The organism is Streptomyces sp. NPDC048278, from assembly GCF_040652195.1.
Lineage (GTDB): Bacteria > Actinomycetota > Actinomycetes > Streptomycetales > Streptomycetaceae > Streptomyces.
Genome location: NZ_JBEZLP010000041.1, coordinates 1 through 57671, shown reverse-complemented (window position 1 = coordinate 57671; position 57671 = coordinate 1). Strand labels below are relative to the sequence as shown.

Below are 57671 nucleotides of genomic sequence, written 5' to 3'. Positions count from 1 at the left end.
GTGCTGGTCCACGGTGCCGGCGGACGGCCCACCACCTGGTCGGCGGTGCAGCCACTGCTCACCGCCCACGGGCACCGGCTGTTCACGGTCACCAATCCGATGACCTCCCTGGCCGACGACATCGCCGAGACCTCGGCGGTACTGGCGCACACGAACGGCCCGGTGCTGCTCGCGGGCCACTCCTACGGCGGCGCCGTCATCACGAACGTGGGGCGCGACCCACGGGTCGGCGGTCTTGTGTACATCGCCGCGTTCGGGCCGGACGAGGGCGAGACCGTCAACGGGATCGTGGAGCGCTACGAACCCGCGGAGATCTCTAAGTACATGCGGCGCGGCCCGAACGGCGAGTGGAAGTCCGAGCCCGGCCCGGAGTTCTGGGCGGAGATCGGCCCGGACCTGTCGGCCGAGCAGCGCGCGATCGTCGAGGCGGAGGGACGCAAGGCCGAGAACCTGATCTTCACCCAGGCGACCGGAGTCCCGGCCTGGCGCTCCCTGCCCAGCTGGTACCTGGTCGCCGACGACGACCGCACCCTGCGCCCGGAGATCCAGAACTTCATGGCCGAACGGATGAAGGCCACCGTCGAGCACGTGCCGGGCAGCCACTACACCACCCTGGTGTGGCCCGAGCGGGTCGCAGACCTGATCCACCGGGCCGCACAGGCCGTGGCCGGTGCCAGATGACCGCGCCCGAGGCAGTGCTCCAAGTGCATGACCTGCACGTCCAGTTCGACGTGCCAGCGGGCCGACTGCCCGCCGTGGACGGGGTGGACCTGACTCTGCGCAAGGGCGAGATCCTCGCGCTGGTCGGCGAGTCGGGGTCGGGCAAATCCGCGCTGTCGATGAGCCTGGTCGGCCTCAACCGCGGCCCCCGCACCCACATCACCGGATCCGTATCCTTCCGGGACCGGGAACTGGTGGGGGCCTCCGAGCGGGAGCTGCGCCGGGTGCGTGGCAAGGACGTGGCGGTCGTCTTCCAGGACGCGCTCGCCGCACTCAACCCTCTGCACCGGGCGGGCGCGCAGGTCGCGGAGACCATTCGCGCCCACGCCGACGTGCCGCGCGCCACCGCCGCGAGCCGTGCGGTGGAACTGCTCGGAGAGGTCGGGATCGCCGGCCCGGCGCGGGCCGCGCGCGCCTATCCGCACCAGCTCTCCGGCGGCATGCGGCAACGCGTGATGATCGCGATGGGGCTCGCCAACGACCCGGCGGTACTGATCGCCGACGAGCCGACCACTGCACTGGACGTCACCATCCAGGCGCAGGTGCTGACGCTGCTGAAGCGGGTACAGCGCGAACACGGCACGTCCGTGCTGCTGATCACCCACGACCTCGGCGTGGTCGCCGAGGTCGCCGACCGGGTCGCGGTGATGTACGCGGGCCGGATCGTGGAACAGGGCACCCGCGACGAGGTGCTGTTCGACCCCCAGCACCCGTACACGATGGGCCTGCTCGGCTCGGTGCCGCCGCTGGACGGACCGGTTCCCGAACGGCTGCCGGCGATCCCGGGCAGCCCGCCGAGCGGAGTGGAACGGCCCTCGGGCTGCGGCTTCCGGCCCCGGTGCGCCTTCGCCGACGACGGCTGCACGGAACGCCCTGAGCTCCGGCGGCGTCACGGCGGCACCACCGCCCACCTGGACGCCTGTGTGTTGCCGCAGGAGGCCCGGGCGCGGGCCCGGGCGGCGGGAGCCGACGCATGAGTGACGTGATCATGAGTGCTCGTGGGCTGCGGGTAGAGTACCCCGGCCGTGCGGGCGGCCGGGTGCGGGCGCTGCGGGACGTCGACCTCGACATCGCCCCGGGCGAGACGCTGGGCCTGGTCGGCGAGTCGGGGTGCGGCAAGTCCACGCTCGGGCGGGCGCTGCTGCGCGTCGTGGAGCCCTCGGCGGGCCGGATCGACTTCCAGGGCACCGACCTGACCCGGCTGCGGGGGCGGAGGCTGAAGCGGACCAGGGCCGAGCTCCAGATGGTGTTCCAGGACCCCTTCGGCTCGCTCAACCCGCGCCGCGCGGTCGCCGACATCGTCGCCGAGCCACTGCTGCGCTCCCGGGGCGCGAGCCGCGCCGAGGCGGAGGGCGCCGTGGCCGAACTCCTCGACCTCGTCGGGCTCGGAGCCGAGGCCGGCAGGCGCAAGCCCCATGAGTTCTCCGGCGGCCAGCGCCAGCGCATCGGCATCGCGCGGGCCCTCGCCTCCTCGCCGCAGTTCGTGGTCGCGGACGAGGCGGTCTCCGCACTGGACGTGTCGATCCAGGCCCAGGTGCTGAACCTGCTGTCGGACCTGGTACGCGACCGCGGCCTGACGATGCTGTTCATCTCCCACGACCTCGGTGTCGTACGGCACATCGCCGACCGGGTCGCCGTGATGTACCTCGGGGAGATCATCGAGATCGCCGACCGGGACACCTTCTTCGCCGGCCCCGCACACCCCTACAGCAGCGCTCTGCTGGCCAGCGTGCCCGAGCTGCGGCCCGGCCCGCCGCGTGAACGGCAGCCGCTGCAGGGCGAGTTGCCCGACCCGGCCGATCCGCCCGCGGGGTGCCTGTTCCGCACCCGCTGCCCCCGCGCCACCGACCTGTGCCGCACCGCGCACCCGGAGCTGCGCGAGATCGCCCCGGGCCGCAGCGTGCGCTGCCACCTGCCGCTCGACACCGTGCCCGCCACCGCTACCAGCACCGCCACCGAGGAGCCGCATTGATCATCGACGCCTACAACACCACCCAGGACGTGCGCGGCCGCTCCGACTACCTGACCGGTGCCCGCAAGGGCGAGGCGCCCCCGCCCTACAAGCCCTTCGAGCCGCGCCGGATCCTCGACCGGATGGACGCCGCCGGGGTGGACATGGCGATGGTGTGCTCGCTCGCCCAGCGCATCGAGAACGACTTCATCGCCTCATTGGTGGCCGCCCACCCGGACCGGTTCTTCGGCTTCGGGCAGATGCTGCCACAGGCGGACGACGCGATCGAGGAGATCGACCGGATCGCCGACGCCGGCCTGGTCGGCCTGAAACTGCACCCGAGCCTGCACGGCTACCACGTGGCCGACCACGGCCTGCTGGACCCGGTGTTCGAGGCCTGTGCCAGGCGCGGACTGATGGTCCTGGTCAACGCGCTGGACGACGCCTTCTGCGCGCCGCTCGCCATCGAGGAGATCGCCCGCGACCACCCTGCGGTGCCGACGATCATCGCGCACATGGGCGCCGTGTGGAACGTGCCCGAGGCGATCATCGTGGCCGAACGGCAGCCGCACGTCTATCTGGAGACGTCCGCGACGCTGATGAGCGACGTGAAGCGGGCCTACGCCCGGCTCGGGCCCCGGCAGATCCTGATGGGCAGCGAGTGGCCCGGCTCCGACTTCGACCTGGAGCGCATGAAGATCGCCAAGGCGGTCGAGGACGAGAAGGACCGGGCGCTGATCGAGGGCGGCAACATGGCCCGTCTGCTGGGGCTGGACGCATGAGCGCCGCACCCGTCACCGTCCCGCCGGAGATGAGCGCGGACGACGCCGAACTGCTCACCGTGGCACAGGCGTTGCTGGATCGCGTGTGGCAGCGGGACCGGCACGAGGTAGCCACCGCGCTGCGCACCGCGGACGGCCGTATCCACACCGGCGTCCATGTCGAGGGCTCCTGTCGGCGCAGTTCCATCTGCGCCGAGGGGGTCGCCCTGGGCACCGCGCGGGGCGCGCTCGCACCCGGTACGCCACTCGCGGTCACGTCGGTGGTGTCGGTGCAGATCAAACCCGCGGGACGGTTCAGGATCATCGCGCCGTGCGGGGTGTGCCGCGAACTCATCAGCGACTACGGCCCGGACACGGTCGTGTGGATCACGACCGTCGACGACGACCGGCCGGTCCCGGTGCGTGCCCTGGACCTGCTGCCGGAGAAGAGCCGACGCCGCTGGTGACCGCCCGCAACCCCACTGAGGAAAGGAGAGTCATGCCCTCCGTCATCACCGGGCCGCAGGGCCTGCGTGTGCCCACCGGACTCGACGTGCCCGCGCTCGCCACCCAACTCGGCGGCACCGGCACGCCGTTGCCGTGGGAGGAACTGACCTGGCCGGACGCCGAGACCACCGTCGCCGGACGGGACGCGGTCATCATCCCGGTCGGCGCCACCGAACAGCACGGCCCGCATCTGCCGCTCGCCGTGGACACCGTGATCTGCGAGGCGGTCGCCCTGGGCGTCTCCGCGCTGACGGGTGTACCGGTGCTGCCCCCGCTGAGCTTCGGGGTGTCCGCCTCGCACGGCGGCTTCGCCGGGACGGTGGCGCTGCGCCCCGAGACCCTGATCGCCGTCGTGGAGGACGTGATCGACTCGCTGTACGACAGCGGGGTGAGGCAGTTCGTCCTGCTGAACGGCCACATTTGGAACAACGGCGCGCTTGACGTGTCCGCAGAGAAACTGAGAGTACGTCACAAGAACGCCCGGGTGCGGGCATTGGGGTACGTGACCATGTACCCGGGGCCGGAGGTCGACGGCCATGTCACTTACGGCCGCGCGCTGATGCACGCCAACTACTTCGAGACGTCGGTGATGCTGCACCTCGCACCCGACCTGGTGCGCATGGAGCGGGCCACCTCGCACGTCGACGTCGACTCCTTCTGGGACTACCGCATGGACCAGGTCAGCGAGACCGGGGTGTGGGGCAGGGATGTCACCGAGGCGAACGCGGCACACGGCCGCGCGGAGTTCGACCGCTGTGTGCTCACCACCGCCCGCGCGGTCTCGACGGCCGTACGCGAACCCTGGCCGAGCGCGGTCCACCGGCCAGGCGGCCCGGCCTGACCCCGGGCCCGGCCCGGCACTCCGGCCCTGCCCCGGACGACTGCCCCACCGCCGCCCGTCCCTCTGCCCAGGCCCCTGCCGGCCGGGACACGGCCGGGCGGCGGTACGAACGACGAGGAGAACACCTTGGACCCCAGCATCACCCTTCCCCGGCTGCCGGAGTGTGAGCCCATGCTCATCGGTGGCGAGTGGACCACGGGGGTCTCGACGCGGCGGATCGCGGTCCTCGACCCGGCCACCGGGAAACAGCTGACCAGCGTCGCCGGCGCAGGCGAGGCGGACGCGGACGCCGCGGTGTCCGCCGCGGCCGCCGCGCACCGCGACGGGCGCTGGCGGAACCTGCCGCCCCGGCGGCGCCGGGACGTGCTGCTACGGCTCGCAGACCTGGTGGAGCGGGATGCTGAGGCGCTGGCGGTCCTGGACACCCTGGACAACGGCAAGGCCATCGAGCGCGCCCGCGGCGACGTCGAGTTGGGGCTCCAGGCCGTCCGGCACTTCGCGGGTACGCCCACCCGGCTCACCGGTACTGTCCACCCGGCCGGACCCGGTCGGCACGTATACAGCGTGCGGGAGCCAGTGGGCGTGGTGGCCGCCGTGCTGCCCTGGAACTTCCCCTTCATGATCGCCGCCTGGAAGCTCGCCCCGGCCCTGGCCGCGGGCTGCACGGTGGTGGTCAAGCCCGCCGAGCAGACCCCGCTGACCGCGCTGCGGCTGGCCGCGCTGTGCCTGGAGGCGGGCGTGCCCGAGGGCGTCGTCAACGTGCTGACCGGCGACGGGCGCACCGGGGCAGAATTGGTCGCGCACCCGGGAGTCACCAAGGTCTCGTTCACGGGATCCACGGACGTCGGGCGGCTGATCATGGCCGCAGCTGCGTCCTCGGTCAAACGGCTCACCCTCGAACTGGGCGGCAAGTCCGCCAACATCGTGTTCGCCGACGCCGACCTGGACGCCGCCGTACCGGCCGCCGTACGCGCGGTGTTCGGGCACTCCGGGCAGATGTGCACGGCGGGCAGCAGACTGCTGGTGCAGCGCTCGGTGCTCGATGAGTTCCTCGACCGGATGCTGCCGGCCGTGGAAGCCCTCAAGATCGGCCCTGGCCTGACCGGCGGGATCAACATCGGCCCGCTCGTGTCGCAGGAGCAGTTCGACCGCGTCACCGGCTACCTGGAACTCGGCCGTGCCGAGGGCGCTCAGGTCGCCACGGGCGGCGAACCGCTGCCCGGGCCCGGCTGGTTCGTGCGGCCCACGGTGTTCACCGAGGTCACACCGGGCATGCGGATCGCCCGGGAGGAGATCTTCGGTCCGGTCGCCGCCGTCCTGCCCTTCGACACCGAGGAGGAGGCGATCGCGCTCGCCAACGACAGCGACTACGGGCTCGCGGCGGGCGTGTGGACCACCGACCTCGGCCGCGCGCACCGCGCGGCGGCGGCGCTTCAGGCGGGCACCGTGTGGGTGAACACCTACAACGAGTTCGACCCCGCCGTGGCGTTCGGCGGCACCAAGCAGTCCGGGCTGGGCAGGGACCTCGGCGACGCGGCCGTCGACGGGTTCACCGAGCTCAAGAGCATCACGATCGCACTGTGAACGCCTCCGTGACAGCCGCCTCGCCCACCCCCACCGCCGCCCTCGACGTGGCCGTCGAGCGGGCCCGTACCCCCGGCTGCGCCACCGGTCACCACTTCAACGCCGCCGGTGCCGCCCTGCCGGCCACCGACACGGTCGACGCGGTCATCGCTCACCTGCGCGCCGAGGGCCTGTACGGCGGTTACGAGGCCGCCAAGCTCGCCGCCGACGACCTGGCCGCCGTCTACGCGCACACCGCGACCCTTCTCGGGGTCGACGCCGACGAGGTCGCGCTGGTCGAGAGCGCCACCGCGGGCTGGCAGCGCATCGTCTCGGCGCTCCGGCTGCGGCCCGGCGACCGGGTGCTGGCCGCCCGCTCCAGCTACGTCAGCAGCGCCCTGCACCTGCTGGCCGCCGAGCGCGACACCGGCGTCCGCATCGAGGTACTACCCAACGGCCCCGACGGGGCGACGGATCTGGCGGCCCTGGAACGGGCACTGTGCGCCGGCCCGGCTGCCCTGATCACCGCGGCGCATGTACCGACCTCCTCCGGGCTCGTCGAACCGGCCGCCGGAATCGGCTCGCTGGCCGCCGCCCACGGGGTCCCGTTCCTGCTCGACGCCACCCAGTCGCTGGGCCAGCTGCCGGTCGACATGGCCGCTCTCGGCTGCGATCTGCTGATCGGCACCGGACGCAAGTTCCTGCGCGCCCCGCGCGGCACCGGTCTGCTCGCCGTGCGCCGCCCCCTGCTGGACACCCTCGTCCCGCAGGCCCCGGATGTGCGCGGGGCCCGCTGGACGGCCGAGCGGAGCTGGGAACTGGCCCCGGACGCACGGCGGTTCGAGCTGTGGGAGGCTGCTCACGCGCTGCGCCTCGGCCTGGGATCGGCCCTGGCCGACCTGCACACGCTCGGCCCCGATGGCGTCTTCGCGCACCTGGCAGCGCTCGCGGCGACGCTGCGTGCGCGACTCGGCGCGCTCCCCGGCGTACGGGTCACCGATCCGCCCGCGGCCGGCGGCGCCATCGTCACTTTCGTCGTGGACGGCCTCGACGCGGGCGAGGTGCAGCGACGACTGGCCCTGCGGCGGGTCCACCTGATCGCGGTGCCGGCCGACCACGGCCGCTGGGACATGGACCCGCGCGGTCTTGCGAAGGTGGTACGCGCCTCGGTGCACGTCTACACCGACGAAGGCGACCTGGACGCCCTGGTCGAGGCCGTGGCCGAGATCGCGTCAGGCACACGCGGTACTGGGCCGACGGTACCGACATCGACATCGGAGCCGCCGTCAGCACCCGTACCGTCAACGGCTCCGGCGGGCTCCCCGGCGACCGTGCCGGCGGGACGCCCCGCCGTGCACCGTCACGACGTGGTGGTGGTCGGCCTCGGTGTGCACGGCAGCGCGGCGCTGCGGCAGCTGGCCGAGCGCGGGCTCGACGCGCTGGGGCTCGAACAGTTCGCGCTGGGGCACGACCTGGGTTCCTCGCACGGCGCCACCCGGATGATCCGCCGTGCCTACCCGCACCCCGACTGGGACGGCCTGGTCGACACCGCCTACCGTGCCTGGGCCGAGCTGGAGGAGGCGTCGAAGACCCGGCTGATCGAGGTCACCGGAGGTCTGTACGCCGCGCCGCAGGACCGGCCCGATCCCCTGCGGGGCCCCGGCTGCCGGGACGTCGGCCCCGAGGAAGCGCGCCGAATCTTCCCGGGACTGCGGCTGCCCGAGGGATTCACGGCCGTCCACGACCCGGCCGCCGGGATCATCGACGCCCGCGAGACCCTGCGCGCCCAGCTCGCCCTCGCCGAACGCGCCGGAGCCCGGATCGCCGACCGTACACCCGTCATCGGCTGGTCCCCGGAAGCCGACGGGGTCGTCGTCCGCACGGCGGCCGGCGAGGTCCACGCCCGTCGGCTGGTGCTGTGCGCCGGCCCCTGGACCGCAGCCCAACTCCCCACACTGCAACCACATCTGACGGTCACCCGGATCGTGAACGCCTACTTCGCCGCCGACCCCGCCGGGCCGTTGGGACGGGGCGGGCTGGGGAGTTTCTCCGTCGACCTGCCGGAAGGGCTGCTGTACGGCTTTCCGGCCGCCGACGGCCGGGGCCTGAAGGCGGGGCTCGACTCGGGTCCGGCGTGGGACCCGGAGGCCGCCAGACCCGCCGCGACCGAGGCCGAACTCGCCCTGCTCGCGGGCGCGGTGGCGCGGGTGCTGCCCGGCGCGGGCCCGGTGACCGAGAGCCTGACGTGCCTGTACACGATGACCGCGGACCGGCGCTTCCTGGTCGGCGAGGTGCCCGGTGTGCCGCAGGCCCTGGTGGCCTCCGCATGTTCCGGGCACGGCTTCAAGTTCGGTCCGGCGATCGGTGCCGCCCTGGCCGACCTGGTGTGCGAACTCCCGCGTCCGGACCTGGGTTTCCTGTCCCCGGCCCGGTTGGCGCCCGGCGGTGCCCGGTGAGGGCCGGCACCGGGGCGCCCGGGGGCTGCTCAGCCGCTGAACACGGTCCGGGAACGTCGTTCGTACCAGGCCGTCAGGTGTTCGCCGGCGCTGATGACGTGCTCCCGCATCGCCTCCTGCGCCCGGTCGGCGTCCCGGTCGGCCAACGCGGCCACGATGGCATTGTGCTGACGGACGTTCAGCTGCCGGTGACGTTCGTCGCCTGCCAGGGCCAGCGAGGACACGTTGCGCGGGAAGCTCTCGTTGATCCGGTCGATCATGCGGCTGAGCCAGGGGTTGTCGGCCGCCACACAGACCACGGTGTGGAAGCAGTCGTTGGCCTCCGTCGTGGCGAGCGGTCCCTCCGGCCGGGCAGCGGTGCCCTCCGCCGCCGCGCGCAGCACGTCGTTGTGGCGGCGCAGTTCGGCGAGCTGGCTGTCGGTGATCCGGGCGGCGGCGCGCCGGGCGGCCAGGGCCTCCAGCTCCGCGCGCACCTCGTACGCCTGCCGCACCTCCCACGGAGCCGGCACCCGCACCACCGCGCCGCGGTGCGGCTGCATCTCGATCAGCCCGCCGTGCTGCAACTGGCGCAGCGCCTCACGCACCGGGGTACGGCTCACGCCGAACTCGGCAGCCAGCGCCGCCTGGCGCAGCGGTTTCCCGATGGGCAGCTCGCCGTTCATGATCCGCGTGCGGATGCGGGCGGCGATGTCGTCGACGAGGGCGCCTTCGTCGGTCTGGGACGTCATCGGAGTGGGTCTCACCCTTCTCGGGGGCTGGTGGGGGCCGCGCGGTGGTGGAGCAGTCTGCCACGCCGTCGCCTAGCACCATCCATCGACATTGGATCCATTCACAGAGTAACCGCATCCAATAGGAGCCTGTCATGAACCTGGACGTCACCAAGGCGATCGACGTCTCCGTGCCGATCCACCCCGGCATGCTGCACTGGGGCCGCAGGCCCGAGGTGGAGGTCGTCGAGTCGCGTACCGCGGGTGATGCGTCGAACGTCAGCCGCTGGCGCATAGGTGCCCACACCGGCACGCACATCGATGCCCCGGCCCACTTCGTGGACGGCGGCAAGACCGTCGACCGGCTCGACCTGTCGGCCCTGAACGGGACCGCCCGGGTGCTCGACCTCACCCATGTCAAGGAGCAGATCACCGCCGCCGACCTCGACGCGGCGGGGCTCGGCACCGAGGAACGGGTGCTGTTGCGCACCAGCAACTCGCAGGGCGTGCTGCGCAGCCCGTGGAAGGCACGGCAGTGGGTCGGTCTGGCCCCGGACGGCGCGGAGCGGCTGATCGAGGCGGGGGTGCGCACGGCCGGCATCGACTACCTCAGCATCGAGGCCGTCGCCTACACCACGCACTGGGAGACGCACCAACTGCTCTGCGGTGCGGACGTGCTGATCCTCGAAGTGGTCGACCTGCTGCACGCCCCGGCCGGTGTCTACGACATGCTGTCGCTGCCCGTGCCGCTCCAGGGCGCCGAGGCAGCCCCCTCCCGCACCCTGCTGCTGCCCCGGGACGAGACGTGAGCCCCGGCCACGGGCTGGTCCTCGCGGCTCCGCACCCGGCAGCACTGGACGCGGCCGGACGGTCGGCCCGGCGGGGCGGCAACGCCGTCGACGCGGCGCTGGCCGCTGCCGCCGCGCTGACCGTCGTCTACCCCCACCAGTGTTCCCTGGGCGGCGACCTGATCGCCCTGGTGCACACACCCGACGGCACCGTGCGGGCGGTCCTCTCGGTCGGCGCGGCGGCCCGGGACGTGGACGTCACGGCGCTGCGTGCGGCGGACCGGCGCATGCCGGCGCAGGGACCGCAGACTGTGACCGTACCCGGCGTGGTGGCGGGCTGGGCGGCGCTGGCGGCGGCGCACGGCACACCGGGCGCACTGCCCGCCGCGCTGCGGGACGCCGCCGGCCTCGCCCGGCAGGGGGCCGCAGTCTCCGCCGGGCTGGCCCGCGCCGTACACGAGCGCGCGGCGCAGGTCGCGGCCGACCCGGGCCTGTCCGCTCTGCTGACCGGTCCCGGCGGCCGCCCGGTGGGCAAGGGCGACCCGCTCCCGCAGCCGCGCCTGGCGCAGGTCCTCGACCAACTCGCCGAGGACCCCATGTCGTTCTACCAAGGCCCGGTCGCCCAGGCTCTCGCCGCCGGTCTGCGCCGCCTCGGAAGCCCGCTCACCGCCGCCGACCTGGCCGCCCACGAAGCAGAGTCCGCCGAGCCGTTGAACGTCGAGGTGGCGGGCGTCACCTGGTGGGCCGCTCCGCCCCCCAGCCAGGGAGCCGTACTGCCCGCGCTGCTCAGGACGGCGGCGGACACGGCGGACCTGCCGGAACCGGAGCGCACCCTTCTGCTCGCCGCCCGCTCCCAGGACGCCTCGGCCGCCCGGGACCGGCTGCTCGGCGACCCGCACGGGCAACCACTCGATCTGGCGGGCCTGCTGGATCCGGCGCCGCTGGCCGGCGCAGCCCCGCCCGAGCCGCCGTTCCGGCCGTCCGGGGACACCGTCGCGGTGACGGCCGTGGACTCCTCGGGCCTGGCCGTGTCGCTGATCCAGAGCATCTACCAGACCTTCGGTTCGGGCCTGTGCGAGCCGGACACCGGCATCGTGCTGCACAACCGGGGCTCGGCGTTCAGCCTGGAACCCGGCCACCCCGGCATGCTGCGACCCGGCGCGAGGCCGCCGCACACGCTGTGCCCGGTGATCGGCCGCTCCGGCGCGCTGCTGCTGGCGGCGGGCTGTCAGGGCGGCCGGGCCCAGCCGCAGATCCTCGCTCAGACCCTGCCCCGGCTCGCCGACCCCGCCGCCGATCCCACCGCCGTCCTGGCGAGTCCGCGCTGGGTGACCGGCGCCCGCGACATCGGCTTCGAGGAGCCGACCTTGCTCGCCGAGCCGGGAGCACTCCCGACGCCGACGGACACTCCGCTCCTGGGGCTTCCGGTCGTCGTCACCGCCGGGCCCACAGATCTGGCCGGCCACACCCAGGTGGCGCGGCTGGCCCGGGACGGACGTCTGGACGGAGCCTCCGACCCACGCGCCGACGGCGGCACCGTACGGCACACCCCCGGCACCGGGCCGGGCGGCGCAGACCGCCGTACCGGCGTGTCCCCGGACGCTCCGGCCGTGACCCGCCACGACCGTGCCGACGTATCCCCGGAGGCCCTGACGACAGCCCACCACGACCGCACCGGCACAAGCCCCAACCACCCGACCACAACCGACCACGACTGCACCGAGGCCCCTGCGCCCGCCATCACCCGCACGCCCCCGGAAGGACAGCGCCCATGAGCACCCTCGCCCCCCGGCCCGCCGCCGCACCGGCACCGCACCCGCTGGACCCGCTGACGGCTGCTGAACTCGCCATCGCCGTCAAGGTGTTGAAGGCGGATCCCAGAGTCACGGAGGACGCCCGGTTCTGGGGCGTGGCCCTTGACGAGCATCATGCGCGTACGGCCGGGCCGGACGAGCCACGGCGGGCCCGCGCCGTGGTGATCTGTCCCTCGGCCCGTCTCGCCTACGAGGTCGCCCTCGAACTCGGCGAGAAGCCGCAGCCGACGGCCTGGCGCGAGCTGGACGTGCGCAGCCCGGGCTGCTCCTCGGAGGAGGCCCGGCAGGCCGCCGCCGCGTGCCGGGCGGACCCGCGGTTCCGGGCGGCGCTGGCGCTGCGCGGCATCCACGACGTGTCGCTGGTGATGGTCGACCCGGAGTCGATCGGCGGCTTCGAGCCGCCCGCGTACCCGGGCCGCCGCCTGACCTGGGGCAGCGTCTGGCACCGCGAGTCCGAGGACGACAACGGCTACGCCCGGCCCGTGCAGGGCGTCGTACCGATCATCGACATGGAGTCGATGGAGGTGCTGCACATCGAGGACCACGGGATCGTCCCGCTGTCGGGGGAGTCCGGGGTGTTCGCGGCGGGAACCGTGCCGGGGCGCGCGGGGCTGCGGCCTCTGGAGGTGGTCCAGCCCGACGGGCCGAGCTTCACCGTGACCGGGCAGCGGGTGGACTGGCAGGGCTGGTCGGTGCGGGTCGGCTTCTCCCACCGCGAGGGCCTGGTCCTGCACGACCTGTCCTTCGACGCGGGCGGCAAGGGGCCGCGCACGGTGATCCGCCGGGCCGCCGTCAACGAGATGTACGTGCCGTACTTCGACACCGCCTCCACCCAGTACCGCAAGAACTTCTTCGACTGGGGCGAGTACGGCGCCGGCCCGCTCACCAACTCCCTCGCCCTCGGCTGCGACTGCCTCGGCGTCATCCACTACTTCGACGCGGCCGTCCTCGGCGGCGACGGCGTGCCCCGGATCATCCCCAACGCGATCTGCATGCACGAGGAGGACGACGGGATCCTCTGGAAGCACCACGACGGCCGCACCGGCCGTACGGAGGTGCGCCGTTCCCGCCGCCTGATCATCTCGGCGTTCGCCACGGTCGCCAACTACGACTACGGCTTCTACTGGTCCCTGTACCAGGACGGCTCGGTCATGCTGGAGATCAAGATGACCGGCATCCTGTCCGCGACCGGTGTCACGGAGGACGAGGAGACGCCCTACGCCCGGCGGGTCGCCCCGAACGTGGCCGTCACCAACCACCAGCACTTCTTCGCCGTACGACTGGACATGGCCGTCGACGGGACGGCGAACCGGCTGGTCGAGGTGACCGCCGAACACGAGAGCGACCCCGCGCTCGACCCCTACGGCAACGCGGCGCGGACCGTGCTGCGGCCGGTCCTGCGGGAGTCGGAGGCCGGGCGGACCACCGACCCCTCCCGGGCCCTGCACTGGCGGGTGGAGAACACCGAGGCCCGCAACCGGATGGGCGAGCCGACCGCCTACCGCGTGCACGTGGAGAACACCGCGGTGCTGCCGGTCCGGCCGGACAGCGTGTGCGCGCGACGGGCGCCGTTCGTGGCGAAACAACTGTGGGCCACGGAGTACGACCCCGAGCGGCGGTTCGTCGCGGGGGAGTATCCCAACCAGGCCGAACCCGGCGCGGACGGGGTCCACCGCTGGCAGCAGGAGGACCGCTCGCTGGACGGCACGGAACTGGTGCTGTGGGCAACGGTCGGCTCGCACCACTTCCCGCGCCCCGAGGAGTGGCCGGTGATGCCGGTGGCCCGCGCCCGGCTGCGCCTGGAGCCCGACGGCTTCTTCGACCGCAACCCCGCCCTGGACGTGCCCGCCCCGGTCTCCTGCCACGCGCCGGCCCCCGAGGCGGACGCCGACGGCGACCACTGCTGCGGATGACGGCCGGGGACCGGCCGCGCGCGGGGTGCCCGCCGCCCGGCGGCGTGCGGTGGCGGCGATGACCGGCACCGGCGCACTGACGGGCGCCGGCCACATCGGCCATGCCGGTGCCGGCGGTCATGCGGCGCACGCTTCGCAGGGAGCAGCCGCCCTCGGACTGCTCGGCGCGGCCCTGGCCTGCACGCTGGCGTTCGCCTGGCCCGCGCTGCGGGTCACGCTGGCCCCCGAGGCGCGGCGGCTCACCGGGCGTTCGACGCTCGCCGCGACCGCGGCCGCCTGCACGCTGGGCGTACCGCTCGCGCTGACGCGGGCGCCGGCCGCCGTGGACGCCCATGTGTGGGCGATGATCCGCTTCGAACTGCTGGCGCTCCTCGGCCCTGCGCTGCTCGTCCACGCGGTCCGCTCGACCGGACCGGCGGCGCAGAGGCGGTACCGGGGGACGTCTCTGGGGGCGGTCATGTGGACGGTGTCGGCGTACGTCTGGCACCTGCCCCCACTGCACATGCTGGACGGCCCGGAAGCCGAGGCCGCGCGGTCGTTCACCTGGGTGGCGGCGGGACTCCTGCTGTGCCGCCCCGTGCCGGCCCGCCCGGGGCCGTTCCTGGTGGCGCATCTCGCTGTGCTGCCGCTGGCGGCGCTGATGGCGGTCAGCGGGCAGGGCGGGGCCGGCCTGCTGATGGCGGCCGTGGACATGGCCATGGTCGGGTGCCTGCTCGGCGTCCGTTACACCGGCGTAAATATTGGATCCAATCTATGGCTATATGGATCCTCTCTTCGTTACGGTCTGCGTGACCGGGACAGAAAGGCGTCAGATGCGCGAGGAAGAGAACGTGCGGCTCACCAGGACCGGTCCGGGCACGCCCGCCGGGGACTGGATGCGCCGCTACTGGCAGCCCGTCGCCCTGAGCGAGGAACTCGACGGCGCCCGGCCTTTGGTGGCCCCGAAGGTGCTGGGGCAGGACCTGGTCCTGTTCCGGGACGGGGACGGTGAACTCGGCCTGGTGGACCGGGGCTGTCCGCACCGGGGAGCCGATCTGGCGCTCGGCCGGCTGGAGGACGGCGGACTGCGCTGCTGCTTCCACGGCTGGCTCTTCGGCCGGGACGGCGCCTGCCTGGACACCCCGGCCGAGCCGGCCGGCGGCGGCCTCACCGGCCGGGTCCGGCTGGGCAGTTACCCGGTCCGCGAGGTCAACGGGGTGATCTGGGGCTACCTCGGCCCCGGCGAGCCGCCCGAACTGCCCGCCCTGGACTGCTTCGAGGCCCCCGCCGGGCACACGTTCGCCTGGAAGGGCCTGCTGGAGTGCAACTGGCTCCAGGCCCTGGAGGTCGGCATCGACCCCGCGCACGCCTCCTACCTGCACCGCTTCTTCCAGGACGAGGATCCCTCGGAGAGCTACGGCAAGCAGTTCCGGGCCGCCTCGCAGGGCACCGACCTGCCGATGACCAAGATCCTGCGCGAGTACGGCCGCCCCGACATCGACGCCGTCCGCACCCCCTACGGCATCCGGATCACGGCGCTGCGGACGCTCGACGGCACCGACACCGAGGGCCGCCCGATGGACGGCAGCCGCACCCATGTCCGCGTCACCCACCAGGTCTTCCCGCACGGGTTCCACATCCCGCTCGATGCCGAGACGGCCATCACCCAGTGGCACGTGCCGATCGACGACACCTCCTGCTACTGGTACGCCCAGTTCACCAGCGTCGGCGGTCCGGTCGACCGGGCGGAGATGCGCCGCCAGCGCGTGGACGCCGTCACCCTGCCCGACTACCGCCCGCGCTTCGGCCGTTCCAACGGCTACGGCTACGACCCCGCCGAGCAGCTCACCACCACGTACACCGGCCTCGGCACCGACATCAACGTGCACGACCAGTGGGCGGTCGAGGGCCAGGGCGCGATCCAGGACCGCACCCGCGAACACCTGGGCCGCTCCGACAAGGCGATCGTCATGTACCGGCGGATGCTGGGCGAGGCGATATCGGCCGTCGGGCGCGGCGAGGACCCGCCGCTGGTGCTGCCCGCCGACCGCGCGGCCGAAGTGCGCGGTCCCGTCACGCTCGACGGCATCGGCCCCACCGAGGGATGGGCGGAGCACTGGGCGGCCGTCACCGCGAAACAGCGGGCGGAGAGCGGCTGGGCCCGGCCGGCCGGAACGGACGGCTGAGCGGCGTGGACTTCGTCGAACGTCACGCGGGGTGGACGGCCGCGCAGTCGGCCGCCGCCGAGGAGATCCACGACCGTGCCGAGGGCGGCGGGCTGAAGGTGGTGCGGCTCGTCTTCGCCGACCAGCACGGGCTGCTGCGCGGCAAGACCGTCACCGCCTCCGAGATGCCCACCGTGCTGCGCGAGGGCACCGGCATCGCCTCCTCGCTGCTGGCCAAGGACACCTCGGGCCGTACCGTGTTCCCGCTGTTCACCAGGGAGACCCCGCTCGGACTGCCCGAACTGCGGGGCGCCGCCGACATGGTGATGGTGCCCGACCCGCTCACCTTCCGGATGCTGCCCTGGTCCCCGGGCACCGGCTGGCTCCTGTGCGACCTGCGGTTCACCTCCGGCGCCCCGGTCCCGCTGTGCACGCGCGGCCTGCTGCGCTCGGTCCTGGAGCAGACCGGCGGCCTCACCTACCGCACCGGCCTGGAGGTGGAGTTCCACCTGTTCCGCCTCGACGACCCGCGGCTCGGCCCGGCCGACCTCGGCCAGCCGGGCGCGGCGCCCGAGGTGGGCATGCTCAACCACGGCTACCAGTACCTGAGCGAACTGCGCTACGACGAACTCGACCCGATGCTCGACGTGTTGCGCGGCACCCTTGAGGAGCTGGGTCTGCCGTTGCGCACCCTGGAGGTCGAGTTCGGGCCGAGCCAGGTCGAGCTGACGCTGCGGCCCGCCGACGGACTGGGCACGGCGGACGCGATGGTGCTGCTGCGCAGCGCCGTCAAGCAGGTCGCTGCCCGGCACGGCCACCACGCGACCTTCATGTGCCGACCCCATCTGCCCGGGGTGTTCTCCAGCGGCTGGCACCTGCACCAGAGCGTGCTGCGCGACGGGGTGGGCATCTTCGCCCCGGAGCCCGGTACGGCTACCGGTACCGATACCGAGGCCGGTAACAGCGCCAGCGGGCCGGGGCTGTCGCCGTACGGGACCGCGTTCCTGGGCGGGCTGCTGCGCCACGCCCGGGCCACCAGCGCGTTCTCGACGCCCACCCTCAACGGCTTCAAGCGGTTCCGGTCACTGTCGCTGGCGCCCGACCGCGCGGTGTGGGGGCGCGACAACCGGGGCGCGATGGTCCGGGTCCTCGGCGACGGTCCGTCGTCCACCCGGCTGGAGAACCGCATCGGCGAACCGGCCGCCAACCCCTACCTCTACCTCGCCTCCCAGCTCGCGGCCGGTCTCGACGGGGTGGCGCGCGGCCTGGACCCGGGTCCGGCGGCCGACGAGCCGTACGCGACGCGGGCGGAGCCGCTGCCGCGCTCCCTGGGCCAGGCCCTCGACGCGCTGGAGGCCGACGAGGCCCTCGGGGACCGTCTGGGCAAGGACTTCGTGGCCTACTACACGAGCGTCAAGCGGGCCGAGCTGGCCCGCTTCGACCAGGAGGTCACCGACTGGGAACAACGGGAGTACTTCCGTGTCTTCTGAGCTGACCCCGCCCGCGCCCCCACGGCTTCTGGTCCGCCAGACCCGCTGGATCGCCGAGGGCGTCGTGGAGCTGCGGCTGGTCCGGCGGGACGGCCTGCCGCTGCCGCCGTGGGAGCCCGGCGCCCATGTGGAGCTGACCCTGCCTTCCGGTCTGCGCCGCTCCTACTCGCTGTGCGGGGACCCGACGGAACGCGCCGCCTGGACGGTCGCCGTGCATCTCGCGCCGGCCGGGAGGGGCGGATCCCGGGAGATCCACACCACGGCACTGGTCGGCCGGGAACTGTCCGTCGAAGGCCCCGTCAACCGGTTCCCCCTGCTCCCCGCCCCCGGCTACCTCCTGCTGGCCGGCGGCATCGGCGTCACCCCTCTGCTGTCCATGGCCAGAGCGCTGGCCGCCGGTGCGCTGCCCTGGCGCCTCGTCCTGGGCGCCCGCGACCGCTCCCGCCTCGCCTACGCCGAGGAGCTGACCGCGCTCGGCGGCGACCGGGTCCGGCTGGTGCCCGAGGACGAGGCGGGCCTGCCCGACCTGGCCGCCGAACTCGCCGCCACCCCGCCGGGACACGCCGTGTACGCATGCGGTCCCGCGGCCATGCTGGACGCGGTGACCGAACTCTGCCGTACCGCCGTACCGCCGCGCGCGCTGCACGTCGAGCGGTTCGGCCCGTCCGTCGAAGCGGAGGAGGACATGGAGCGGGGCCGGTTCGAGGTCGTACTCCGCCGGTCGGGGCTGCGGCTCGCGGTCCCGGCGGACCGGTCGCTGCTGGAGGTCGTACGCGACCGGGTACCGGATGTGCCCTACTCCTGCGAGGAGGGCTACTGCGGCAGCTGCGAGACATCTGTCCTGGCCGGTAACCCGGACCACCGCGACTCGGTGATCGGGCCGCAGGAGCGCGCGACCGCCACGACGATGATGATCTGCGTCAGCCGCGCCGCCTCACCCGTCATCGAGCTGGACCTCTGAGCCCCGGCCCCGCAGGGCCATCCGACGACTGACGGAGCATCATGACCCGACGCGGTGTACGGCGTGTCCTGCCCCTTCTCCTCGGCTGGGAGGACCTGCCCAGATCGGTGTCGGTACACGGCGCGCCGTACACGGAACGTGTGCGAGAACCGGTGGCGGGGATCCTGCTGGAGACCGAGGACGGGTGGCTGCTGCTGGACACCGGCTTCAACACGGCGCTGCTGCGCGACCCCGCACTGCGGCGGCGCTACTACCCGTCGCCCTCCTACCAGCCGGAACTCCCCGGTCCCGGCGAGCCTCTGCCGGAGGCGCTGGCCGCGGTCGGTGTCGCTCTGGAGGACGTCACGGCCGTCGCCGTCAGCCATCTGCACGCCGACCACGCCGGCGGGCTGAAGCACTTCGCCGGCCGGGTGCCCGTGCACATCCAGCGGGCCGAACTGGAGTACGGACTGTCGGGACGGCCTGAGGTGGAGCGCCAGACGATCTTCCGGGTGGACTTCGACGATCCGCGCATCGACTGGCGGCTCGCCGACGGCGACCGGGAGCTCGCACCGGGAGTCACGGCCGTACTGACCGCCGGACACACCCCGGGCCACCAGAGCTTCGTGGTGGACCTCGCCCAAGGGGGCGGTTACGTGTTCACCTGCGACGCGGCCGACCTGACAGAGAACATCAGCGAGGAACGTCCCGCCGGCACATCGATCGGCGTACCCCCGGAGGCGACCCTGGAGCCGATCCGGCGCCTCAAGCGCCTGGCGGAGGAGAAGGGCTACGAGCTGGTCCCGGGCCATGACCCGGTCGTCTGGCCGGAGTTGATCGGACGGCTGGCGTGAACCCGACGATCTTGGAGGAGCTGGCAGCCCACGGGCCGCTCCGCTGAGGTGAGCCGAACACCCGGCTCGGCGGAACCGCCATCGCCGACCTGCGCAATCCGGTGGTCGGATCGGCTGTGCCACCGGGAGGGACGTCGTCGGTGAACGCGTGCGGCTCGGAGATGTCAGCCGGTGTCGCTTCGGGCAGGGGGCGGTTGTGTTCAGACATCGCGTCGGGGTGGGCGAGGGCAACGGAGAAACGGGACGTGCTCGCACAGGCCATCGCACCGCCGGATGAGGAGAACCTCATGCCTACGGCGTCAGTGACCCTGCTCGGTTCATGGGCGCTTCCGATGCGAAGAGGTAACGGACGCAGGCGTGGGCCACCTCCTCGATGAGGGTTTCCCAGGTCATCTCGGGCTGTTGGGTGGGATGGACGTTGAAGGTCCCGAAGTCCATGAAGGTGGCGAACGCCAGGCGATAGCAGACCATGACGCGCACGGTTGTGTCAGGGCCGTAGTAGTGGAAGAGCATCTGCTCGACCATGCTGCGGCGTTCAGAGACGAAGAGGGCGCCTTCCTCACCGAGCCCGGAGACCTTGTTGGAGTGGAGGATGAGAACGCCGTCGAGGGGCGCGTGGTCCTGGAACTGGCGGCCGAGCCGGCGTACGGTTTCCGCGACGCCGTCCTGAGGCGGGAGGTCGGGCCATGCCTCGGGAGCGAAGGCCTGTCGGCCGGCGGCCCTCATCCGTTCCAGGTGCGCTGTGTGAACGGCCGTGAACAGCCCGTCCTTGTCGCCGAAGCGGCGGTAGATGTTGCCGACGGAGACGTCTGCCGCCTGGCCGACGGCGTCGATGGTGAACGCGTCCCAGCCCCGTTCGGCGAGGATGGCGGTGGCGGCGTTCAGGATGCGCTGGTAGGTGAGCACGCTGCGCGCCTGGCGGGGCGGCAGGGGCTGGGGGCGCGGGGCTGGGGTCATGGGGTGGTGCACCGTTCGATGGCGACGGACACGGCGCCCATGACCTCGGCGTGGGCGCCGAGCCCCGCCGGCAGGACTTTCACGTGCGCGGCGGATGCAGACAGGGAGTAGCGGGTGAGCGACTCGCGGACGCCTTCGGCGAACGGCGCCCCGGACAGTCCGAGTTCACCGCCGAGAATGACGGCCTGCGGGTTGAGCCACACGCAGCCGTCGGCGACGACGCGTCCGATCATGCGCCCGGCGTCCGTGAGGATGCGCGCGCCGACCGGGTCACCGGCGGCCCGGGTGAACAGCTCACCGGCAGTCGCGTCCGAAGCCTGACCGAGCCGCGTGGAGCTCAGCTGGCGGCGCACCTCGGCGGCCGAGATCGCGGATTCCAGGCATCCCTGGTTGCCGCAGCGGCATCTGTTGGTCATCCCTTCGAGATGGATGTGCCCGATCTCGCCGACGAACCCCCCGCCTCCACGGTGACAGCGTCCGTCGATGACGACACCGGCGCCGATGCCGTCGGAGGCCTTGATGTACAGGAAGTCGGTGAGCCCGGTCGCCGCTCCGAAGCGTTTCTCTCCCAGCGCCCCCATGTCGGCGTCGTTCTCCACGTGCACGGGCACCTGGAGACGGGAGCACAGCTCCTCGGCAGGAGCCAGATCGATCCAGGAGGCCAGGATTGTGGGCGAGTTGACGACCCTGCGGGCACGATCCAGGGGGCCGGGAATGCCCGCTGCGGCACCCAGAAGGGAGGAACGGGCCGCGCCGGCACGCTCCAAGAGGTGCCGTACGGCGTCTTTGGCGGTGTCGAGAGCCTGGCCGGCGTGGGCGTCCACGTCCAGGTGGTGGATCTCCTCACCGGCCAGGGTGCCGTCAGTGGAGGAGAGGGCCACGCGGACGTGTTGGTGTCCGAAGTCGATGCCCGCCACGTAGCCGAGGGGACGGGCAGGTGACAGAACGCTGGAGGGACGGCCCCGGCCGGTGATCGGCAGGCCGGGGTCCTCCTCGATGACGACTCCTGCTCTCAGTAGGTCGGCGACCCCGGCGGACACCGCGCTCACGGACAGACCCGTGGCAGCGGACAGCTCGCTGCGGGTCGTGCTGCCGCGGCGGTTGATCTCTTCCCACAGCAGGCGGCGGGAGCGTTCACGGCGAGCAGACATGGACGGTCGGGGCGCGGTCACAGAGGGACGCTAGCAGTGAATTACGCCTTTCAAAAGAAGAGAATCCAAGTTCACTCTATCTTGACGGTCAATTCGGGACGCCCCTACTCTCGGCACGTCCGACCCCCTGGGAACGTGAGCTGGTGCCAGCCTTTCCCCGGCTTCGGCCCGCGTTTCGGTGATGTTCCGACCCGTGTCCTTTCGGTCTGGCCAGCCGAAGAGGGCGCATTCCTTTGTCTGTGTCCAGCCCCTGACGCCTGCTCGTCCGCCACTTCCGTCGCCCGCTGGCTTGCCGTGCGGCGTGCGATGGCGGCGCATCATGCCAACCGACACCGTCCCGGAAGGCCCAGGCCATGCTCCATCCCTCAGGACTCCGACCTCTTCTGCGCAGACGCAGCGCCCTGACCTGCCTGGTGGGTGTGCTGGCCGCCGTCATCCTCATGGCCGGCTGCTCCTTCGGATCCGGCGAAGGGAGCGTGTCCGCGTCGCTCGGCACTGCGCTCCGGCCGGTCACCTTCGCACAGGCCCATGCCTCGGTTCTGGCCGCCTACTCCGACAACGACGGGCTGAGCCACTACACCGTCAAGAAGGTCACCTACACCAAGGCCACCCGGGACAAAGTACTGAAGGTCTGTCACCATGGTGCCGCCGCGGCGGACGAGCAGGCGCTGCAGTCCGGGAAGATCATGGCGTGTGCGCCGCTGATCTACTACTTCTACAGCTACGCCGTCGCGAAGTCCTCACCTGCCGCGATGACTGCGGCACAGGACCTCTACGCGTATGCCGTCACGCAGATCGCCGGACCGGTGAGCACCCAGGCGACCCTCAACAGCCTGCTGCGCTCCTGGGGTGTCTCCGTTCCTGACCGGGCCACCGCCGTACCCGTACCGTCCGGAACGGCCGGCGCGAAGACCCGGCTTGTTGCCGCGGCCCGCGTCTCGATGGACAACGCCGAGGGCGTGCACCTGTCGATCGAGTCCCGCACCGGCGAAACCACTCGCACAGTGTCCGTCGACAGCGGCACAACCGACGCGGTTGAGACCTTCACGAGCGGCAGCGCCACCGGGCACCTGCTCATCACCTCCGAGGCCGGCTACTTCAGCGGGAACAAGACCGGGCTGAGCGCCTTCTTCGGCATGCCCTCCAAGGCCACGAAGAAGATCGGCGACTCCTGGGTGGAGATGAAGCGGGGAACCAGCCAGTACACCAAGTTCTCCGCCGGCACCCTGATCGCATCCCTGCCCTCCTCCGTGCTGCCGGCGACGGACGACGTGACCGTCACCAGGACAGCTGACGGTTCAACGCCCGTCTACCGGCTGAGCTGGACGGCGATGGACTCGCAGGACTACACCACCCAGGTCGGGCGGACACTCGACCTCGACACCACCGGTGCCCACCTTCCGGTGAAGTCCACTTCCAAGAACGGCTCGCAGACCCTCACGGTCACCTACTCGAACTGGGGCCGGAAGGTCACTGCTGCCGCGCCGTCGTCGACCATCGGATTCACCGCGGCCACGAAGTGACGCCACCGGCGCGTGCTGCCTTCGGCCGCCCGCTGGCCGGCCGAAGGCAGCACGGCGACCGGCCGGAAGACAGGAGGGCCGGATGACACCCGTCGCTTTCGGTGATCTGTGGGAGCGGATCGAGCCCCTGCTGCCTCAGCGGCCCGATGCGCCGTCAGGCCCGGGCCGCCGCCGGGTCGATGACCGGCTCGTGCTGGCCGCAGTGCTCTACGTCGTGGAGCATGACGTGCCCTGGCGGCAGGTGCCCGCCGCTGCCGTCGGATGCTCGGGCACCACGGCCTGGCGGCGTGTCCAGGAATGGGCGCAGGCAGGTGCATGGCAGAACATCCGACGCGCCCTGCTGGCAGAACTGCCGACACGCGACGGAACCGCCGCCGGGAGCAAGGCGTTCAGGGCCCGGGGATTTCGTGAACCAAGGCTGGGAACACAGGAGATCCGCTGACCGGAGTCCGGCAGCGAAGAGATCACCCGGCGTGCGGACAGCAATTATTTTGTGCATTGAAAAATTGTGAACCCAAATTCTCCATTCTCTTGACGTCGATAACGCGTATTTCTAGCGTCCCTGGGGTCACGTCGACCATCGCTCGCAGCTCAGCTTTACGAGCCGTGGCCGTGGCGCAAGAAGACCGAGCGATCGGAGGACGACCGATGCGCACCCTGTTGACCCCGGTGCGGGACCACGTTCAGGAGCGAACGTGGTGACCCGCAGAGGCACGACGAGATCCCTGATCACCTTGGGCGTGGCCACCGTCGCGTTCGCAGCGAGCGGCCTGGTGGCCGCGACCACCGCCCAGGCCGCGGGCGGCTCGTCGAGTTCGGTGCCCTACTCGCTGCCGGTGACCCTGCCCTCCGAGGCCAGTTCACCGGCCACGGATGCCGACGCCCCCTACACCCCCGCGGTGCTCAGCCTCATCTCCCAGCTGGAGCCGAGCAGCACCCCGACGAAGGACGAGATCACCAACGCCGACCGGATCCTGACCGGCGGCACCAACGGGACCTGCCACAACGTCGGTACCAACGGCGGCCCCACCGACACCTCGCCGACGGTCTCGCCGCTGTGCTGGACCGACGGACTGGGCATCAACGTGACCTCCGGCTCCAACGCCGGCAAGACCACCGCCTCACCGACCGTGACCGCGCTCGGTGCCACCATGGACCGCAAGGCCGCCAACGCCTGGGGCCAGGTCGAGGGCGCCGAAGGCCGCGCACTGATGGCCACCGGCCTGCTCGGCCCGCAGGCCGACGACAACGTCTACGGCAACTGGGCCCGAGGCCTGGACACCCCCGGTGAAGACCCGCTGGTCAACAGCGAGATCACCGCGGCCCAGATCGAGGGCATACAAGGCAAGGGGCTGATGTCCCAGGTCAAGCACTTCGTGACCAACAACGGCCAGGGCGACAACACCCCCACGACCGTCCAGGACCAGGCCCTCCACCAGAACCTGTTGACCGCCTACGAAAAGAGCCTGGTGCACTCCGGCAGCTCCGCCGTGATGTGCTCCTACCAGATCTTCCAGGACGACACCTCGGGTGTGCCCTCCACCGGCGTCCCGGTGCTGGACTCCTCCAGCTCGTACGCGGACGGTTCCGAGGGCACCACCTGGCCGCTGAATCAGATGCACTACTCGTGCGAGCAGCCGCTCACGCTGACCTACGTGCTGCGCAACCAGTGGGGCTCCAAGGCTCTGGTCGGGCCCGACTACGGCGGCGTGCACAGCGCCAGCTCCATCCTCCAAGGCCTGGACATGGAACCGGGTTCCAACTACTTCGGCACCACCAACCTGACCGGCACCGACCCGACCGGCAGCGCCTGTGCCGACAGCACCGGCGCGTCCGTCGACTGCACCGCCGCGGGCGCGGTCCACATCGCCGGCATCGCCGGCGATTCCGCCTCCTGCGGCACCAAGGGCTGCAGCGTCGCCAACGCCGCCGTCAGCGGAGCACTGCCGATCTCGGTGTTCAACGAATCCCTGGCCCGGATGCTCTACCAGGAAGAACGATTCGGCCTGCTGGGCTGCGACAACTCCTCGGCCGACTGCGACAACCCGGGTGGCGTCGACGGCGACCGCACCGGTACGGCCGCACTGCCGACCGGCTCGACCTCCGGAAAGGTGAAGCTCGGCACCAAGAACGGCGACGCTGCCGTCGTCGAGAAGATCGCCGAGGAGAGCGGCACCCTGCTGAAGAACACCAACAGCACCCTGCCCATCACCTCCAAGAACCTGAAGAAGGGCATTGCGGTCTCCGGCGCCAACGGCGAGTACCTCATCGTCAACCCCAACGCCGAAGGCGCCGTGGGCTACAGCGACCGCAACGCCGTCGGCCCGCTGGCCCAGCTGAAGAACCTCAGCGGCAACGCCGACGCGTTCTCCTACACACCAGCGGGAAGCCCGACCGGCTCCGCCGTCGTCTCCTCGGCGCTGTCCACCTCCGACTCCACGGTCACCGGCGGACTGACCCGCACCATCGACACGACGACCAGCGTGGATAAGTCCCTGGACTTCACCACCAGCTCAGACAACGGGCAGTTGGGGAAGGGCAGCTACACCTGGACCGGCTACGTGTACGTGCCCTCCTCGGACAAGTACACCTTCCGGTTCCAGTACGACTCCGACCTCCCAAGCAGCGCGGTCACGTTCTCTCTGGACGGCACCGCCCAGACCCTCAGCACCGCTGACAGCTTCTACAACGGCACCTACGGCCGCGGCACCGGCACCCAGGTCCAGGTCGGCACCACCGTCGCCGGCTACACCGAGGCCGGCCTCACCAACGTCCAGGCCCCCAGCAACACCCTCAGCGCCGGCTACCACGCCGTGACCATCACCTTCGACAACACCACCGACGGCAAGGCGAGCTTCCGGTTCGCCGACAGCCTCACCAACGCCGACATCAAGGCCGCGGCCGCCGACGCCAAGGGCAAGTCGATGGCCGTCGTCTTCGCCAACGACGCCAACAGCACCGACACCTTCAACCTCACGTCGAGCACCAAGAACCCCAGCCTGCCCGACGACCAGGTCAAGCTGATCAGCGCCGTCGCCGGGGCGAACCCCAACACGGTGGTCGTCCTCAACACCGCCCAGGCCGTTGTCACCAAGCCGTGGATCAGCCTCCCGGGCGTCAAGTCCGTCCTGGAGATGTGGAACGCCGGCTCCGAGGGCGGCACCGCCACCGCGCGTCTGCTCCTCGGCAAGGCCAACCCCAGCGGCCACACCACGGTCACCTGGCCGGTCAATGACACCGACACCATCTACAGCTACAACCAGAAGGCCGCCCTCTACGACGGTGACACCACCGGCAAGCACCCGGAGCGGGCGTCCGTGGACAGCAGCACCGACTGGACCCAGGGCATCTACACCGGCTACCGCTACTTCGACAAGCTCGGAGCCGCCGTCCAGTTCCCCTTCGGCTACGGACTGTCGTACTCCACCTTCAAGTACTCGGGCCTCAAGGTGACCCGAACCTCTGACGGCGGCCTCGACGTCACGTTCAAGCTGAAGAACACCAGTAAGGTCGACGGAGCCGAAGCGCCCCAGGTCTACCTCGGCGCTCCCGGCAACCAGCCCAAGGGCATCCAGTTCGCGGTGCGCTCGCTGGCCCAGTTCGACCGGGTCGAACTCGCCGCCGGCCAGACCAAGACCGTCACCGAGCACGTCGACCTGCGCCAGCTGCAGTACTGGTCCCCGGCCGACCAGCAGTGGGTCCAGGCCACCGGCAGCCGCACCGTCTACGTCGGAGGCGCCAACCGGCTGGCCAGCCTGCCACTCAAGACCGAGATCAGCATCCCGGCCGCCACGAACATTACGTGCGCGAACCAGGAGCTGAACTCGATGACCGTCAACGGCAACCTCACGGTCAAGGCCGGCACCTGGTGCGACCTGAGCAACGTCACCATCAAGGGCAGCCTCAAGGCCGACAAGGCCACCGGCCTGCGCCTGGTCAACTCGACGGTCAAGAACGACGTCGAGCTGACCGACACCAAGGCGGCCAACGACCCGATCAGCTCGGGCGCCAACACGATCTGCTCCAGCACGATCGGAGGAGACCTCACCGCCAGCGGCAGTGCCGGGAAGGCAACGGTGCGCATCGGCAACTGCGGAGCCACCAAGGTCGGCGGCGACGTGACCCTGAAGAAGAACAAGGCCACCGACAACACCGTTCAGAACACCACCGTCAAGGGCAACCTCGCCTGCACCGGCAACGGAGGCGTCACCGCCACCGGCGACACCGTCGAGGGCAAGCAGACCGGGCAGTGCGCGTTCAGTCCGGCCCTGAGGAAGGCCAGCTAACCCGTGCGGTGGCCGGGGCAGGACGGCCGCCCGCACAGCCGCCCGGTACACACCGGAGTGTGCCGGGCGGCCCCCTTCCCACCGTCACGTCACTCCTGTCTGTCGATGCCGATACGGCATCACACACGGTGTTCAGGTCTTCGCGTCTCACTGCCCGCGCTGTCGCGTGAGACGGCAAGCACCGCCACACGGGAGAACCATGGCCGACACCAAGTCCGGGACAGAAGAACCGTCCCCAAGACAGCCGGGGACGCCGTCCTATTTGCCGCCGGCATCAGCACGTTCGCCCTGCCGACCGCGCCCCGCCGCTCCCAGGGCACACCGGCAGCCCGCACTCGGCAGCTACGTCAGGTGTGCTGCGGTGAGAAGGGACAGTCGGTCCCGGTGGGGCTGGTGGTCGACCCCAGGCCGTGCGGACGGCGGTGACCCTCGGTACGGACAGGCCTGCAAGACCCCAGAGACCTGTGTGACCTGTCGACGGCAGGGAGGGCCGGGAAGAATCCGCCGCATATGTACCGGCGGACGGGCCACACACAGGGGGGCCGAGAGTCGGCCGGACCTCAGCCGGTGCCGGAGCGCGACCGGCGTGGGGTTGGGTGTCTGCCGACCGCGGCCCGGTAGTCGGTCAGGGCTTCCTCGGCGCGGACCACGACGTTTGGGATCACATGTCCGGCGACGCCGAGCAGTCGCAGCGAGCCGCGCAGGGCGGACCGGGCGTACTGGGCCCGGTTCTCCTCCCCGCCCCAGTGACGCTGGGACACCGATGCCTCGACCAGGGCGAAGAGGAGGTCCAGGTCCTCGGTCAACTCGGTCGCTTCCTGTACCGGGTGAAGCGACGTGAGAGCCGCGTGGCCGAACTCCCGGTAGACGTCCCGCAGGGCGGTCTGCGCGGAACGGGTGGAAGCGAAGTCGTCCTCTTCCAGTTCCGGCAGGTGGTAGACGACGTGGAGATTGTGCCGGTCGCGCAGGAGCGTCTCGAGGTCGAAGGCCATCAGCGCGCAGAGCCGCACGACAGGTTCGAGATCCTGTTCCCGCAGCCACTCCGCGCACTCCAGCGCCGGGGTGACGGTGCTGGAGAGCAGTGAGGCGAGGATCGCCCGCTTGTCGGCGAAGTGGTAGTACATCGTGGACTGCTTGATGCCCACGCTCTCGGCGATCTGACGGGTCGTCGTCTTGGCGTACCCCTGCTCGCCGAACAGTTGTGAGGCGGTCCGGAGGATCTCCTCGCGGGTGCTCAGTCCGTTGTGTTGCTTGGGTGCGGAGCGCGGCCTGCCCGGCTTGCGCTCACGCGTCCCGGCGTCCGGCTGCGGGGTGTCGTGTGTCATGCCGCCCGCTCCCGTCCGGCGTCCGAGGGCACGTCCGTGTGCTTGACGATCCGCCCGGCCCGGATGACGGTGCGGACCGTGCCGGGATCGCTCAGTGCCGCGATGTCAGTGAGCGGGTCCGCGTCGGTGACGACGAGGTCGGCCTGCATCCCGGCACGGACCGTGCCCACTTCGTCGTCCAGCCGGCACATCCGGGCCGCGACCGAGGTGCCCGCGGCGATGGCGGCGGTGGGGGAGAGGCCCAGCCGTACCATCAGGGCCAGTTCACGCAGGTTCTGCCCGTGCGGGGCGATGCCCGCGTCCGTCCCCAGGACCACGGGGACACCGCTGGTGAGTGCGGCCGAGAGCCGCTCCAGCGCCGTCTCGCGCATCCGGTGACGGCGCTCCACCTCGTGCGTCGGTCCGTGCTCCGGTGCGGGCCGGGTCAGCGCGGACAGGGTGGGCACCAGATAGGTGCCGCGCTCGCCCATCTCCTGCAGGGTCGGGCCGTCGACCAGGTAACCGTGCTCGATGCTGCGCACACCGGCACGGACCGCGGCCGCGATGCCCGCGGTTCCCTGGGCATGCGCGGCGACACCGACGACGCCCTGGCGCTCCGCCTCCTGCACCACCGCGCGCAGTTCGGCCTCCGTCAGCCCGCCTGCCTCCGGTGCGCTGCGCGGGCTCGACATGCCTCCGGTCGCCGCCACCTTGATCCAGTCGGCGCCCTCCCGCACCACCTCGCGGGTGGCCCGTACGAACCCGGCGGGCGAGTCGGCCACCACGCCCGCGCCGGGGCCGGAGTCGAGCGGGGTTCCGCCGACGGTCCGCCAGTCGCCGTGCCCGCCGGTGATGCTGAGGATCCGCAGCGCGATCTGGAGCGCCGGGCCGCGCACGTGTCCGGCCTCGACGGCGCTGCGGAAGCCGGAGTCCGCGCCCGCCAGATCCCGGGCGGTGGTGATGCCGGCGTCCAGCGTCGAGGCCAGCACGGGCACGGAGCGCAGCGTCAGCAGGCTCTCGGGAGCCATGAGCGTGTCGAACCGGTCGGCGTCCGGGCGGGTGCTCACATGCACGTGGCAGTCGAAGAACCCGGGCAGCACGGTGAGCCCGGTGCAGTCGAGGAACCGCAGCCGCTCGGGCCCGGCCGTCGCGGGCAGCGGCAGCGTGCCGGTGGGGGCCACCGCCTGGATGCGTCCGTTCTCCACGAGCACGTCCAGCGCGGGCACCGGCTGGTTCACCGCGCCGTCGATCACGGTCGCGTTCCTGAGCAGCAGCGCGGGAGCGGTCTGCTGTGCGTCCTGCGGCACCTGGGTCCTCTCCACGGTCCGACGGGCCCGGCCGCGAAGGTGCCCGAACGGCACGGCGGTTCGACGCCGGGGCCCGTCACGCTACCAACCGTCCGACGGGATTTCTATCAGCGACAGAATTTACCGTCCGGCAATGCTGGGCAATGCCCGGGAAACCCTTTCCGGTCAACTCCGCCCTAGTTTTCGGTCACTGACAGGAATCCCCGTTCCCTCCGTGCGGCCCGTCCGCCGGACCTCCTCACCGAGAGGGTCCTGATGCGATCCAGAGCCACGACCCTTGTCCCGGCAAGCCGAGACCTCGCCACCGCATCGCGCGGCCGTACCGCCAAGGCCGGCCTCGCCGCCGCGGTGGCCACGGTTCTCACGCTCACCGGCTGCTCGGCCGCCGGGACCAAAAGCGCCGCCGGAACGGACGTCTTCACCGCGGCCATCGTGCAGAGCTACTCCACCCCGCCGGACCCCGACGTCAACTACGACGGCCCCGGCCTGAACATCATCCAGAACTCCTACGAAGGCCTCGTCAAATACCAGGACGGCAGCGACACGGCCAAGATCGTCCCCTCCCTCGCCTCCTCCTGGAAGGTCTCGAAGGACGGCCTCACCTACACCTTCAGCCTGCGCGACGGCGTCACCTTCCACGACGGCACCCCGCTCACCTCGGAGGCGGTCGCCGACGCCGTCCAGCGCCGCGCGGCCGTCAACGGCGGCCCCGCCTACATGACCGCCGGCGTCACCAAGGTCACCACCCCCGACCAGCACACCGCCGTCCTGACCCTGAAGGCCCGCAACTCCGCCTTCCTCGACTACCTCGCCTCGCCCTTCGGCCTGAAACTCATCAGCCCCGCGACCCTGAAGAAGCACGCGGGCAAGGACCATGCCCAGACCTGGCTCACCACCCATGACGCGGGCACCGGCCCCTACGAACTGACCTCGGCCAAGACCGGCACCAGCTACGAACTGACCGCCTACCAGGACTACTGGGGAGCCAAGCCCACCTTCGACACCGTGGACCTGGAGATCTCACAGAACGCCTCCGCCGCCCAACTGGAGCTGGAACGCGGGCAGATCGACGCCATCCTCGGCAACCTCAACAAGTCCGCCTTCGAGTCGTACACCGGCAGCAAAGCCGTCACGACCAGCACGTTCCCCAACATGACCACCCAGATGATCTACGTGAACCCGAAGTCCAAGGCATTTAGGACAGCGACGCAGCGGGAGCGGCTCTTCTCGGGCATCGACACCAAGAACATCCTGTCCGCCGCCATGGGCAGCCTGGAGGAACCCACCGGGCAGCTCTTCCCGAAGGGCATGCTCGACTCCTCCGCCGACGACCAGGGCATCACCTACGACGGCACCGCCCTCGCCACCCTCGCCCGCACCGCACCCGCCAAGGGCCGCACGATCCGTATCGGGTACCCGGCCAGCAGCGCCGACGGCAAGGCGGTCGCCGAGGAACTCGCCTCCCGGATGAACAGCGCCGGCCTCAAGACCGAAGCCGTCCCCTACGCCGCTGGCTCCATCTACAAACTCACCGACAACCTCGACGCCGCCCCTGACCTCGCGGTCTTCAGCGTCTTCCCGGACGCGGGCCACCCCGACTCCTGGGCCCGCATCATCTACACCCCCAAGGGCGGCCTGGACCTCTACGGCGCCCAGGTCGACGGCCTGACCGCCGACCTCGACAAGGCCCTGACCACCACCGGCACCTCCGCCTACACAGCCGTGGCCCACTCGGTCATCGACTCCCGCTACTGGTTCTCCATCGGCTCCCTCAACACCACCCTGCTCACCGTCCCCGGCATCACCGGCACCCACAAGGCCCAGAACCTCCTGGAGTACAACGTCCTGCACTTCGCCGCCCTCGGCCGCTCCTGACATGGCAACCAACAAGGCGGCGAACGGCACGCCGACCAGGACCGCGGACGGCGCGGCGCCGGCCAGGACCGCGGGTGACACGGCGGCGGACGGGGCCGCAGCAGGGGCGGCGGTGGACGGGGCGAGGACCGACGGCCCCGGACGGGTGCTCTCGGTGCGCGACCTGCATGTGCACCTCACCCGCGCAGGCCAGAACGTACACGCCGTCCGCGGTGTCAGCCTCGACGTGCGACCCGGCGAGATCGTCGCCATGGTGGGGGAGTCCGGCTCGGGCAAGAGCGTGCTGGGTCTCGCCGCGATGGGACTGCTCCCGCCCCGGTCACGGCCCCACGCCCACGGATCGGTCCTGCTGAACGGCACCGACATGCTCACCGCCGACGACGAGACCCGCCGCCGGGTCCGCCGCGGCCACGTCGGTGCCGTCTTCCAGGACCCGATGACCTCACTGGACCCCACCATGACCGTGGGCGCCCAACTGGGCGAGGTCCAACGCGACCGGGCCGAACGGATCCGTCTGCTGACGGCCGTCGGCATACCCGACCCCGAACAGCGGCTCAAGGCGTTCCCGCACCAGCTCTCCGGCGGTCTGCGGCAGCGCGTGATGATCGCGCTGGCCATCGCCCGCACCCCGTCCCTGCTCATCGCCGACGAACCCACCACGGCACTCGACGTCACCGTCCAGGCGCAGATCCTCGACCTGCTCCGGTCGCTGCGCGACGAGTTGGGCTGCGCCATGGTGTTCGTCACCCACGACCTGGGCGTGGCCGCGCAGATCAGCGACCGGATCACCGTGATGCGCCGGGGACTCCTCGTCGAGCAGGGCACCACCGAACAGGTGCTCAACGATCCCCGGCACCCCTACACGCAAGGCCTGCTCGCCTCCCGGATCACGCTGGACACCCCCCGGGACCGCCCACTGACCCGACGCACCACCACGCCCGCGGAGCAGGAGGACACGGCCGTGCCCACCGTCGTCGAACTGGCGGGCGGCGAGCACGGACGGGCCGTGGACGCGGACGGTGTCCTGACCTCGGGCCGCGCCCCGGCGGCCGACCGCGACCTGCCCGCACGCTGGCCCGAGCCGGTCATCGGCGACGAACTCGCCGTACGACTGCGCGGCACCACCCGGGTGTTCCGCTCCGGACCACCCTGGGCCCGCCGCCAACTGCACGCCCTGCGCGGCGTCGACCTCGACATCGCGCAGGGCGAGGCGGTGGCCCTCGTGGGGGAGAGCGGCTGCGGCAAGTCCACCCTGCTGCGGATCGTCGCCGGCCTCGAACACGCCACCTCCGGCGAGGTGTCGGTGGCCGGCGGCACCCCGCAGATGGTCTTCCAGGACGCCGGTTCCTCCCTCACCCCCTGGCTCACCGTCGGCGACATGCTGGAGGAGCGCCTGGCCCTGACCGCCTCCGGCCTGGACCGCGCCCGGCGCCGGGCGGCGGTGACGGACGTGCTCGCCACCGTGGGCCTGCCCGCCGACATCGCGGGTGCCCGGGGCGACCAGCTCTCCGGCGGCCAGCGGCAGCGCGCGGCCATCGCCCGCGCGGTCGTCGTGCCGCCGCGCGTCCTGCTCTGCGACGAGCCGACGTCCGCCCTGGACGTGACGCTCGCCGCCACCGTCCTCGATCTCCTCGCCCGGCTCCGAAGGGAGTTGGGCATGTCCGTCCTGTTCGTCACCCACGACCTGGCGGCGGCCCGCCTCGTCGCCGACCGGATCGCCGTGATGCACGCAGGCCGCATCGTCGAAGTGGGCCCCACCGAGCGCGTGTGCGCCCAGCCCGCCGAGCACTACACCCGCGCCCTCCTGGACGCCGTACCCCGACCGCGTCGGCGGCTCACGACAAGGAGTGATCCCAGATGACCGCGGTCAGCCCGTCGCCGGCCAGGACGCGGTGCGTCGCGCCCGGATGCCCGCGGCGCGCCGGACACCGCGCCGGCAGTCCCCTCAACGCCGTACCCCGAACCCGCCATCGGCGGCGCACGACGACCGGAGGTTCCCGATGACTGCCCTCGGCTTCCTGACCGGCGGCCGGCAACGCACCACCACCCCGGCAACGGGCAGCCTTCGTCCCGCGGCGGGAGACAGGCTTGCCTTGGGAGCGCTCGCGGTGCTCGTCGCGCTGGCCCTGCTCGCCCCGGTGGTCAGCCCCCACAGTCCCGTTCTGCGCAGCGGCGAGGCGTTCCTGTCCCCGGGCAGCCCCGGCCACCTGCTGGGCACCGACGCCCTCGGCTACGACCTGCTGGCCCGCGTGCTGTACGGGATGCGCGCCAGCCTGTTCGCCGCGGCCGTCGTCATCGCCTCCGGGGTGCTCGTCGGCGGTTTCGTCGGCGTCCTCGCCGGAGCCCTGCCCGGCTGGGCCGACTCGGCGCTCATGCGGGTAACGGACCTGTTCCTGGCCCTGCCGGGACTCGTCATCGCGATGGCCATCGCCGCCTCCCTCGGGGCGAGCTACCACAGCGCGCTCATCGGGATCGCGGTCGTGTGGTGGCCGATGTACGCCCGTCTCGTCCGCGGAGAGATCCGCGCCTGGGCGGCCCGCCCGCACCTGGAGGCGGCCCGGCTGGCCGGTGTTCCCTGGGGCCGGCGCGTCGTCCGCCATCTGCTGCCCGGAGTCCGCTCCACCCTCGTCGTGGCCGCCAGTCTGGACGTCGGCTCGCTGGTCGTCGCCCTGTCCGCGCTGTCCTTCGTCGGCCTCAGCTCCCCGGCCCCCGCGCCGGAACTGGGCGCGATGGCGGCCCAGAACATGCCGTACCTGCTGACCTCCTGGTGGGTGCCGATCGTGCCGGGCATCGCGGTGATGCTGCTCGCCCTGGTCGCCAACTACGCCGGCGACGCCGTACGCGATCTGCTGCGCCGCCGGTGAACCCGCCCCCGCACCGGAAAGGACCCAACCCGTGACCTTCGCGCTGCGCCGCACCGCGGCGATGCTCGGCGTACTGCTCGCCCTGACCGTGGCCCTGTTCACCCTTCAGCAGGTATCCGGCACGGACCCCGCCAAGGCCTATGTCGGCGCCAACGCCTCCCAGGCCGCGCTCGACGCGGCCCGTGCCCGCCTCGGGCTCGACCAGCCCCTCGTGCCCCGCTATCTGCACTATCTGTCCGGCCTGCTCCACGGTGACCTGCAGAACTCGCTGCGCACCCGCACGCCCGTCGCTGCCGACCTCGCCGCCGTGCTGCCCGCCAGTCTCGAACTCGCCGGCTGCGTCCTGTTCCTGGCCGTGCTGCTCGGCGCCGTCTTCGCCTACGTCTCGGCGATCGGCGCGCGTGGCGCCGGGATCCTGCGTGCCGTGCTGTTCTCGGGCGCCGCCGCCCCCACCTTCCTGCTCGGCATGGTCGCCGTCCTCGTCTTCTACGGCCGGCTGGGCTGGCTGCCGGCTGGCGGACGCACCTCCTACCGGGACGCGCCGACCGGTCCGACCGGATTCCTGCTCGTCGACAGCCTCCTGGCCGGACGCCCCGAGGTGTTCGGCGACGCAGTCATCCACCTCGCGCTGCCGGCCCTGTGCGCCGCGATCTCGCCCGCCGTCGCCATCGGCCGCGTCCTGGTCGACGGGCTCACCGCCAACCTGGCGGCCGACCACGCCCGCACCGCCCGCGCGGCCGGTCTCACCGAACGCGCGGTCCTGCTGCGGCACGCCGTCCGCAACTCCCTGGGACCCACCCTGTCCATGGTCGGCATCCAGGCCGGCGCCCTGCTCGCCGGACTCGTCGTGGTCGAGAAGATCTTCGACTGGCCCGGAGTCGGCTCCTACCTGGACGCCTCCGTCGCCGCCGCCGACCTGCCGGGCATCACCGGGGTCGCGCTGCTCCTCGGCGTGGTCTACGTCGTCCTCAACACCGTCGTCGACGTCCTCCAGGTTCTCGCCGACCGCCGCCTGGCACTCACCTGAGGTCCGTCACACCCCCTCACGAAACCGATGAGGGCACCACGCCGTCAACGGCCGTGCCCGTACGAGAGGAACCACCCGCATGAACACAGTCGGCAACACCGTCCTGATCGTCGTCGACATCCAGGGCGGCGACGTCGAACCGTCCGCCGCCCGCACTGAGATCCCCCACATGGACGGACGCGCCGAGCGCATGCCCAGGGTGCACGAACTGATCCGCCGCACCCGTGAACAGGGCATCCCGGTCGTCTGGATCCAGGAGGTCCACAAGCCCAACCTCGTCGACATCGGACGCGAACTCGACGGTTCCGAAGGACCGCACTGCATCGAGGGCTGGCCGGAGACGGAACTGTCCCAGGGCCTGCAGCCGCGCCCCGACGAGTTCCTGATCCGCAAGCGCCGCTACTCCGCGTTCTTCGGCACCGAACTCGAGATCGTGCTCAAGGCCTACCAGGCCGAGACCCTCATCCTCATCGGCGGACTCACCGACGTCTGCGTCCACTACACCGCCGTCGACGCCCACCAGCACGACTACCGGGTACGGGTGGTCACCGACTGCGTCGGCGGATCCAGCAGGCAAGCCCACGACGCGGCACTGCGCGCCATCCACTACCTCCAGCGGGACGCCCTCGTCGAACAGCACGAGGTACTGCGCTGGCTGGACACCGCAGTGCCCAACCCCGAGGTCGAGCGGGCCGACCGCACCCACCTCGCGGGCCGCACCGCATGAGCGGGCGCCGCCGCACCGGGAGGACACCGTGATCGAGACCGTCCTGGGTCCCATCGACGCCTCGGTCCTCGGCCCGACCTCCATGCACGAGCACCTTCTGTCCGATGCTCGCGTCCTGCACCGGCCGCCGCGCGAACCACTGCCCGACGACACCCGGGTCAGCATCGAGAATCTGGGCTTCCTGCACTGGAACTTGCTGGCCCTGGAGGACAACCTCGTCCTCGACGACCCCGAGGCCACAGCCGCGGAACTCGCGCCCGCATGTGCGCTGGGCCAGTCCTGCACGGTGGACCTCACCACCTTCGGACTCGGTCCCCGCCACCGCGAACTCCCTGCGCTTTCCCGGGCATCCGGCCTGCACATCGTGACGGGCTACGGCGCCTACCTGGCCCGCTCCCATCCCGCGTGGCTGCGCGCCTTGGACGAGCAGGGGCTGGAGAAACTGTTCCACGAGGCACTGACCGACCACATACCCGGCGTCGACTACCGAGCCGGCCTCCTCGGCCTCCTCGGCACCAGCGCACCCCTCGATCCCGCCGAACGCCGCGTCCTGCGGGCCGCGGCCCGCGCCGCGGCCCGCTGCGGGGCCGCGGTCGCCGTCCGGCTCGATCCGGGCGCACGCCTCGGCCTCGACGTACTGGAGCTGCTGACGGCAGCTGGACTGCCGCCCGAACGCATCGTCTTCTCCAACGTCGACGAGTACATCGACATGCCCTACCTGCGTGAACTCGCGGCCGCCGGAACCACGACGGAGTGGTGCTTCGGCAACGAGGCCTACTACCGCGACGGCTACAAGGACCCCACGGACGCCGAACGCCTCGATGCCGCGCAGGAGTTCCTTGCCGAAGGCTTCGCCGACCGTATGGTCCTCGGCTGCTCGGTGTGGACCAAGACCCAGCTGCGCCGCTGGGGCGGGATGGGCTACGACCACCTCCTGCGCCGGATCGTCCCGGCTCTCCGCGACCGCTGCGTCCCACAGCACCTGCTGGACACCCTGCTGGTGGACGGCCCCCGCCGCCTCCTGGACCGGCCCCCCACGACCGACTGAACCGGCCGCACCCCCCTTCCCCGAGGACACGCATGCCTATTCACACGGTGCTGGGCCCGGTCGACGTCGGCACACTCGGCCCGACCTCCATGCACGAGCACCTCCTGAGCGACCTCAGACTGTGGGCGCGGCCCGCGCCGCCGGGCGAGGCCCCCCTGACCGGTCCCATCCGCCCGCACGACATGGCCCAGCTGCGCTGGAACGCCCTGTCCGTGCCCGACAACCTCGTCCTGCACGACCCCGAGGTCGCGACGGCCGAGCTGACCGCGCTGCGCGCCGCGGGCGGAGCCGCCGTCGTCGAGCTGACCCTGGACGGCATGGGCCGCCGCCTGGCGCAGCTGCCCGAGATGTCCCGTCGCACGGGCGTCACCATCTGTGTCGGCACCGGCTGGTACGTCGAGGCCACCCACCCGCAGGAAATCCGGACCGCCTCCATCGACACCCTCACCGAACGGCTGCTCGCCGATCTGGACGGCGGCATCGACGACACCGGCATCAGGCCGGCGCTGATCGGAGAACTGGGCACCAGCCATCCACCCACCGCGGCGGAACTGCGTGTGATGGCGGCCGCAGGACAGGCGGCCGCCATCAGCGGGTGCACCGTCAACGTGCACGTCTCGTTCCGCGGCCAGGACGCCCTGCCCCTGGTCGAACTGCTGCTGGCGCAGGGCATGCAGGCCGATCGCATCGTGCTTAGCCACATGGACGAGGTCCTCGACCGCTCCTACCACCGAGACGCCGCCCAGACCGGAGCCGTCCTGGAGTATGACACCTTCGGCACCGACTTCTTCTACGGCAGCCCCGACCAACGCTCGCCCGCCGACCACGAACGCCTCGACATGGCCCAGTGGCTGCTGTCGGAAGGACACACCGACCAGCTCGTGATCGGCTGCGACGTGTGGATGCAGTCCCACCTTCTGCACAACGGGGGCTTCGGCTACGAGCACCTCTTCCGCCGCATTGCACCTGCTCTGGAACGCCAGGTCGGTTCCGAGGCCGTCCACCGCATCCTCGTCACCACCCCGCGACGCCTGCTGGACCGCCCGTGAGCACCGCCGAGAGCGCCGAGACGCGCGCCGCCTGTCTCGGCCTTGAGATTCCCGACTACCGTGACCCCCCGTACGGGGGCCGCTACGGCACCGTCAAGGCCTTCCACCGCAGCGGACGCCTGCTCTTCCTCAGCGGGTACACCCCGGAAGACCGGGCCGGCACCATCCTCCACCCCGGCCGGCTGGGCGACGACCTCACGCTCGGACAGGGCCGGGAGGCCGCCCGCGCCGCCGCGATCAACGCTCTGGGAGGCATCCGGCTCGCCCTGGGCTCCCTCGACAGGGTCACATCCATGGTCCGCGCCCTCTGTTTCGTCGTGTGCACCGCCGACTTCGAGGAAGTCCACCAGGTCGCCTCCGGCGCCACCGACCTCCTCACCGAGGTCTTCGGTCCTCGTGCAGGCGTGGCAGGCCGCGCCGCGATCGGAGTGATGCAACTGGCCCGTCGCAACTGTTTCGAACTGTGGCTCACAGCAGAGACCGACGCCACGGATCGATGAGGTGCCCGAAGATCCGGCACCGTGACACCGACGACCTGGAAGGTGTCGCGCCGTTCAGGACTGCCAAGCCGATCAAGGCACCGCAGATCAAGCTCGGATGTCGACCAGGCGCCGGCACCTACGGGTGCGGCGGATACGGGCTCAAGTCCTCCTCATCGCGTACGGCGGACTCGGTCGCCTGCCCGGTCGATCAGAAAAAGGGGACGTACACGGTGACGATGCTGGATCCGGGGGCTGTCAGACCTGCGCAGAGCGACGTGTTGTACCGCTTCACCGGGCGCACCGGGCAGCGGCAGTCCCGGGTCCCGCCAGGGATCCGGCAGATGAGTGGGCGCAATGCCTGGACGGCACGGCATGGAAAAGATAATCGATTATCTGTGGAATCGTCTATGCTGAGAGCATGACTGGCGCGCCTCGCAACCCGGCTCCCTGCGGGAAGCAGATGCTTTCCGAGCAGGTCTACGCACATCTGTGGAGCGCGATCATGCGCGGGGGCTACGCCCCTGGTGACGCCCTCAAACCGCAGGACCTCGCCAGGGAACAGGGCGTGAGCCTGGCCGTCACGCGCGAGGCGCTTGTGAGACTGGTCGGCGAGGGGCTCGCCGACCGACTGCCCAACCGCGGATTCGCGGTCCCGTCCTTCTCGGACCACCGCTGGCAGGAGATCGCGGAGGCCCGCCGGACCATCGAACCGGTTGTACTGCGCATGTCGATTGAGCGCGGCGACATCGACTGGGAGGCCCGCGTGCGGGCCGCTCATCACCGCCTGGTTCGCGCCCCGGCGTACGTCCTGGAGGAGGGTGAGCACTACAGCAGCGCCTGGTCCGAGGCCCACAGGGCCTTCCACCGCACCCTGCTGGAGGGGTGCGGCAACCTCGCCCTGCTGGAGACCTTCGACCGGTTGTTCACCGCGAGCGAGTTGGCCCGCCGTTGGTCGGCGCACCGCAACCCCGACCGGGATGCAGCAAAGGAACACCGCAGGCTGGAGGAGGCGGCGCTGGCCCGCGACGCCGACACCGCAGCCGCGGTCATGGTTCAGCACCTCGCTTTAACCGCGGCTGCTCTCACCGACGATTCGGGTCAGGCCACCTAGCCGCGGACTGTCTCCAGTTGTGATCAGGATCGGGTTCATTGCCGGTCTGATGGGACTGCGGTGTGACGCATGCGCAACTCGCCGACACTGAATGGGAGTTCATCGCACTGTTCAGGCCGGCCGACAGATTCGGCCCGTACCCAGAGTGGCTGCGTGAGCGGTTCGAGGGGGTGATCCGGTGGTACCGCGCCGGAGACGAGCGGAGGGAGATGGTCCTGTTGGAAGAAGCGATTGCTGAGGCCGCCAGCAAAGGACGAGATCGACATGTCCCTGGTCGGTGTGGACTCCACCACCACGCGGACTCGTCAAGACGCGGCTGACATGTGGGTCGGCGAACAGGCCCTGGCGGCGTTGGATGGAGGCTGCCTCGCAAAAAAAGGGGAGCGTCCGAGGAACAAGGCGGGCGTGGCGGCGAAGCGATCCGCGCCGAACGCCGGCGCATCCACCCGCGACGGTGCGCCAGGCTGAAGGCATTCCTGCTCGGCTGGTCCCGAGGCGGGCTGACCGGCAAGATCCACCTGGCTGCCGGGCGGGTTGCCGACAGCCCCCAAGTTCATTCCCGTCCTGAACAAGGTCCGGGTCCGCCTGGCCGCCGGTTATCCCCGCATCCGGCCAGTCGCGATGGCTGGCGACAGGGGCGGAAGCCCGAGAGCCACCTGGCCGGACTCCGTCTCCGCGCGGCGGCCGTCTGGGTCGGCAGGCTCCTGAAGCCCCCTGATCACGACCGGAGGCAGGCCCCGGAGGGCAGGTCGCACCCGGTATGTCCTTATGGCGTGCTGTCGGCGTCCGTGACCGAGGGGTTGAGCGACGTCAGCAGCCTCAGCAGCAGTGCGTGCGCCTGTTCCTGTTCCTCTGGTGTCAGTGCCTGAAGAGCCTCGGCGTGGGTGGCATCCACCGCTTTTCTGGCCTCATCGGCGAGCCGTAGACCGGCTTCCGTGGCGTGGAGCCGCTGGGTGCGTCTGTCGCCGGGGGTGATCCGCCGTTCCAGGAGTCCTCGCTCCACCAGCCCATTGACCGCGGTCCCCATGGACTGGGGGGTGATCGCCGCTCTGCGCGCCGCAGTCGCGCTGGAGACGCCCGGATCGAGGATGGCCTGTGCCAGGGCACTGTTCTGGGCGAGGGTCAGTTGGAAAGGGCGCAGGGTGCGCTCGATCCGGGACGCCATGATCTGGCCGATCTGCCAGGCCACATAGCCGGTGCGCCGGTCGGCACGGGTCACGTGACGGACCTTTCTTGTAAGGCAACTGATTATGATGTATTGATATTATCAGCCAACTTACATTTGAGGAATCTGCTCCCGATGTCCCAGCAAGTCGCCCACCGCCACCCCCGCAGGCACGCCTTGGATGTGGCGCATCCACCGCCCCGCCCCGGGAACACGCGTGCCGTCGTGCTCCCCGTGGCGGTCGTGCTGCTGATCGGCACCGTGTTCGTCAGCGTGTATCTCGCCGCCTTCCATGCACCGCGCCCGCATAAACTGCACGTGGGCACGACCGAGATCGGTACTCGCCAGGAGCACCTGCAGCAGGACCTTGCGCGTGTCGTCCCGGGCGGCTTCACGCTGGAGACCTACCCCGATGAAGACGCGGCCCGGCAGGCCGTCCAGGACAGGTCTGTGTACGCGGCCTATTTGGGCAAGGGGAAACTGCTCTACGGCAGCGCCAACGGAGCTGCCGTCACCGCGACAGTGACCACCGCCTTCGGCTCTGCGGCTCACGCGGAGCACCGCGATCTGTCCGTCGAAGACGTGGCCCCGGCGGCGGCGGGGGACACGCGGGGTCTCTCCGTCTTCTACGCAGCCTTCGGCCTGGTGCTGGCCGGGTATCTCTTCGGTATGACGACGTACCAGCTTGCACCCCGGCTCCAGTACCGCTGGCGGATGGCCAGTCTGGCTATGTTCGGACTCGTCGGCGGTGTCCTGGTCGGTGTTATCGCCGGGAGTACAGGTTTCGGTGCACTGCCCGGCCCCTTCTTTCAGCTCGCCCTCGTCATCGCACTGATGGGCGCCGCCGTCGGCGGTACGACCATGGTGCTGCTGCGCCTGTTCGGCTCCGCGGGCGTCAGCATCGCCTCGATACTCCTGCTGATCCTTGGCAACAGCAGCAGCGGCGGGATCATGCCGGCGGCCTACCTTCCGGGCTGGCTGCGCCCGCTGTCGGAGATCCTGCCTGTCGGGGTGGGGGTTCGCGCCATGCAGGGTCTGTCCCGGTTCCAGGACGACGGTCTGTCCCGTGCCTTGGTCATCCTTCCCGCATGGGTGCTCGGCGCGGCCCTGGTGCTCTATCTCAAGGACGTGTTCCGCCGCGAACCCCCGACCGCCGCGGGAGCGGCCGGCCCGCCGCAGCACACGCCAGGCTGGGCATCGGAAGGAGCGGTTGCGGGACATGGCCAGGCGCGCGGATGATATCGACCGATACCGCGCAGGTCCGCTAAGAAGTTGCGCGGACAGGGGCGTTTCACAGTAGTCGGCTTGGGCTGTTATCCCGGCCGTGGGTGCTCCAGGTGCGGCGAATGAGGTTACGCACGGTACGCCTTCAAGTGGCTCTTGCGCTTGGAGAGGTGCTCGCTCGGCAGGTCAACGTGTTCTCGTCGTCCGGTCGTGGCGACGACCTGTCACGGACTCGGATGCTGCGATGAAGGCTTGCACGAGGGGACGGTTGTCTCCTCGGCGGGTGGCCATGAAGATCCGGCTTGCTGTGGGGCGCCCGTCGAACTTGAGGCGTCGGGCGCCTGCGGGGAGCGGCGTCGTGACGCTGTAGGGGGCGATGGTGACGCCGAGGCCGGCGGCGACGAACATGATGATGGTGTGCCAGTTTGAGAACTCGCGGAGGCGTGGCGGCGGACGAGCCCGTCCGCCTGGAGCCGTCGGAGCGCCTGGGGGAGAAAGCGCTCGGCACACACGTGATCGCGACCGACGGCGGGAGCAAACGGGAGTTCGTCGAGGGGGTCGGCGCCGACGAGGTGATCGACTACACGGCGGTCGACTTCACCGGGGCGGTCCGCGACATCGACGTCGTGCTCGACACGATCGGCGGCGACACCGTCGAGCGGTCTCTCGGAGTGCTCCGCCCGGGCGGTCACCTGGTGACGGCGGTCGCCGAGGAGGATACGGCGCTCGCCGTCACGTACGAGGCGGCCGGCATGCGCTTCAGCGGCATTGCGGTCGACCCCGATCCGGTCGCCCTGCGAGGACTCGTCGAACTCGTCGAACAGAGCAGGCTCCGGGTCCACGTAGGAGACGTTCCCGTTCGAGCACGCCGTCGACGCACATTGGCTGCTCGACGGCGGTCACCTCCAGGGCAAGCTCGTCCTCACCGCTTGAAGGCTATGAGGGAGGCTCCCACGACATCCGCTCCAGAGCGCGGGAGTCGTGACGACGCGGGCTGCAGCCAACCGCCCCAGGCGCGCCTCCCGAAACGGTGCGCGGGACGAGACGCAAACGCAGGAAGCGATTGTGGGCGGTCGGCCTGAGGACTGTGCGACGGCCGCGGGAGGGTTGGCCCGGCCCCGCCCGCGGGCGACGCCCGCGGCACTGCCGGGGTGGTGGCGCCGGGCAGCGGCCGGCGCCACCACCCTTCAGAGGGATTCGGCGATCCTGCGGAAGACGCGGGCGTGGCGGTGCGACCAGTCGGCGCTGGTGGCGACCGGGAGGCAGGAGAACTTCACGATCACCACCTGCCTGGCCGGGTCGACCCACAGGTACTGGCCGTGGATGCCCGTCGCGTACAGGCTGCCGTGGTCGTCGCCGGTCACCCACCAGTGGTTGTGGTACGAACCGCGCGGGTGCACCTCGCTGAAGACCGTGCCAGCGACTGCGGCCGGGTCGCCGCCCTGGACGATGGCGTCGATCCAGTCCTCGGGGACCACCTGCCGGCCGCCCGCCACTCCGTGGTCCAGCAGGAGCAGGCCGATCCGGGACAGGTCCCGGGCGGTGGTCGACATACCGCCGTTGGCGAAGGCGAAGCCCGCTCGGTCGATCGTGATCTGGGCGTCCCGCTCCATGGCCAGGTGCCGCCACAGTCGCTCGTGGAGCAGGTCCGGGTAGCGGCCCGCGGTGACCCGCTCGGTGACCCAGGCCAGTACGTCGGTCGCTGCCGAGCAGTACTGGAAGCGCCTGCCGTGGGGGCCCGAGGACCGCAGGGACGCCAGGAAGTCGAAGACGGTGCCGGGGTCCTCGGGCAGCCGTGTCCGCCAACCCGCGATCCGGTCCTGCAGACGTACGTGGGAGGACTGGTCGTGGTAGTCCTCGCTGTAGTCGACGTTCGCCGACATGTCCAGGATCTGCTGGATCGTCGCGGTCCCGAACGCCGAGTCGCCCAGTTCCGGCACGTACGTCCGGGCGGGCTCGGAGAGCTCCAGCGCGCCCTCGGCGACGAGCTGGCCGATCAGCAGCGAGCACACCGACTTGGACACGGACATCAACAGGTGCCTGCGGTGCTGGTCCATCACCCCGTCGTAGGTCTCGTAACGGATGCCGTCGCGGTCGCACACGAGGAATGCGTCGGTCGCGGACGCCGACAGGAAGGTTTCCAGCGGAACCTCACGGCCGTCGAGCGGAACGTGCAGCCTGGTCAATTCGGAGCCTGCGGCGGAAGGGGACGGCTCGGGTGGGTCGGCGGCGCGGATCACGGCCGCGGGGACGATCTGCTCCGCATGGGCGAAGCCCCAGCGACTCAGCGGGGCGTCCTGCCAGTTTTCCAGCGTGATCGGCCAGGGGCGTCCGCCGCCCTTCACGATGCTGTCCTTCGCAGGGGGCACGCGTTGTTTCCCTTCATACCGGGGCGGGTGGTGGTGACGGCCGTGGCCAGGTGACAGGCGGCTTCGACGCCCTCGGGTCCGGCAGGCCGCGGCAGGGGGACGTCGGTGGCGCAGGCGCCGTCCGCCACCTTGCTGCCCTCCAGCGGGCACCGGGGCCGGTAGGCGCAGCCTGCTCCCGGTCCGGGAGCAGGCCCGGAGGGTTCCGGCGGGCCAGCCAGGAGGCGGTCGCGTCCCTGACCGGGCACCGAGTCCAGCAGCGCGCGGGTGTACGGGTGAGCGGGGGAGGCCAGCAGCGGGCCGGCCGGACCCGTCTCGACCAGCCGCCCCCGGTACATCACGCCCAGTGTGTCGCTCATGTGTCTGACCACGTCCAGGTCATGGGAGATCAGGAGGAAGGCGAACCCGAGGGAGGCCTTGAGGTCGAGCAGCAGATTGAGGATCTGGGCCTGGACGGACACGTCGAGGGCCGAGGTGGGTTCGTCGAGGACCAGCAGTCGCGGGCTCGTGGCCAGGGCACGGGCGATACCGACCCGCTGGCACTGTCCCCCGGACAACTCGTGCGGCAGCCGTGCGCCGTGTGCGGCCGTCAGCCCGACCTGGTCGAGCAGGTCCGCCGTACGCCGGGCGGTCTCGGCGCGGCCGAGGCCCTGAAGCCGCAGCGGCTCGCCCACGCTGGCCGCCGCCGTGCGGCGGGGATTGAGAGCGGCGACCGGGTTCTGGAACACCATCGCCGCGTCCCGCCGGACCGTGCGCAGTGCGGCTCCGCGTGCCGTGGCGACGTCCGTCCCGCCGACCAGGCAGGTGCCGCTCGACGAGTGCAGCAGGCCGAGCGCGGCGCGCGCGAGGGTGCTCTTGCCGGAGCCCGACTCGCCGACCAGGCCGAAGGCGGACCCCGCCGTCACGGTCAGGCTGACCCCCCGCACGGCGTGCACCACCTCACCGTGGCGTCCGGAGCGGGCGGGGAAACTCACCTCCAGGTCGCGTACCTCCAGTGCCGCCCTGCCGGGGGCCGGGTCCGCCGGAGTGCCCGCGTGGTCGCCCGCCGGGTTGTTCACCACACAGCCTCGGCCAGGAACGGCGGTCTGCGGCAGTGCGGGGGGCCGCCTTCTCGGGGCACCGGCCAGGTTCCTCATGACGCCGCCTCCTCAGGGGCCCGCAGGCACGCGGCCTGCCGCCCGGGCGCAAGCGCCCTGGGCCGGGGATCGGTGATCCGGCAGATGTCCATCACCTCTGGGCAGCGGTCGGCGAAGGCGCAGCCGCGCACCTGCGCGGCGTCGGGCGGGACCGTGCCCGCGATGGCGGTCAGCGGCTGCCCGGGGGCTCCCCGGCCGGGCAGGGCGCCGAGCAGGCCGCGGGTGTAGGGGTGGCCGGGATGGCTGAGGACGTCCTGGGCTGGCCCGTGCTCCACGACCCGGCCCGCGTACATCACGGCGGTGCTGTCGCACACGTCGCCGACCACACCGAGGTTGTGAGTAATGAGCAAGGCGGTGAAGCCACTCTCCTGTCGCAGGTCGAGCAGCAGGCGCAGGATGTGCCGGGCGACGGTGGCGTCGAGCGCGGTGGTGGGTTCGTCGAGGACGAGCAGCCTGGGCCCGGCGACTAGCGCCATCGCGATCATCGCGCGTTGCAGCATGCCGCCGGACAACTCGTGCGGGTACGCCCGCGCCACCCGGCGTGGATCGGGCAGGCCGACCCTGCCGAGGCGGTCGAGGACCAGCGCATCGGCCTCGCGGCGGCTGATGCCCAGGTGCCGCCGGGCGACACGGCGCACCTGGTCGCCGATGCTGAAGACAGGGTTGAAGGCGGTCGCGGGGTTCTGGAAGACCAGGGACACGGCACCACCGCGCAGCGCTGCCCGCTCGGCGGGCGGCAGACAGGTCAGTTCCGCGCCGCCGAGCCGGATGCTGCCGCCGAGTCGGGCGTGCGGCGGGAGCAGACCGAGGACCGCCATCCCGGCCAGCGTCTTGCCGCACCCCGTCTCGCCGACCACGCCCAGGATCTCCCCTTGGGACACCCGCAGATCGACCCCCCGCACCGGCTGTGCCGGGGGCAGCTCAGGGCGGCTGGGGCGTGGGAAGGACACGGTGAGGCCGGTGACCTCCAGCAGCGGTCCCGGGCCCGGTCGGTCGGCGGGAGCGATGTGGTCCGCGGCCGACCGGGGGTACTTCTGAGGGCCGTTGACTGAAAGGGGGGTGTCCTGGAACCCGGCCGCCGAAACGGGGTGTTCCTGTGGGCTCATGGCTGAGGCGGAACTCTCCTGAGGTGTCATGGCCGCGCCTTCCGCGGGTCGAGGAGGTCGCGCAGCGCGTCCCCCAGCAGGTTGAACCCGAGGACGGTCACGAAGATGGCGAGACCGGGAAAGGTGGAGATCCACCACGCGTCGAACAGCGAGGCGCGGCCCTCCTCCACCATCAGGCCCCAGTCGGGCGACGGCTGCTGGGCGCCGAGGCCGAGGAAGGCCAGCGAGCCCTCCGCGAGGATCACCGAGCCGAGGTCGACCGTGACCTGGACGAGGATCGGGCCGACACAGTTGCGCACGACGTGGCGGGCGAGGATGACCGGCAGCGGAACGCCCATGGACCGGGCCGCTTCGACGAACGGCCGCTCGCGCAGGGAGCGAGCCTCGGCGCGTACCAGCCTCGCGTACCACGGCCACCAGCAGACCGCGAGCGCCAGGCCCGCGTCGAGCCGGCCGGGGCCGAGGAGGGCGACCGCGACCATGGCCAGCAGCAGCGGCGGGAAGGACTGGAAGAACTCCGTCACCCGGGAGATCACGGTGTCTGTCCACCCACCGAGGTAGCCGGCCGACGCGCCGAGCGGCACGCCCACCGCCACGGCCATTCCGACGACGGCCACCGACAGCAGCAGCGCGGGCCCCGCGCCCAGCATCACCCGCGACAGCACGTCGCGGCCGAGTTCGTCGGTGCCGAACAGGTGGGCCGTGCCGGGTGCGATGTTCCGCGCGGCGACGTCGGCGGCGCCCCGGCCCTGCGCCGGGTAGGGGGCGAGCCAGGTACCGGAGACCGTGACCACGGCCAGCGCGGCGACTAGCACCACACCGGCCGCGCCGAACCGGTCGGCCCGGGCCAGCCTCAGCCAACGCCGCCACAGCGACCGCGTCCTCGATTCCGGGGCCCCCTCCGGTACGGCCGCCGTCGTGTCCCTGATCACCGGGGCCGTCATGACAGCCTCACCCGTGGGTCGACGCGTGCCTGCAGGACGTCCACCACCGCGTTGGTGAACAGGTAGCCCGCGGCGCCCAGCAGGGTGATGGCCATGATCGACGGGTAGTCGACGGCGAGCATGGTCTGCGTGGCGAACTGGCCGATGCCCGGCCAGTTGAAGACCGTCTCCACGAAGAACGTGCCCGTCAGCGAGTACGCCACGGCCATGCCGAGCACGGTCAGAGTGGGGGAGAGCGCGCCCCGCAGCGCGAGCGTCCACACGATCGCCCTCTCCCGCAGCCCATAGGCTCTCGCCGCGGTGATGTGGTCCTGTGCCAGTACTTCGACCATCGACGCGCGCGTCATGCGGGCCACGAGGCCCACCTGGTAGGCGGCGAGCGTCACCGTGGGCAGCACCAGATGGTTCAACCCGTCGGAAAAGGCGGTCCAGTTGCCGGTCAGGAGACTGTCCAGGAGCGGAAAGCCGGTGACGGACCTGATCGGGTCGACGAACCGCAGGGTGCTGCTGAAGGCGCCGGTCGCCGGCAGCAGGCCGAGCCGGTCCACGAACGCCACCTGGAGCAGCAGTCCCAGCCAGAAGGCGGGCATGGACACGCCTGCGATGGACACCAGCCGGACGAGCGAGTCGACGCGCCCGCCCTCGCGGCGCGCGGCCACGACACCGAGCCCGATGCCGAGCGCAGCGGACAGCAGGGTGGACGCGGCGATCAGCTCCAGTGTCGCGGGCAGCCGGTCCGCGATCTCGCTGAGCACCGGGCGTTTCGTGGCCAGCGAGTAGCCCCAGTCACCGTGGACCAGTCGTACGAGGTAGTGGACGTACTGCTCAGGCAGTGGCTGGTCCAGCCTGAGCTGTGCCCGTATCCGGGCCGCTTGTGCCGCGGTGGCTTTGGGACCTATGTAGGCCAGGGCCGGGTCGCTGGGCAGGACACGGGCGAGCAGGAACGTGGCCATGGTCAGGATCAACAGCACCGTGGCAAAGGACGCCGCGAGCCGCGCGAGGTGTCGCATCATCGAAGCCCCCCCGTCAGCCCGTCGGCTTCAGCGCGGCGAAGAACACGGTGAAGGGATAGTTCTCGTTGAACCCGAAGCCGCTGAGAGCCTTGGGGACGACGTAGACCGCTCGCGAGTCGTACAGCGACAGGCCGGGCGCCTCGGAGTAGAGGATGCGCTCCGCCTGCACGTACAGCGAACGGGCCTTCGCCGGGTCGTCGGCGGTGTAGGTGCCGGCCTTGTCGACGAGGCCGTCGTAGGTGGCGTTCTTCCAGTAGCTGAGGTTGAAGTACGGTTTGGCGCTGCTGTGGTAGAGCGAGTACAGGTTGTCCGAGCCCGCGTCGCTGTAGGTCGGCCAGTAGTAGAGGACGAACATGTCCTGTGCCCCGGCCGGGTTGGACTTGGCGTTCTGCCACTGCTGGTTGAACAGCTGAGAGGTGACCTTCACGGTCACTCCGAGCTTTGCGTAGGCGTCCTTGAGCAGCGGCACGAACCGGGCCTCGGCCTCGTTCTCCGAGGCGTACGTCAGGTGGAGGGTGAAGCCGCCCTTCGGGTAACCGGCCTTGGCCAGCAGCTCCTTGGCCTTGGCCAGGTCCTGGTGGTACTGCGGCACGGAGGCGTCGTAGGGGAAGATGTCCTTGGGCACCGGGCCGTGCGACTGCGTGCCGTAGCCCTGGGCGCCGACGGTGATGATGTCCTTGTAGGGAGTGGCGTACGACAGGGCCTGGCGGACCAGGGGGTTGTTCAGGGGCTTGCGCCTGGTGTTGAAGAAGGCGACGTAGTTGAACGGCGAAGGGTAGTCCTTGACCGTGTACTTGGCGTTCTTGCGGAACGAATTGACGTTCTGCAGGGGGACGGACGTGGAGAGGTCGACCTCACCGGCCGTAAGCATCTGCTGGGCCGTCACGGTGTCGGCCGTGATCTGCACGTCGACCGTCTTGTAGGTGGCGGCGCGCGCGGTGTTCCAGTAGGACGCCGCGCGCGTCAGGACCATCTCCTTGCCGGCGCGGTAGGACGCCATCCGGTAGGGGCCGGTGCCGCCGTCGACGCCCTTGGTGTTGTAGTAGGTCTTGTCCTTGGCCGCCGCGTTGAGGGCTTTCGGGGAGACGATCCAGGCGCCGTAGGTGGACGAGGCGATGAGGTCCATCGCGGCGGCGTACTTCAGGTGCATCACGACGGTGTGGTCGTCGGGAGTGGTGATGCTCGCGAGCGGCGCCCAGATGAAGGAGGCACCGCCGCTCTTGCGCGCCGCGAGGACGCTCTGTTCGACCGCGGCGGCGTTGACCCGGGTCCCGTCGTGGAACCTGACACCGCGCCGGATGGTGAAGGTCCAGGTCCTGGCGTCAGTCGACTTCTTCCAGGAGGTGGCGATGGCGGGCGTGTACGCGGTCGACGAGCCGGCAGCGTTCTTCCACAGCAGCGGCTCGTAGATGTTGCCCAGGTACATCGCCTCGGTGGAGAAAGAGGCCACCGGGTCGAGGGTGGTCACGTCAGCGGTCGAGGCGACGGTCAGGACGGCGTCGCCGCCGGACGTGGCGGGTCCGGTGCAACCGCTCGCGGCCAGGGCGCCGACGGTGAGAGCGGCCACGGCGGCCCACCGGCGCGAACAGCGCGCGGGCAGACGTCTGTGATGCACGAAGCACCTCCGGATGGGATGTCGAGAAGAGGGCAAGAAGCGGTGACGTGTGGGGGTACGCGAACCGACCGGGCTGCGGGGCGCCGTTGCCTGACAGTGTTGACCTGCGGGATATGACCCGCAAATACTTGTCTTCCGTACTTCCCATGCCTTGGAGGCATAGTGGAACTGCGTGTCCTTGAGTACTTCCTGTCGATCGTGGATCTCGGTTCGGTCACGGCTGCGGCGCACGAGGTGCACGTGACACAGCCGTCGCTGTCCCGTCAGATCCGGCAGCTCGAAAGGGAGTTGAGTCTGACGCTGTTCCGGCGCGGGGAGGGGCCGCTGCGACTGACGCCCGCGGGCCGCGCGTTCCTGCCGGTCGCCCGTGACGTGATCGCCCGCGCCCGGCTCGCCAGGGACACGGCACGTTCGATGGCCTCCGGCGCGGGCGTGCCGCTGACCGTGATCGCGCCGCCCACGACCGTCACCGACGTCGTGGCGCCGTTCGTCGTGGCCAGCGGTCCCGAGGGACAGATCACCGACGTGATCGAGGCCTCCCCGCACGGCGTCTACGGCGCCCTGTCGGTCGGCCAGGCCGACTTCGCCATCGGTACCCGGCCCCCGCCCTCCGACCTGAGCTACGTCGTGCTCGGCCAGGCCTGTGTGTGGGTCCAGGTCGCCCCCGGCCACCCCTGGGCGGACCGTGACCATGTCACCCTGGACGACCTCAGCACGGACCGGATCATCGTCATGGACGAACTGCACGGTGTGCGGCGGGTCCTGGATGAGGCGGTCGCCAAGGCCGGGCTGGGCTACAAGGCCTCGTACGTGGCCAGGGCGCCGGCCGTCGCGCAGGCGCTGGCGGCGGCGGGCAAGGGCGTGTGCGTCGTCTCCGACGACCCGCGCTTCGCCCTGCGGTCACTGCCGATCCGGCTTGCCGACGGGCCTTTGCACGTCACCCTTTTCGGAGCCTGGGACCCCACACACTACGCCTGCGCCCAGATCCGTTCCTGCCTCGACGGGCTCGCCGTCTTCTGCCGTGACCTGTTCGCCTCGCCTCCCGGCGCCAAGAGCGGCCATACGCGGGTGACATGACGTACGGCACCAACAGGCATTCGACAAACTCCCGTCGCCGGGGTCACCTTCAGCGGCATGAGACCCAGCCCGAGACTCCGCGTGGCCCTGTCCTGCCTGCTTCTGCTGGCCGGGCTGACCGCCACGGCGACCACGGCCTCCGCCGACACTCTCACCGCCGTCGCCGACGACCCCCTGACCGGCAGCGGCGCGGTCAGCCGCACCCTGCTGACCCGTACGGACCTCACCACCGGCACCTCCACCGCTCCGGTCAGCGACTCCGCCTTCGCGCTCCCCACCGGCGCGGCGGCGCCGTCGCACTCCTTCCAGGGAACTCTGACGCTCAGCGGGACGTCCACGGGCGGCGGGTTCAGTGAGCTCGTGGACACCTACAACCGGACCTCGACCGCCGACTCGGTGTGGAAACACCTGCCGTCGGTCTCCGTCACCTTCGTGCAAAACGGCAGCCACCTCATCCCGACCGTGCGGGGCCTGCAGTACACCGGCTCGACCGTCTGGAACCTGGAAGTGGGCGCCGGCCGGGCCTGGGACGAGACCTCCGACAACGGCATGACCCGCGCGTCCTTCCCGTTCGCGCTCGTCGAACGCAACGCCAACTGCGTGCACAACGGGGAGATGACCTTCCTGTTCGACGCCGGCGGCATCAGCAAAGTGCGCTACCAGATCACCCAGGAGACCTGCGACTACCAGAAGTTCAACATGTGGGGCCAGCTGACGGGCACCTACACCCCGCAGACCGTCAGCAACGCCACCACCATCGAGAACGACTACGCCACCGAGGTGGCGGGACGCCTCCCCACCAAGTCCATCAACGCCCTGGCCACCGACTATCCCAGCTCGGGCGTCGACACGAGCAAGTTCGGCTCCGGCGTCACCGCCTCCAGCATGACCGCCTACGGCGTCTACATCAACGGAGTGAACTACACCTCCGGCTGTACGACCCGCTACGGCAGTTACGCGTTCTGCTCCGACATGCTGCTGCCCTCATACTCCACGGCCAAGAGCGCCTTCACCAGCATCGCCGCCATGCGGCTTGAGCAGCTTTACGGTGCGAGCGTCGCCAGCGAACTGATCAAGAACTGGGTGCCCGAGACGTCCTCGTCCTCGGGTGATTGGTCCAGCGTCACCCTCAACAACGCGCTGGACATGGCGACCGGCAACTACTCCTCATCCGGCTTCGAGACGGACGAGGACGGCACCACCATGTCCAACTTCTTCACCGCCGAGTCGTACAGCTCGAAGGTGTCCACGGCGCTGTCCTACCCCCACAAGTCCACCCCGGGCAGCCAGTGGGTCTACCACACGTCCGACTACTTCCTTGCCGCCCGCGCGGAGAACAACTACCTGCAGTCGAAGGCCGGAAGCAGCGCGGACATCTTCAACCTGGTGCGCGACGACGTCTTCAAACCCCTCGGCGTCGGCCCCGACTCGCTGACCATCGAGCGCACCGACAACTCCGCGACCGGTGTGCCCCTCGGCGGCTACGGACTCTTCTGGACGCAGGACTCCATCGCCAAGGTGGCGAAGCTGCTGAACAACGACGGCGGCGCGGTCAACGGCACCCAGGTGCTCAACTCCACCGCTCTGGCGGCCACGATGCAGAAGACCTCCTCGGACCGGGGCGTCACCACCACCGGGACCACCGCCTTCAAGTACAACAACGGCCTGTGGGCGCTCCAGTTCACCCCGTCGTCCTACCCGCAGTACTCCTGCTCCTTCTACGTGCCGTTCATGTCCGGCTACGGCGGCATCACCGTGGCCATGGCTCCCAACGGAGCCACCTACTACTACGTCAGCGACAACGACGAGTTCTCCTGGGCCGACGCGGTCAACGAGACCAACAAGATCAAACCGATGTGCTCATGATCTGACGTCCCGTCAAAAGTTGCTGTCAGGCCGGCCGCTCCTCCCGGAGCCCCACAAGGGCGCTGGGAAGACCGCATCACGCACCTGCCTCCCCGGGTTCGATAGCGAGGAAGGTGGGTGCCTGATGCGGCAGTAGCTGCGCGGATGGGGACGTAACTGAACTGCTCCGGGCGGTAGTTGAGTTTGGTGTGAAGAAAAAACCATCCCGTCGAGGGCCCTGACGGCCTTGTCTGCGCTGCCCGCCTGCCGCTGTCGAGCGCCACCCTGAGCTGGTTCGCCGGCCTGATATGCGGCCATCTGAAGAAGATCAGGTCACGGTGGCGCGCCCTGCCCGCAGGGAAGATCGCCACCATCGTGCTCGCGGTACTGCGGTGGGACCAGCGGCCGGGCGACCTGGCCGCTGGCAACGGGATACACCGCACCGCCGTGACCCGGCGGGTCAGGGAAGTCGTCGGCCTGCTGGCCGCTCGCGCCCCGCGCATGGACCGCGCCCTCAAAAAGATCACCCACAAGGGTGGCGGGCTCGTATTGCTGGACGGCACGCTGATCCGCACCCGGCGTCGCACCAGCAAAGAGAATCGGAAGAACTACTCCGGCAAGAGCAAATGCCATGGCCTGCTCGTCATCGCGCTCACCGAGGACCACGGCCGACCGTTCTGGGTCTCGGCGGCCCGGCCCGGACGGAACCTCGGAGATCACCGTCTGCCGACACGACCAGCTCACCGCCAAGCTGCGGGCGGCCCGCCCTGGCGCCATCGCCGACCTGGGCTCCGCGACATCGGCGTCGTGCTGGAGAGGATCGAGGGGGACACCATCGGGCGGTCGCTCTGGATGCTCCGCCCAGGCGGTCATCTGGTGACGGCGGTCGCCGAGGAGGACGCGGAGCTCGCTGCCAGGTACGAGGCGGTCGGCATGCGCTTCAGTGGCATCTCGGTCGCCAGGATCCGGTCGCCTTGCGTGACCTCGTCGAACAGGGCAGTTCTGGGCCTACGTGGAGTAGGCGTTCCCGTTCGATCGCATCACCGACGCCCACCGGCTGCTCGATGGCGGTCACCTCAAGGACAAACTCATCGTCACCGCCTGAAGGCTGTGAGGGAGTCTTCCGTAACATCCGCACCGGAGCGCGGGAGGCCGTCACGACGAGGGCTGCAGTCAACCGCCCCAGGCGCACCTACCGAAACGGGGGCGTGGACAGGACACATACGCAGCCCAAGCCCAGCGGCGCCTGCCGTGCGGGGCCCGGGACGTCAGGCCCGGGCCGTTGATGAGACGTCACGGTTGAGGTGAGTGCTTCAACGGGCTACCGGCCCGTACCTCATCCACCCCCGGCCTGGAAGGGAAACCCGGGGACGGGGCGGGCGAACAAGGTGTGGACGGTCGCCTTCGGCTGCTGCGCGTACAGCGCGAGAATCTGGGTGAAGTCGCCGATGTCGGCGACGCGTGTGTCGAGCTTCGCGCTGTTGACACCGAACTCCACGACGTACCGGCGCAGGGCGTCCAGACGGCTCTGGTCACGGGACGGAACGACGACAGTGGCGCCGGCACTCAGACCGGCCCGGACGATGCCTTCACCGATGTTTCCAGTGCCGCCGGCGACGATCACAACACTGGGGCTGGCGGGAGGCCGGTGGGGTGCCGAGGTGGACACGGTGTCTCCTAACGGAGGGATGGGGATTTCCTGCAGGAGGAAGAAGGCAGCGCGGCGCGCACCAGGTTCAGCGGGGGGAGTCCGCTGCCAGAAGCTGTGTGCGATGCCGCAACTGATCGGCCTCCTGCTTGCGGCCCAGGGCTTTCGCCGCGAGTCCCAGGCCGCAGGACGCCTGGATCACCGGCCGGTTTGCAGGGTGGTCCCAGCTGAGCCGGTCCCCCGGCTGGTAGCCCATTGCATCCAGCACCCGATCGGCGGCGAGCAGGGCGGCGGCGAAGTAGGCGTAAGCCGTCACCATGTCGCCGCGTTCGGCCGCGTAGCGGCCAAGCCGCTCCCACGGCCGTACGACAGCGTCCTGGTGCTGCAGGAACAGGGCTTCCACAGCCCGGCGAGCCGTGTCCTCGGAGACTGGTTCCGGGCGTTGGCCAGGCATGGGATCCGGACCTGCCAGGGCTGCGATGCCAGGCGGCTCCTCGGCCCTCAAGCGCCGTCCGGTGTCCAGGTTGACTGGATAGTTGGCCAGGTTGCCGATCATGTGATCCCTCCGGGCATCGCACCGAATCTGTCTCACGGCGGACCGCGTAACGAGCCCAATGTGTCCGTGGGCTGTGCCGACGGACAGGAGCTGTTCTCGTCGCACGCGCGCAGGGGGAGACGTGTGGAGGCCGGGCGGACGCGCCGCCGCGAGGTGTCTCGGGCCGGCGCGCGCGAACGGCCGGGCTACTCGCACGTATGCGCATACGGTCGCCGTTGGTGAGGCCCCGTCGCTCTCGCCACCTCGCCGGGGAAAAGTACATACACAGTTCTTATCAGATGGCTTCTGTCTCGACTAAAGCGCGCATCTCTTTCGATCCGAGGAATATAAGTGTGTACACTAATGCCTGTGTGTGATCATCGCAGAAGGGCGCAGGGCGATGGCGGGCGGAGCCCGAAGGCGTGGAGCAGTCGTGCTCGAAGCGGGTCGTGCTCTCACCTCGGACGACGGCACGAAGCCCGTTCTCAAGGCGGTCGGCGGCTGAGAGGGCCGCGTGATCATGGCTCAACACTGCTTCCCCTCTGCGGTCGGCATCGGCAGCGCTGAGGCTGACCGTTCGACGGAGGCCTGGTACGGGAGACCGTCCATGCCGGACGGCTCGTACGCGAAGTCGTCACCCTGTGCCCGAGTCATAGAGCACATGTCACGTACCTACGTCACGGCCGCAGCCGCGATGGGTAGCGAGTCCGCCCCGGCGAGCCGGAACTGGCATTCATGCCTCCGGGACTGCGGCGGGCAGTGCTGATCCGGAAGGCGCGGAGGAAGGGCTCGCCGAGCACACGGAGGCGGATTACCTGGACGCTGCGCGTGCGTCAGTCAGGGCGATGCGTGAGCGTGCAGCAGGCACCCTTAGTAGCGTGAAATGAGACGAAACGGCATGTCCCGTGAGTTCACCAAGACCGTCATCGCACTGATCGATGCACGCGATGCCGCAGGCTTCAGCCGACTGTTCGCAGAACAGGGGCGCCTGCAGTTCCCCAACGGCGATCCGCTGATAGGCCCCGCGGTCATCGAGGCCAGACTGAAGGGGTTCTTTGCCGCCGTCAAAGGACTGCAACACACGGTGCTCAACGAGTGGACCGAGGGCTCGGACACCATTGCCGAGCTGTCCGTCGATTACCACGGGATATACGGCCGCACAATCACCATCCGTGCTGTGAGCATCTGGCGCATCGATGGGGCCGGGCTCATCGACTCCTACCGTCTCTACTGCGACCTTGCGCCCGTCTTCCTCTGACCGCCCGGACCAGAGCGCTGGCTCGGCCTCACCGGGGATGCCCGACGGACCGGCGAACCGGAGCCCCCACGGTGATCGCGAAGCCCGGCAGACAGCTGGATCTAGCCGGCAAAGACGAGTACGGCCTCCGCTGATCACCGGAATTCCCGGAAGCTGGCCTAGCCTTCGGGCCGGGCGGGGGTACCTCCCGCTTGCGGGAGAGAATCCGCCTTCCGCCCGGGAGTCTGCAGGAGCTTGGGCGTTCACCCGTTCGTGCAGGTCTGCCAGCTACTTGCCGGGCGGCAGGCATCCGGAGGGGGGTTAGAAGTAGCCGCCGTCGGCTTCGATGGTGCGGCCGGTGATGTAGGAGGCGTCGTCGGAGACGAGGAAGGCGGTGACGGCGGCGATCTCTTCGGGGCGGGCGAGGCGGCCGAGGGCGCCGTGCATCTTCTCCCATTCCGGGAGGGAGGCGTTGAGGAGGGGGTGCTTGTAGCTGATGGCGTGGGTGTCGGCCATGTCGGTGGCGGTGCCGCCGGGGGCGATGGCGTTGATGGTGATGCCGCGGGGGCCGAGTTCGGCGGCGAGGTTGAGGACCATGCT

The 57671-nt window shown here is 70.8% G+C and carries 48 protein-coding genes and 2 pseudogenes (1 of these 50 running past the window's edge); 33 read left to right on the top strand and 17 right to left on the bottom strand.

Translation table 11 applies throughout. The features are described from left to right. From AB0D74_RS43030 to solA, 8 genes are all read left to right on the top strand, one after another. Window positions 1–681, top strand: the 3' portion of a protein-coding gene (locus tag AB0D74_RS43030; RefSeq protein WP_362599635.1) for an alpha/beta hydrolase. Its footprint begins 9 nt before the window's first position; the window shows 681 of its 690 coding nt (coding positions 10–690); the start codon falls outside the window, past its left edge; it ends in the stop codon at window positions 679–681. Continuing rightward, a complete protein-coding gene (locus tag AB0D74_RS43025; protein WP_362599633.1) occupies window positions 678–1697 on the top strand; it encodes an ABC transporter ATP-binding protein in 1020 nt (339 codons plus the stop codon). Before AB0D74_RS43030 ends, AB0D74_RS43025 begins: the two co-directional genes overlap by 4 nt. Then, window positions 1694–2692, top strand: coding sequence for an oligopeptide/dipeptide ABC transporter ATP-binding protein (locus AB0D74_RS43020; RefSeq protein ID WP_362599631.1), 999 nt, complete (start codon window positions 1694–1696; stop codon window positions 2690–2692). Before AB0D74_RS43025 ends, AB0D74_RS43020 begins: the two co-directional genes overlap by 4 nt. Continuing rightward, window positions 2689–3453: an amidohydrolase family protein gene (locus tag AB0D74_RS43015; protein WP_362599629.1), complete on the top strand. Its 765-nt coding sequence runs from the start codon at window positions 2689–2691 to the stop codon at window positions 3451–3453. Before AB0D74_RS43020 ends, AB0D74_RS43015 begins: the two co-directional genes overlap by 4 nt. Continuing rightward, complete coding sequence (locus AB0D74_RS43010) at window positions 3450–3899, top strand: cytidine deaminase (protein WP_362599627.1); 450 nt, start codon at window positions 3450–3452, stop codon at window positions 3897–3899. Before AB0D74_RS43015 ends, AB0D74_RS43010 begins: the two co-directional genes overlap by 4 nt. Before the next feature lie 32 nt (window positions 3900–3931). After that, window positions 3932–4780: a creatininase family protein gene (locus AB0D74_RS43005; RefSeq protein ID WP_362599625.1), complete on the top strand. Its 849-nt coding sequence runs from the start codon at window positions 3932–3934 to the stop codon at window positions 4778–4780. A gap of 126 nt (window positions 4781–4906) precedes the next feature. Then, window positions 4907–6364 carry an aldehyde dehydrogenase family protein gene (locus AB0D74_RS43000; protein ID WP_362599623.1) on the top strand — a complete coding sequence of 486 codons (1458 nt, stop codon included), beginning with the start codon at window positions 4907–4909 and terminating at the stop codon, window positions 6362–6364. Continuing rightward, window positions 6361–8799, top strand: a complete 2439-nt coding sequence (gene solA, locus AB0D74_RS42995; protein WP_362599621.1) for an N-methyl-L-tryptophan oxidase — start codon at window positions 6361–6363, stop codon at window positions 8797–8799. The genes AB0D74_RS43000 and solA overlap by 4 nt, the downstream gene beginning before the upstream one ends. A gap of 29 nt (window positions 8800–8828) precedes the next feature. Here the strand turns inward: solA and AB0D74_RS42990 are convergent, their stop codons facing one another. After that, window positions 8829–9527, bottom strand: a complete 699-nt coding sequence (locus AB0D74_RS42990; protein ID WP_362599619.1) for a GntR family transcriptional regulator — start codon at window positions 9525–9527, stop codon at window positions 8829–8831. A gap of 134 nt (window positions 9528–9661) precedes the next feature. Here AB0D74_RS42990 and AB0D74_RS42985 point away from each other — a divergent pair, with 134 nt between their 5' ends. The 7 genes from AB0D74_RS42985 to AB0D74_RS42955 all read left to right on the top strand — a co-directional run bounded on the left by AB0D74_RS42985 (window position 9662) and on the right by AB0D74_RS42955 (window position 19449). Continuing rightward, entirely contained in the window at window positions 9662–10315 is a 654-nt protein-coding gene (locus tag AB0D74_RS42985; RefSeq protein WP_362599617.1) for a cyclase family protein, read from the top strand. After that, window positions 10312–12069 carry a gamma-glutamyltransferase gene (locus AB0D74_RS42980; RefSeq protein WP_362599616.1) on the top strand — a complete coding sequence of 586 codons (1758 nt, stop codon included), beginning with the start codon at window positions 10312–10314 and terminating at the stop codon, window positions 12067–12069. The genes AB0D74_RS42985 and AB0D74_RS42980 overlap by 4 nt, the downstream gene beginning before the upstream one ends. After that, entirely contained in the window at window positions 12066–14021 is a 1956-nt protein-coding gene (locus tag AB0D74_RS42975; RefSeq protein WP_362599614.1) for a primary-amine oxidase, read from the top strand. Before AB0D74_RS42980 ends, AB0D74_RS42975 begins: the two co-directional genes overlap by 4 nt. Window positions 14022–14833: 812 nt before the next feature. Beyond that, a complete protein-coding gene (locus tag AB0D74_RS42970; RefSeq protein WP_362599612.1) occupies window positions 14834–16186 on the top strand; it encodes an aromatic ring-hydroxylating dioxygenase subunit alpha in 1353 nt (450 codons plus the stop codon). Window positions 16187–16191: 5 nt separating this feature from the next. After that, window positions 16192–17655 (top strand): glutamine synthetase family protein, encoded by a 1464-nt coding sequence (locus tag AB0D74_RS42965; RefSeq protein WP_362599610.1) that lies wholly within the window; start codon window positions 16192–16194, stop codon window positions 17653–17655. Further along, a complete protein-coding gene (locus AB0D74_RS42960) occupies window positions 17645–18616 on the top strand; it encodes a PDR/VanB family oxidoreductase (protein WP_362599608.1) in 972 nt (323 codons plus the stop codon). Before AB0D74_RS42965 ends, AB0D74_RS42960 begins: the two co-directional genes overlap by 11 nt. 41 nt (window positions 18617–18657) lie before the next feature. Further along, complete coding sequence (locus AB0D74_RS42955) at window positions 18658–19449, top strand: N-acyl homoserine lactonase family protein (RefSeq protein ID WP_362599606.1); 792 nt, start codon at window positions 18658–18660, stop codon at window positions 19447–19449. Between the two features lie 291 nt (window positions 19450–19740). Here the strand turns inward: AB0D74_RS42955 and AB0D74_RS42950 are convergent, their stop codons facing one another. Continuing rightward, complete coding sequence (locus tag AB0D74_RS42950; protein ID WP_362599604.1) at window positions 19741–20406, bottom strand: TetR/AcrR family transcriptional regulator; 666 nt, start codon at window positions 20404–20406, stop codon at window positions 19741–19743. Next, on the bottom strand, window positions 20403–21578 hold the full coding sequence (locus tag AB0D74_RS42945; RefSeq protein WP_362599602.1) for an ROK family transcriptional regulator: 1176 nt from the start codon (window positions 21576–21578) through the stop codon (window positions 20403–20405). Before AB0D74_RS42945 ends, AB0D74_RS42950 begins: the two co-directional genes overlap by 4 nt. Window positions 21579–21910: 332 nt before the next feature. Here AB0D74_RS42945 and AB0D74_RS42940 point away from each other — a divergent pair, with 332 nt between their 5' ends. The 3 genes from AB0D74_RS42940 (at window position 21911) to AB0D74_RS42930 (ending at window position 27366) form a co-directional block, all read left to right on the top strand. Further along, a complete protein-coding gene (locus tag AB0D74_RS42940) occupies window positions 21911–23080 on the top strand; it encodes a hypothetical protein (protein ID WP_362599600.1) in 1170 nt (389 codons plus the stop codon). A gap of 82 nt (window positions 23081–23162) precedes the next feature. Continuing rightward, on the top strand, window positions 23163–23522 hold the full coding sequence (locus AB0D74_RS42935; RefSeq protein WP_362599598.1) for a transposase: 360 nt from the start codon (window positions 23163–23165) through the stop codon (window positions 23520–23522). A 253-nt stretch (window positions 23523–23775) separates the two neighbouring features. Continuing rightward, window positions 23776–27366 (top strand): glycoside hydrolase family 3 C-terminal domain-containing protein, encoded by a 3591-nt coding sequence (locus AB0D74_RS42930; protein ID WP_362599596.1) that lies wholly within the window; start codon window positions 23776–23778, stop codon window positions 27364–27366. Between the two features lie 560 nt (window positions 27367–27926). Here the strand turns inward: AB0D74_RS42930 and AB0D74_RS42925 are convergent. After that, window positions 27927–28691, bottom strand: coding sequence for a TetR/AcrR family transcriptional regulator (locus AB0D74_RS42925; RefSeq protein WP_362599594.1), 765 nt, complete (start codon window positions 28689–28691; stop codon window positions 27927–27929). Beyond that, window positions 28688–29992, bottom strand: a complete 1305-nt coding sequence (locus AB0D74_RS42920) for an amidohydrolase family protein (protein WP_362599592.1) — start codon at window positions 29990–29992, stop codon at window positions 28688–28690. The genes AB0D74_RS42925 and AB0D74_RS42920 overlap by 4 nt, the downstream gene beginning before the upstream one ends. 240 nt (window positions 29993–30232) lie before the next feature. On the opposite strand from AB0D74_RS42920, the gene AB0D74_RS42915 reads away from it, so the two are divergent. The 9 genes from AB0D74_RS42915 (at window position 30233) to AB0D74_RS42875 (ending at window position 40160) form a co-directional block, all read left to right on the top strand. After that, complete coding sequence (locus tag AB0D74_RS42915; protein ID WP_362599590.1) at window positions 30233–31852, top strand: ABC transporter substrate-binding protein; 1620 nt, start codon at window positions 30233–30235, stop codon at window positions 31850–31852. A gap of 1 nt (window position 31853) precedes the next feature. Then, window positions 31854–33713 carry an ABC transporter ATP-binding protein gene (locus tag AB0D74_RS42910; protein ID WP_362599588.1) on the top strand — a complete coding sequence of 620 codons (1860 nt, stop codon included), beginning with the start codon at window positions 31854–31856 and terminating at the stop codon, window positions 33711–33713. A 139-nt stretch (window positions 33714–33852) separates the two neighbouring features. Next, window positions 33853–34716: an ABC transporter permease gene (locus AB0D74_RS42905; RefSeq protein WP_362599586.1), complete on the top strand. Its 864-nt coding sequence runs from the start codon at window positions 33853–33855 to the stop codon at window positions 34714–34716. Between the two features lie 31 nt (window positions 34717–34747). Next, window positions 34748–35743, top strand: a complete 996-nt coding sequence (locus tag AB0D74_RS42900) for an ABC transporter permease (protein WP_362599584.1) — start codon at window positions 34748–34750, stop codon at window positions 35741–35743. Window positions 35744–35822: 79 nt separating this feature from the next. Continuing rightward, on the top strand, window positions 35823–36470 hold the full coding sequence (locus AB0D74_RS42895) for an isochorismatase family cysteine hydrolase (RefSeq protein WP_362599582.1): 648 nt from the start codon (window positions 35823–35825) through the stop codon (window positions 36468–36470). Window positions 36471–36498: 28 nt separating this feature from the next. Next, window positions 36499–37518 (top strand): hypothetical protein, encoded by a 1020-nt coding sequence (locus AB0D74_RS42890; protein WP_362599580.1) that lies wholly within the window; start codon window positions 36499–36501, stop codon window positions 37516–37518. A 32-nt stretch (window positions 37519–37550) separates the two neighbouring features. Beyond that, window positions 37551–38567: a hypothetical protein gene (locus AB0D74_RS42885; protein ID WP_362599579.1), complete on the top strand. Its 1017-nt coding sequence runs from the start codon at window positions 37551–37553 to the stop codon at window positions 38565–38567. Further along, window positions 38564–39067 carry a RidA family protein gene (locus AB0D74_RS42880; RefSeq protein ID WP_362599577.1) on the top strand — a complete coding sequence of 168 codons (504 nt, stop codon included), beginning with the start codon at window positions 38564–38566 and terminating at the stop codon, window positions 39065–39067. The genes AB0D74_RS42885 and AB0D74_RS42880 overlap by 4 nt, the downstream gene beginning before the upstream one ends. Before the next feature lie 400 nt (window positions 39068–39467). Then, window positions 39468–40160: a GntR family transcriptional regulator gene (locus tag AB0D74_RS42875; RefSeq protein WP_362599575.1), complete on the top strand. Its 693-nt coding sequence runs from the start codon at window positions 39468–39470 to the stop codon at window positions 40158–40160. A 766-nt stretch (window positions 40161–40926) separates the two neighbouring features. Here the strand turns inward: AB0D74_RS42875 and AB0D74_RS42870 are convergent. Continuing rightward, the gene (locus AB0D74_RS42870; RefSeq protein WP_362599573.1) at window positions 40927–41379 is read right to left on the bottom strand and encodes a MarR family winged helix-turn-helix transcriptional regulator; all 453 of its coding nucleotides are present in this window, start codon (window positions 41377–41379) and stop codon (window positions 40927–40929) included. Window positions 41380–41559: 180 nt separating this feature from the next. Between AB0D74_RS42870 and AB0D74_RS42865 the strand changes: the two genes are divergently transcribed. Beyond that, a complete protein-coding gene (locus tag AB0D74_RS42865; protein ID WP_362599571.1) occupies window positions 41560–42564 on the top strand; it encodes an ABC transporter permease in 1005 nt (334 codons plus the stop codon). A gap of 171 nt (window positions 42565–42735) precedes the next feature. On the opposite strand, the gene AB0D74_RS42860 is transcribed toward AB0D74_RS42865, so the two are convergent. After that, entirely contained in the window at window positions 42736–42957 is a 222-nt protein-coding gene (locus tag AB0D74_RS42860) for a LysR substrate-binding domain-containing protein (protein ID WP_362599569.1), read from the bottom strand. Window positions 42958–43043: 86 nt separating this feature from the next. Here AB0D74_RS42860 and AB0D74_RS42855 point away from each other — a divergent pair. After that, window positions 43044–43482, top strand: a pseudogene (locus tag AB0D74_RS42855) (zinc-binding dehydrogenase); the annotation flags it as partial. Between the two features lie 254 nt (window positions 43483–43736). Here the strand turns inward: AB0D74_RS42855 and AB0D74_RS42850 are convergent. From AB0D74_RS42850 to AB0D74_RS42825, 6 genes are read right to left on the bottom strand one after another with little or no spacing between them, the layout of a single operon-like run. Continuing rightward, window positions 43737–44918: a serine hydrolase gene (locus AB0D74_RS42850; protein ID WP_362599567.1), complete on the bottom strand. Its 1182-nt coding sequence runs from the start codon at window positions 44916–44918 to the stop codon at window positions 43737–43739. Further along, window positions 44891–46051, bottom strand: a complete 1161-nt coding sequence (locus AB0D74_RS42845; protein WP_362599565.1) for an ABC transporter ATP-binding protein — start codon at window positions 46049–46051, stop codon at window positions 44891–44893. The genes AB0D74_RS42850 and AB0D74_RS42845 overlap by 28 nt, the downstream gene beginning before the upstream one ends. Continuing rightward, window positions 46048–47157: an ABC transporter ATP-binding protein gene (locus tag AB0D74_RS42840; protein ID WP_362599563.1), complete on the bottom strand. Its 1110-nt coding sequence runs from the start codon at window positions 47155–47157 to the stop codon at window positions 46048–46050. The genes AB0D74_RS42845 and AB0D74_RS42840 overlap by 4 nt, the downstream gene beginning before the upstream one ends. Window positions 47158–47183: 26 nt before the next feature. Beyond that, window positions 47184–48101 (bottom strand): ABC transporter permease, encoded by a 918-nt coding sequence (locus tag AB0D74_RS42835; RefSeq protein ID WP_362599561.1) that lies wholly within the window; start codon window positions 48099–48101, stop codon window positions 47184–47186. Next, window positions 48098–49114: an ABC transporter permease gene (locus AB0D74_RS42830; protein ID WP_362599559.1), complete on the bottom strand. Its 1017-nt coding sequence runs from the start codon at window positions 49112–49114 to the stop codon at window positions 48098–48100. The genes AB0D74_RS42835 and AB0D74_RS42830 overlap by 4 nt, the downstream gene beginning before the upstream one ends. Before the next feature lie 13 nt (window positions 49115–49127). Continuing rightward, window positions 49128–50681: an ABC transporter substrate-binding protein gene (locus tag AB0D74_RS42825; protein WP_362599557.1), complete on the bottom strand. Its 1554-nt coding sequence runs from the start codon at window positions 50679–50681 to the stop codon at window positions 49128–49130. 210 nt (window positions 50682–50891) lie between these two features. On the opposite strand from AB0D74_RS42825, the gene AB0D74_RS42820 reads away from it, so the two are divergent. Next, a complete protein-coding gene (locus AB0D74_RS42820) occupies window positions 50892–51806 on the top strand; it encodes a LysR family transcriptional regulator (RefSeq protein ID WP_362599555.1) in 915 nt (304 codons plus the stop codon). 57 nt (window positions 51807–51863) lie between these two features. Next, complete coding sequence (locus AB0D74_RS42815; protein ID WP_362599553.1) at window positions 51864–53672, top strand: hypothetical protein; 1809 nt, start codon at window positions 51864–51866, stop codon at window positions 53670–53672. 312 nt (window positions 53673–53984) lie between these two features. Here the strand turns inward: AB0D74_RS42815 and AB0D74_RS42810 are convergent, their stop codons facing one another. After that, on the bottom strand, window positions 53985–54317 hold the full coding sequence (locus tag AB0D74_RS42810; protein ID WP_362599705.1) for a hypothetical protein: 333 nt from the start codon (window positions 54315–54317) through the stop codon (window positions 53985–53987). A gap of 123 nt (window positions 54318–54440) precedes the next feature. Between AB0D74_RS42810 and AB0D74_RS42805 the strand changes: the two are divergent. Then, window positions 54441–54756, top strand: a pseudogene (locus tag AB0D74_RS42805) (zinc-binding dehydrogenase); the annotation flags it as partial. 231 nt (window positions 54757–54987) lie between these two features. On the opposite strand, the gene AB0D74_RS42800 reads toward AB0D74_RS42805, so the two are convergent. Next, a complete protein-coding gene (locus AB0D74_RS42800; RefSeq protein ID WP_362599551.1) occupies window positions 54988–55320 on the bottom strand; it encodes a hypothetical protein in 333 nt (110 codons plus the stop codon). A 67-nt stretch (window positions 55321–55387) separates the two neighbouring features. Further along, a complete protein-coding gene (locus AB0D74_RS42795) occupies window positions 55388–55855 on the bottom strand; it encodes a DUF3151 family protein (protein WP_362599549.1) in 468 nt (155 codons plus the stop codon). Window positions 55856–56732: 877 nt separating this feature from the next. On the opposite strand from AB0D74_RS42795, the gene AB0D74_RS42790 reads away from it, so the two are divergent. After that, window positions 56733–57092, top strand: coding sequence for a nuclear transport factor 2 family protein (locus AB0D74_RS42790; protein WP_362599547.1), 360 nt, complete (start codon window positions 56733–56735; stop codon window positions 57090–57092). Window positions 57093–57392: 300 nt separating this feature from the next. Here the strand turns inward: AB0D74_RS42790 and AB0D74_RS42785 are convergent. Continuing rightward, window positions 57393–57671 (bottom strand): SDR family oxidoreductase (locus AB0D74_RS42785; RefSeq protein ID WP_362599545.1); only part of this gene is annotated, 279 nt, incomplete at its 5' end.

Bases quoted from the DNA above. Each gene is read 5' to 3' on its own strand.
- AB0D74_RS42910 (WP_362599588.1), top strand. From the start codon at position 31,854: ATGGCAACCAACAAGGCGGCGAACGGCACGCCGACCAGGACCGCGGAC.
- AB0D74_RS42845 (WP_362599565.1), bottom strand. From the start codon at position 46,051: ATGAGGAACCTGGCCGGTGCCCCGAGAAGGCGGCCCCCCGCACTGCCG.
- AB0D74_RS42935 (WP_362599598.1), top strand. From the start codon at position 23,163: ATGACACCCGTCGCTTTCGGTGATCTGTGGGAGCGGATCGAGCCCCTG.
- AB0D74_RS42975 (WP_362599614.1), top strand. From the start codon at position 12,066: ATGAGCACCCTCGCCCCCCGGCCCGCCGCCGCACCGGCACCGCACCCG.
- AB0D74_RS42905 (WP_362599586.1), top strand. From the start codon at position 33,853: ATGACTGCCCTCGGCTTCCTGACCGGCGGCCGGCAACGCACCACCACC.
- AB0D74_RS42915 (WP_362599590.1), top strand. From the start codon at position 30,233: ATGCGATCCAGAGCCACGACCCTTGTCCCGGCAAGCCGAGACCTCGCC.
- AB0D74_RS42815 (WP_362599553.1), top strand. From the start codon at position 51,864: ATGAGACCCAGCCCGAGACTCCGCGTGGCCCTGTCCTGCCTGCTTCTG.
- AB0D74_RS43005 (WP_362599625.1), top strand. From the start codon at position 3,932: ATGCCCTCCGTCATCACCGGGCCGCAGGGCCTGCGTGTGCCCACCGGA.
- AB0D74_RS43025 (WP_362599633.1), top strand. From the start codon at position 678: ATGACCGCGCCCGAGGCAGTGCTCCAAGTGCATGACCTGCACGTCCAG.
- AB0D74_RS42970 (WP_362599612.1), top strand. From the start codon at position 14,834: ATGCGCGAGGAAGAGAACGTGCGGCTCACCAGGACCGGTCCGGGCACG.
- AB0D74_RS43020 (WP_362599631.1), top strand. From the start codon at position 1,694: ATGAGTGACGTGATCATGAGTGCTCGTGGGCTGCGGGTAGAGTACCCC.
- AB0D74_RS42950 (WP_362599604.1), bottom strand. From the start codon at position 20,406: ATGACCCCAGCCCCGCGCCCCCAGCCCCTGCCGCCCCGCCAGGCGCGC.
- AB0D74_RS42835 (WP_362599561.1), bottom strand. From the start codon at position 48,101: ATGACGGCCCCGGTGATCAGGGACACGACGGCGGCCGTACCGGAGGGG.
- AB0D74_RS42955 (WP_362599606.1), top strand. From the start codon at position 18,658: ATGACCCGACGCGGTGTACGGCGTGTCCTGCCCCTTCTCCTCGGCTGG.
- AB0D74_RS42985 (WP_362599617.1), top strand. From the start codon at position 9,662: ATGAACCTGGACGTCACCAAGGCGATCGACGTCTCCGTGCCGATCCAC.
- AB0D74_RS42840 (WP_362599563.1), bottom strand. From the start codon at position 47,157: ATGAGCCCACAGGAACACCCCGTTTCGGCGGCCGGGTTCCAGGACACC.
- AB0D74_RS42795 (WP_362599549.1), bottom strand. From the start codon at position 55,855: ATGATCGGCAACCTGGCCAACTATCCAGTCAACCTGGACACCGGACGG.
- AB0D74_RS42895 (WP_362599582.1), top strand. From the start codon at position 35,823: ATGAACACAGTCGGCAACACCGTCCTGATCGTCGTCGACATCCAGGGC.
- AB0D74_RS42990 (WP_362599619.1), bottom strand. From the start codon at position 9,527: ATGACGTCCCAGACCGACGAAGGCGCCCTCGTCGACGACATCGCCGCC.
- AB0D74_RS42830 (WP_362599559.1), bottom strand. From the start codon at position 49,114: ATGATGCGACACCTCGCGCGGCTCGCGGCGTCCTTTGCCACGGTGCTG.
- AB0D74_RS42875 (WP_362599575.1), top strand. From the start codon at position 39,468: ATGACTGGCGCGCCTCGCAACCCGGCTCCCTGCGGGAAGCAGATGCTT.
- AB0D74_RS42860 (WP_362599569.1), bottom strand. From the start codon at position 42,957: ATGTTCGTCGCCGCCGGCCTCGGCGTCACCATCGCCCCCTACAGCGTC.
- AB0D74_RS42925 (WP_362599594.1), bottom strand. From the start codon at position 28,691: ATGACACACGACACCCCGCAGCCGGACGCCGGGACGCGTGAGCGCAAG.
- AB0D74_RS42790 (WP_362599547.1), top strand. From the start codon at position 56,733: ATGTCCCGTGAGTTCACCAAGACCGTCATCGCACTGATCGATGCACGC.
- AB0D74_RS42885 (WP_362599579.1), top strand. From the start codon at position 37,551: ATGCCTATTCACACGGTGCTGGGCCCGGTCGACGTCGGCACACTCGGC.
- AB0D74_RS42940 (WP_362599600.1), top strand. From the start codon at position 21,911: ATGCTCCATCCCTCAGGACTCCGACCTCTTCTGCGCAGACGCAGCGCC.
- AB0D74_RS43010 (WP_362599627.1), top strand. From the start codon at position 3,450: ATGAGCGCCGCACCCGTCACCGTCCCGCCGGAGATGAGCGCGGACGAC.